At 70.1% G+C, this 50312-nt stretch carries 46 protein-coding genes and 1 pseudogene; 29 read left to right on the forward strand and 18 right to left on the reverse strand.

The genetic code is table 11. The features are described from left to right. Positions 1-186: 186 nt before the first annotated feature. The 3 genes from ADK36_RS40370 to ADK36_RS40380 all read right to left on the reverse strand — a co-directional run bounded on the left by ADK36_RS40370 (position 187) and on the right by ADK36_RS40380 (position 3840). The gene (locus ADK36_RS40370) at positions 187-2469 is read right to left on the reverse strand and encodes an FtsX-like permease family protein (protein ID WP_053201176.1); all 2283 of its coding nucleotides are present in this window, start codon (positions 2467-2469) and stop codon (positions 187-189) included. A 1-nt stretch (position 2470) separates the two neighbouring features. Beyond that, positions 2471-3256, reverse strand: a complete 786-nt coding sequence (locus ADK36_RS40375; RefSeq protein ID WP_048585129.1) for an ABC transporter ATP-binding protein — start codon at positions 3254-3256, stop codon at positions 2471-2473. A 68-nt stretch (positions 3257-3324) separates the two neighbouring features. Then, the gene (locus ADK36_RS40380; protein ID WP_048585079.1) at positions 3325-3840 is read right to left on the reverse strand and encodes a PadR family transcriptional regulator; all 516 of its coding nucleotides are present in this window, start codon (positions 3838-3840) and stop codon (positions 3325-3327) included. 125 nt (positions 3841-3965) lie between these two features. Here ADK36_RS40380 and ADK36_RS40385 point away from each other — a divergent pair, with 125 nt between their 5' ends. The 5 genes from ADK36_RS40385 to ADK36_RS40405 all read left to right on the forward strand — a co-directional run bounded on the left by ADK36_RS40385 (position 3966) and on the right by ADK36_RS40405 (position 10620). Next, complete coding sequence (locus tag ADK36_RS40385) at positions 3966-5237, forward strand: ABC transporter substrate-binding protein (RefSeq protein WP_048585080.1); 1272 nt, start codon at positions 3966-3968, stop codon at positions 5235-5237. A gap of 155 nt (positions 5238-5392) precedes the next feature. After that, positions 5393-7036 (forward strand): glycoside hydrolase family 13 protein, encoded by a 1644-nt coding sequence (locus tag ADK36_RS40390; protein WP_199830355.1) that lies wholly within the window; start codon positions 5393-5395, stop codon positions 7034-7036. Positions 7037-7075: 39 nt separating this feature from the next. Next, positions 7076-8413 (forward strand): ABC transporter substrate-binding protein, encoded by a 1338-nt coding sequence (locus ADK36_RS40395; protein ID WP_053201179.1) that lies wholly within the window; start codon positions 7076-7078, stop codon positions 8411-8413. Positions 8414-8419: 6 nt separating this feature from the next. After that, positions 8420-9784 carry an ABC transporter permease subunit gene (locus ADK36_RS40400; RefSeq protein ID WP_048585082.1) on the forward strand — a complete coding sequence of 455 codons (1365 nt, stop codon included), beginning with the start codon at positions 8420-8422 and terminating at the stop codon, positions 9782-9784. After that, complete coding sequence (locus ADK36_RS40405) at positions 9781-10620, forward strand: carbohydrate ABC transporter permease (protein WP_048585083.1); 840 nt, start codon at positions 9781-9783, stop codon at positions 10618-10620. Before ADK36_RS40400 ends, ADK36_RS40405 begins: the two co-directional genes overlap by 4 nt. Positions 10621-10976: 356 nt before the next feature. Here the strand turns inward: ADK36_RS40405 and pgl are convergent, their stop codons facing one another. Genes pgl through tkt form a run of 5 tightly spaced genes read right to left on the reverse strand, consistent with a single transcriptional unit; the run spans position 10977 to position 17774 of the window. Continuing rightward, on the reverse strand, positions 10977-11759 hold the full coding sequence (gene pgl / locus ADK36_RS40410) for a 6-phosphogluconolactonase (protein WP_048585084.1): 783 nt from the start codon (positions 11757-11759) through the stop codon (positions 10977-10979). Then, the gene (gene opcA / locus ADK36_RS40415) at positions 11756-12976 is read right to left on the reverse strand and encodes a glucose-6-phosphate dehydrogenase assembly protein OpcA (protein ID WP_053201181.1); all 1221 of its coding nucleotides are present in this window, start codon (positions 12974-12976) and stop codon (positions 11756-11758) included. The genes pgl and opcA overlap by 4 nt, the downstream gene beginning before the upstream one ends. Beyond that, positions 12973-14511, reverse strand: a complete 1539-nt coding sequence (gene zwf / locus ADK36_RS40420; RefSeq protein WP_048585086.1) for a glucose-6-phosphate dehydrogenase — start codon at positions 14509-14511, stop codon at positions 12973-12975. The genes opcA and zwf overlap by 4 nt, the downstream gene beginning before the upstream one ends. A 4-nt stretch (positions 14512-14515) precedes the next feature. Next, positions 14516-15634, reverse strand: coding sequence for a transaldolase (tal, locus tag ADK36_RS40425; RefSeq protein WP_048585087.1), 1119 nt, complete (start codon positions 15632-15634; stop codon positions 14516-14518). A 34-nt stretch (positions 15635-15668) separates the two neighbouring features. Further along, complete coding sequence (gene tkt / locus ADK36_RS40430; protein ID WP_048585088.1) at positions 15669-17774, reverse strand: transketolase; 2106 nt, start codon at positions 17772-17774, stop codon at positions 15669-15671. Positions 17775-18136: 362 nt separating this feature from the next. Here tkt and ADK36_RS40435 point away from each other — a divergent pair, with 362 nt between their 5' ends. The 4 genes from ADK36_RS40435 to ADK36_RS40450 all read left to right on the forward strand — a co-directional run bounded on the left by ADK36_RS40435 (position 18137) and on the right by ADK36_RS40450 (position 21460). Continuing rightward, on the forward strand, positions 18137-19105 hold the full coding sequence (locus tag ADK36_RS40435; RefSeq protein WP_425315345.1) for a heme o synthase: 969 nt from the start codon (positions 18137-18139) through the stop codon (positions 19103-19105). A gap of 58 nt (positions 19106-19163) precedes the next feature. Then, complete coding sequence (locus ADK36_RS40440) at positions 19164-19496, forward strand: hypothetical protein (RefSeq protein ID WP_048585090.1); 333 nt, start codon at positions 19164-19166, stop codon at positions 19494-19496. Positions 19497-19591: 95 nt separating this feature from the next. After that, entirely contained in the window at positions 19592-20698 is a 1107-nt protein-coding gene (locus ADK36_RS40445; protein WP_048585091.1) for an amidohydrolase family protein, read from the forward strand. A gap of 18 nt (positions 20699-20716) precedes the next feature. Beyond that, positions 20717-21460 (forward strand): nucleotidyltransferase domain-containing protein, encoded by a 744-nt coding sequence (locus ADK36_RS40450; RefSeq protein WP_048585092.1) that lies wholly within the window; start codon positions 20717-20719, stop codon positions 21458-21460. A gap of 1 nt (position 21461) precedes the next feature. Here the strand turns inward: ADK36_RS40450 and ADK36_RS40455 are convergent, their stop codons facing one another. The 4 genes from ADK36_RS40455 to ADK36_RS40470 all read right to left on the reverse strand — a co-directional run bounded on the left by ADK36_RS40455 (position 21462) and on the right by ADK36_RS40470 (position 25182). Next, positions 21462-22463 carry a COX15/CtaA family protein gene (locus ADK36_RS40455; RefSeq protein WP_234330057.1) on the reverse strand — a complete coding sequence of 334 codons (1002 nt, stop codon included), beginning with the start codon at positions 22461-22463 and terminating at the stop codon, positions 21462-21464. A 64-nt stretch (positions 22464-22527) separates the two neighbouring features. Continuing rightward, positions 22528-23244, reverse strand: coding sequence for an ABC transporter permease (locus tag ADK36_RS40460; protein WP_234330058.1), 717 nt, complete (start codon positions 23242-23244; stop codon positions 22528-22530). 148 nt (positions 23245-23392) lie between these two features. After that, on the reverse strand, positions 23393-24316 hold the full coding sequence (locus ADK36_RS40465; RefSeq protein ID WP_048585094.1) for an ABC transporter ATP-binding protein: 924 nt from the start codon (positions 24314-24316) through the stop codon (positions 23393-23395). A 68-nt stretch (positions 24317-24384) separates the two neighbouring features. After that, positions 24385-25182 carry an aminoglycoside N(3)-acetyltransferase gene (locus ADK36_RS40470; protein ID WP_053201186.1) on the reverse strand — a complete coding sequence of 266 codons (798 nt, stop codon included), beginning with the start codon at positions 25180-25182 and terminating at the stop codon, positions 24385-24387. A gap of 161 nt (positions 25183-25343) precedes the next feature. Here ADK36_RS40470 and ADK36_RS40475 point away from each other — a divergent pair, with 161 nt between their 5' ends. The 8 genes from ADK36_RS40475 (at position 25344) to ADK36_RS40510 (ending at position 31929) form a co-directional block, all read left to right on the forward strand. Next, positions 25344-26105 (forward strand): helix-turn-helix transcriptional regulator, encoded by a 762-nt coding sequence (locus tag ADK36_RS40475; RefSeq protein ID WP_048585096.1) that lies wholly within the window; start codon positions 25344-25346, stop codon positions 26103-26105. Further along, positions 26102-27526: a Fe-S cluster assembly protein SufB gene (gene sufB, locus ADK36_RS40480; RefSeq protein WP_030049080.1), complete on the forward strand. Its 1425-nt coding sequence runs from the start codon at positions 26102-26104 to the stop codon at positions 27524-27526. Before ADK36_RS40475 ends, sufB begins: the two co-directional genes overlap by 4 nt. Positions 27527-27588: 62 nt before the next feature. Continuing rightward, a complete protein-coding gene (sufD, locus tag ADK36_RS40485; RefSeq protein WP_048585097.1) occupies positions 27589-28770 on the forward strand; it encodes a Fe-S cluster assembly protein SufD in 1182 nt (393 codons plus the stop codon). After that, positions 28770-29087 carry a non-heme iron oxygenase ferredoxin subunit gene (locus ADK36_RS40490; RefSeq protein WP_048585098.1) on the forward strand — a complete coding sequence of 106 codons (318 nt, stop codon included), beginning with the start codon at positions 28770-28772 and terminating at the stop codon, positions 29085-29087. The genes sufD and ADK36_RS40490 overlap by 1 nt, the downstream gene beginning before the upstream one ends. 7 nt (positions 29088-29094) lie before the next feature. Continuing rightward, entirely contained in the window at positions 29095-29859 is a 765-nt protein-coding gene (gene sufC, locus ADK36_RS40495; RefSeq protein WP_030049077.1) for a Fe-S cluster assembly ATPase SufC, read from the forward strand. Continuing rightward, positions 29856-31112, forward strand: a complete 1257-nt coding sequence (locus ADK36_RS40500) for a cysteine desulfurase (RefSeq protein WP_048585099.1) — start codon at positions 29856-29858, stop codon at positions 31110-31112. Before sufC ends, ADK36_RS40500 begins: the two co-directional genes overlap by 4 nt. Before the next feature lie 20 nt (positions 31113-31132). Further along, positions 31133-31600: a Fe-S cluster assembly sulfur transfer protein SufU gene (gene sufU, locus ADK36_RS40505; protein WP_030049075.1), complete on the forward strand. Its 468-nt coding sequence runs from the start codon at positions 31133-31135 to the stop codon at positions 31598-31600. Then, positions 31597-31929, forward strand: coding sequence for a metal-sulfur cluster assembly factor (locus ADK36_RS40510; protein WP_028809645.1), 333 nt, complete (start codon positions 31597-31599; stop codon positions 31927-31929). Before sufU ends, ADK36_RS40510 begins: the two co-directional genes overlap by 4 nt. Positions 31930-32004: 75 nt before the next feature. Here the strand turns inward: ADK36_RS40510 and ADK36_RS40515 are convergent, their stop codons facing one another. Further along, on the reverse strand, positions 32005-32823 hold the full coding sequence (locus tag ADK36_RS40515; protein ID WP_048585100.1) for an AbfB domain-containing protein: 819 nt from the start codon (positions 32821-32823) through the stop codon (positions 32005-32007). A 185-nt stretch (positions 32824-33008) separates the two neighbouring features. Between ADK36_RS40515 and ADK36_RS40520 the strand changes: the two genes are divergently transcribed. The 3 genes from ADK36_RS40520 (at position 33009) to dapD (ending at position 35248) form a co-directional block, all read left to right on the forward strand. Continuing rightward, positions 33009-33329 carry a DMT family transporter gene (locus ADK36_RS40520; protein WP_048585101.1) on the forward strand — a complete coding sequence of 107 codons (321 nt, stop codon included), beginning with the start codon at positions 33009-33011 and terminating at the stop codon, positions 33327-33329. After that, positions 33329-33865 carry a TetR/AcrR family transcriptional regulator gene (locus ADK36_RS40525; protein ID WP_053201187.1) on the forward strand — a complete coding sequence of 179 codons (537 nt, stop codon included), beginning with the start codon at positions 33329-33331 and terminating at the stop codon, positions 33863-33865. Before ADK36_RS40520 ends, ADK36_RS40525 begins: the two co-directional genes overlap by 1 nt. Before the next feature lie 393 nt (positions 33866-34258). Beyond that, positions 34259-35248: a 2,3,4,5-tetrahydropyridine-2,6-dicarboxylate N-succinyltransferase gene (gene dapD / locus ADK36_RS40530; RefSeq protein WP_048585103.1), complete on the forward strand. Its 990-nt coding sequence runs from the start codon at positions 34259-34261 to the stop codon at positions 35246-35248. 216 nt (positions 35249-35464) lie between these two features. Here dapD and ADK36_RS40535 read toward each other — a convergent pair whose 3' ends face one another. Continuing rightward, complete coding sequence (locus tag ADK36_RS40535) at positions 35465-35818, reverse strand: hypothetical protein (protein ID WP_053201189.1); 354 nt, start codon at positions 35816-35818, stop codon at positions 35465-35467. Positions 35819-36083: 265 nt separating this feature from the next. Then, complete coding sequence (locus tag ADK36_RS40540; RefSeq protein ID WP_053201191.1) at positions 36084-39059, reverse strand: GH59 galactosidase; 2976 nt, start codon at positions 39057-39059, stop codon at positions 36084-36086. Between the two features lie 1015 nt (positions 39060-40074). On the opposite strand from ADK36_RS40540, the pseudogene ADK36_RS40545 reads away from it, so the two are divergent. Then, positions 40075-41238: pseudogene (locus tag ADK36_RS40545) on the forward strand (ThuA domain-containing protein); the annotation flags it as partial. Between the two features lie 150 nt (positions 41239-41388). On the opposite strand, the gene ADK36_RS40550 reads toward ADK36_RS40545, so the two are convergent. Next, positions 41389-41673 (reverse strand): hypothetical protein, encoded by a 285-nt coding sequence (locus ADK36_RS40550; protein WP_053201193.1) that lies wholly within the window; start codon positions 41671-41673, stop codon positions 41389-41391. Between the two features lie 175 nt (positions 41674-41848). Here ADK36_RS40550 and ADK36_RS40555 point away from each other — a divergent pair, with 175 nt between their 5' ends. After that, entirely contained in the window at positions 41849-43558 is a 1710-nt protein-coding gene (locus tag ADK36_RS40555; protein WP_053201195.1) for an acyltransferase, read from the forward strand. Positions 43559-44002: 444 nt separating this feature from the next. Here the strand turns inward: ADK36_RS40555 and ADK36_RS40560 are convergent, their stop codons facing one another. Then, positions 44003-44839, reverse strand: a complete 837-nt coding sequence (locus ADK36_RS40560) for a TrmH family RNA methyltransferase (protein ID WP_048585108.1) — start codon at positions 44837-44839, stop codon at positions 44003-44005. Positions 44840-45063: 224 nt separating this feature from the next. Here ADK36_RS40560 and ADK36_RS40565 point away from each other — a divergent pair, with 224 nt between their 5' ends. The 3 genes from ADK36_RS40565 (at position 45064) to ADK36_RS40575 (ending at position 47237) form a co-directional block, all read left to right on the forward strand. Beyond that, the gene (locus ADK36_RS40565) at positions 45064-45303 is read left to right on the forward strand and encodes a hypothetical protein (protein WP_053201197.1); all 240 of its coding nucleotides are present in this window, start codon (positions 45064-45066) and stop codon (positions 45301-45303) included. Positions 45304-45462: 159 nt separating this feature from the next. After that, positions 45463-46020, forward strand: coding sequence for a SigE family RNA polymerase sigma factor (locus tag ADK36_RS40570; protein ID WP_048585110.1), 558 nt, complete (start codon positions 45463-45465; stop codon positions 46018-46020). Then, positions 46017-47237 carry a YncE family protein gene (locus ADK36_RS40575; protein WP_053201199.1) on the forward strand — a complete coding sequence of 407 codons (1221 nt, stop codon included), beginning with the start codon at positions 46017-46019 and terminating at the stop codon, positions 47235-47237. Before ADK36_RS40570 ends, ADK36_RS40575 begins: the two co-directional genes overlap by 4 nt. Positions 47238-47267: 30 nt before the next feature. Here the strand turns inward: ADK36_RS40575 and dapA are convergent, their stop codons facing one another. After that, the gene (dapA, locus tag ADK36_RS40580) at positions 47268-48170 is read right to left on the reverse strand and encodes a 4-hydroxy-tetrahydrodipicolinate synthase (protein ID WP_053201201.1); all 903 of its coding nucleotides are present in this window, start codon (positions 48168-48170) and stop codon (positions 47268-47270) included. Positions 48171-48345: 175 nt separating this feature from the next. On the opposite strand from dapA, the gene ADK36_RS51115 reads away from it, so the two are divergent. From ADK36_RS51115 to ADK36_RS40600, 4 genes are read left to right on the forward strand one after another with little or no spacing between them, the layout of a single operon-like run. Next, positions 48346-48480, forward strand: a complete 135-nt coding sequence (locus ADK36_RS51115; protein WP_267887443.1) for a hypothetical protein — start codon at positions 48346-48348, stop codon at positions 48478-48480. Beyond that, positions 48477-49169, forward strand: coding sequence for a hypothetical protein (locus ADK36_RS40590; RefSeq protein ID WP_048585114.1), 693 nt, complete (start codon positions 48477-48479; stop codon positions 49167-49169). The genes ADK36_RS51115 and ADK36_RS40590 overlap by 4 nt, the downstream gene beginning before the upstream one ends. Before the next feature lie 54 nt (positions 49170-49223). Then, positions 49224-49643 carry a phage holin family protein gene (locus ADK36_RS40595; protein WP_048585115.1) on the forward strand — a complete coding sequence of 140 codons (420 nt, stop codon included), beginning with the start codon at positions 49224-49226 and terminating at the stop codon, positions 49641-49643. After that, positions 49640-50170 (forward strand): DUF3618 domain-containing protein, encoded by a 531-nt coding sequence (locus tag ADK36_RS40600; protein WP_048585116.1) that lies wholly within the window; start codon positions 49640-49642, stop codon positions 50168-50170. Before ADK36_RS40595 ends, ADK36_RS40600 begins: the two co-directional genes overlap by 4 nt. Positions 50171-50312: the final 142 nt, after the last annotated feature.

Genomic DNA, 50312 nt, shown 5'->3' on the forward strand with positions numbered 1-50312 from the left:
CACCCCCACTCCGCCCCCGCCGCCACCGTCCTACGCGCCGAACGGTTTCGTGCCGCCCCAGGGGAACCCGTACGGTCCGCCGCCGGAAATCCCTACGGCCGGCCGCCGCAGGGCAACCCGTACGCTCCGGGCCCGCAGAAACCGTACAACCCGCCGCCCCCGCACAAACCGCGGTATCCCCGCAGGTCAGGCGACCGCGCTCAGTGTGTCCGCGAGTCGGCGGCGGGCCGCGCGGGAGGCCGGGACGGCGGCGAGAGCGGCCGCCCCGGCGACTGCCGCCACGCCGAACAGCAGCAGGAGAGCGGCGGGCGGACCCTGGGCGATCCCGGCGCCGATGCCGCTCGATCTGCCCTGGGCGTCGATCAGCCAGTGCGCGAGGGGTGTGCCCAGGGCCGTACCGATGACGACCGCGGCCAGGGCGGTGCAGGCCGTGGAGGTGACGGTGATCGCGGTGATCTGCCGGGGGGACAGGCCGATGGCCTTCAGGGCCAGCAGGTCACGCTCGCCCTCCCGCACGGTGCCGCCGATCGCGGTCAGCAGTTCGATGAGCCCGATGAGGGCCAGGACGGCGATCAGGCCCACGACGACTCCGCGCAGGGGTGAGAGGCCGTCGGCGGGGTTGGGTACGGCGTGGACGTCCAGGCGGCCGTGCCCTGCGGTGGCCAGTCGGTCGGCGACCCGGTCGGGCTCCGCGCCAGGGTCGAGCCGCAGCTCGTAGCGGGTGGGGCCGAGGCCGGGGTCGTTCTCGCGGAGGGTGTCGAGGGAGGTGGAGATGACCCGGCCGGCGTTCTCCGGTTCGATGCTGCGGCCCACGATGTGCAGGATCTGCGGTTGGTCCCCGACGGTCATCCGTACCCAGTCGCCGACCCGCACGTCCAGCAGATCGAGCAGGCCTTGTCCGGCCACCGCCTCGTCGCGGCCCTGTGCCGGGCGGCCCTCGGCCAGGGCGTACGGGTAGGGCTCGGCGCGGGTGCCGAGGCCGCGCAGGGCGATCGTGGCCGTCTGGCCCGGGACCAGGGCGGCCACCTCGACGCCCGGATAGGCGGCGGCGACCTGTGGGTCGCGTTCCAGGAGGGCGCGGGCGTCGCGGTCGGACAGGCCGGAGTCGGCGTGGACGGTGAGGGCGGTCGGCAGGCCGATCTGGTCGGGCCTGCCGTCGAAGCGCTCGATCGTGGTCCACGCGCTCATCGCCACCACGATCAGCAGCAGCGGCAGGGCGAGCCGGGCGACCGTCGCCAGCGAGCGCAGCCGGCGCGTGAAGGCGCGGTGCCAGCCCAGCACCAGCGCAGGCGGCAGCCGTAGCCCGAGCGCCCGCCGGGCCACCCCCGAGAGCCGTCCACCGAGCGGAGCGGCGGGCCGCGGCACCGGCACCGGGGGCACCCGCCCCGCCCGCCACGCCGCGAGCCCCGTGGTCGCGCCGATGAACAGCACCGCCCCCACCGGCACCACGACCAGCGCCACGGTGTTTCCGGGCAGCCCCTGCCATACTCCGACCGCGTCCCCGAGCCGTCCCGGGATCCGGCTGCCCAGGCCCTGGATGACGGCCGCGGCGGCCACCGCGCCCAGCAGGGCGTAGGCGAGATGCTGGAGCAGGAAGACGCGGACCACCTGACCCGGTGTGAAGCCGATCGCCTTCAGCACCGAGATGTCCCGCAGATGGCCGCGGATCCGGGTGCCGATCGCCCCGTGCACGGCGAGCCCGGCGGCGACCAGCGCGCCCAGCCCGAACAGGCCCAGCACCTGGCCGAGCAGCCGGGTGTCGCCCTGTGCCTCGGCGCGTCCCTGCTTCCAGGTGGAGACCTCGCTGACCGCGCCGGCGCCCAGCACGGTCACGGCGCGCTGGACGGCGTAGTCCGTGTCGTCGGGATCCGTCAGGCGCAGCCCGATCACCTGGCCGCCCGGGTCGCGCACCGCGGACGGTGGAGCCCAGACGAGGCCCGGCCGCTCGCCCGGCCGGTAGCGCGGCTCGGCGCTGTCGGCGATGCCGAGCACGGTCAGGGTCCGGTCGGTGCCGGGCAGGGTGACGGTGTCGCCGGGGGCGGCCAGCAGGGCGCGGGCGAGGCGGGTCTCCAGAACCACGCCGTCGGGCTTCGCGGGGTCCAGCCAGTGGCCGGAGGTGAGGAGCGGGCGGCCCACGGTGGGGCGCTCGGGAGTGCCGCGCAGTTCGACGGAGGCGCGGGTTCCGCGGGAGGCGAGTGTGGTGGAAGCGGTCGGGTAGGGGCCCGCGACCGACTCGACGCCGTCGAGGTCGGACAGCTTCCCGGTGTCGGCCGAGGAACCGGTGTGCAGCCATACGTGTGCGCCGTGTGCCTGGGTGAAGACGCGCTGCCAGGGGTTGGTGGCGTAGCCGAAGAGTGCCGTGGCCAGCAGCAGGGAGACGACGATCCCGGCCGTGGCGAGCACGAGGAACAGCGCCTCGCCGCGGTGCGTGCGCAGATCGGAGTGCGCCCAGCGCAGGGTGGCTCGCATCTCAGTCCCTGAGCTCCAGCACACCCGATATCCCGGTCCGGCGTGGCGGCGTGCCGCCGTCCAGCTCGGCGTCGTCGGCGATCCTGCCGTCGAAGAAGCTGATCACCCGGTCCGCCGCGCTCGCCAGCCGTGCGTCATGCGTGACCAGCACGATCGTCTGGCCGCGCTGGTGGAAGCGGGACAGCAGCCGCATCACCTCTCGGGTGCCCTTGCTGTCCAGGCTGCCCGCGGGCTCGTCGGCCAGCAGCAGGGGCGGACGGTTGACCAGGGCCCGGGCCAGCGCGACCCGCTGCTGCTCGCCGCCGGACAGCTCGCCGGGCATGCTCCGCTCCTTGCCCGTGAGGCCCAGCTCGGCCAGCAGCTCCGCCCGCTCGGCACGCGCCCGCTTCGGCGGGACGCCGGCCAGCAGTGCGGGCAACTCGACGTTGTCGGCGACGGACAGGTCGGAGACCAGGTTGAAGAACTGGAAGACGATCCCGATGCGCTTCCTGCGCTCCACCGCCCAGCGGGCCTCGCTCCACCGGTCCGCGCACTCACCGTCCAGCCAGATGCTCCCGCTGTCCGGGCGCTGAAGCCCACCCAGCAGATGCAGCAATGTCGACTTACCGGCACCGGACGGGCCGGTGACCGCCACGAACTCGCCCTTCCGGACGGAAAGGTCCACGCCCCGCACGGCATGCGCCGGGGCACCCTCGCCATGATGCGTCTTGACCAGGCCCTCGGAGCGCAGCACAGGGCTCTCGGCACCGGACCCGGCACTCTTCGCGCCGGCCCCGGCACTCTTCACACCCCGCCCGGCACTCTTCGCGCCCGCCTCAGGGCCGTCGGCGCGCAGCCCAGGAGTGGAATCGTCGCTCACTCCAGCTCCTCCAGCTCTTCCTGGCACCGCTCCAGCCAGTCGAGGTCGGCCTGAAGGTGCAGCATCGCGCCCTCGATCAGCAGATGGGCGATGCGGTTGTCCCGGTCCTCGGCGGCGGCCAGCTTCGACAGTTGCCGCATGGTGTTCAAGTACTGGCGCCGCTGTCTGTTGATGAGGGCGATCTGGTCGGCGAGACCCGTCTGCGGGGCGACGGCCAGCTTCATGAAGAACTCGTCCCGCACCCGGGGCTCGTCCTCGGGCTCCTCGAACCAGGCGCGCAGCGCCTCACGCCCGGCGTCGGTGAGGTGGTAGACCTTCTTGTTGGGCCGGCTCGACTGCTCGACGTCCTCGCCCTCTATCAGCCCCGATTTCTCGAGACGGCCGAGGGTCACATAGATCTGGCCGACGTTCGGCTGAGGGTACGCGGAGCCCAGCAGTTGCTCAAGGTCCTGCTTCAGCTCGTAGCCGTGCGCCGGGCCGCGCGCCAGCAGGGCCAGGAGGGGCAGCCGCACTCGACCTCTCCTCCTCGCATCCGGTTAATGTGCTGCGAGCCCTAGTATCGCGCATACCTAACAGGTATACATGGCCTCTGACCCCGGACGAAGATGTTCGGCGCCAGGTGTACAGGGAGGAACCTATGCGGTGGATCCACGCCGCCGGTAGGGGCCTTCTCGTCCTCGTTGTGATCCTGACCGGCTACGTCGCCTCCGGCGCCCGTGCCGACGAGGGCCCCGCGAGCGGCAGGGGACCGATGACCCTCGCCACCGCCGGAGACCTCACCGGTTATCTCGGCTCCGTTCTGGACGGCTGGAACCGCACCCACCCCGACGAGAAGGTCACTCTCGTCGAGCTGCCCGACTCCGCCGACGAGACCCACGCGCAGATGACCACCGACCTGCGCGCCGGCGACCGCAGCCGCTTCGACATCCTCAACATCGATGTCAGCTGGACCTCGGAGTTCGCGGCGCAGGGCTGGATCCGTCCGCTGGCGCGCGACCGCTTCCCGCTGGATACCTTCCTGCCGCCGGTCGTGGACACGGCGACCTACGACAGACAGCTCTACGCGGTCCCGTACGTCACCAACGCCGGCCTGCTCCTCTACCGCAAGGACATCCTCGCCAAGGAGGGCGTCGACCCTCCGCGCACCTGGGCCGAACTGGAACGGGCCGCGAAGACCGTCGCGCCGAAGTACGGCCTCGACGGTTACGCCGGCCAGTTCCTGCCGTACGAGGGCCTCACCGTCAACGCCGCCGAGGCCGTCTATTCGGCGGGCGGCTCGATCCTCGGCGACGAGGGCGAGCGCGTCACCGTGAACTCGACGGCCGCCCGCGAGGGCATCGGGTTCCTCGCCCGGGGCGTGCGCGAGGGCTGGATCCCGAAGCGGGCGCTGACGTTCAAGGAGGAGGAGTCCAAGCAGGCCTTCCAGGACGGCCGCCTGCTCTTCCTCCGTAACTGGCCGTACGCCTATGTCGGCGCGTCGGCCAAGGGCTCACCGGTCTCCGGGAAGATCGGTGCCCTGCCGCTGCCGGGTCCGGACGGGCCGGGCAGAAGCGTGCTGGGCGGCTCCAACCTGGCCGTCAGTACCCATGCCCGGCATCCCGACTCGGCCGCGCGACTGATCGCGTACCTGACCAGTGAGCGCGTCCAGCGCCAGGTCCTCACGCGCGGCGCGCTGCCGCCCGTGCGGGCCGACCTGTACGAGGATCCCGCGCTGGTGCGGGAGTTCCCGTATCTGCCGACCCTGCGCGAGAGCGTGCGTACGGCCGCGCCGCGCCCCAAGAGCCCCCGCTACGACCAGGTGAGCCTGGTGGTGCAGGCGGTCGTGCATGACGCGATGGCCGGGCGTGAGACGCCCGCGGCAGCGGTGCGGCGACTGGCGAGGGAACTCGCCGCCATCTCCTCTCATTAGATCCCGCCAGCTCTCGCTAGTTACTTGTTAAGTAACGCCGAGATCTCTTCTGTGGTCGCTCTGGGTAGAAAAAAGTGGATATAAAGCCCTGACTGCTCAGTAGCTTCCGTCCAGTTCATTGACACCCTCCTGAAAAGGCTACTTAACATGCATGCATGCTGAGTAAGTACCACTGGTGGCGTGACGCGGTGATCTACCAGGTCTACGTCCGCAGTTTCCTCGACAGCACCGGCGACGGTGTCGGCGATCTCGCGGGCGTGCGGGCCGGGCTGCCGTACCTGAAGAAGCTGGGCGTCGACGGGATCTGGCTGAGCCCCTTCTATCCCTCGCCGCAGCACGACCACGGCTACGACGTGGCCGACTACTGCGACGTCGACCCGCTCTTCGGCGACCTCGCCGAGTTCGACCAGCTGGTCGCGGCGGCCAGGCGGCTCGGGATCAAGGTGCTGCTCGACATCGTCCCGAACCACTGCTCCAGCGAGCACCCGTGGTTCGAGGAGGCGCTCCACGCCGCACCCGGCAGCGCCGCCCGCGCCCGCTTCCACTTCGCCGACGGCCGTGGCCCCGACGGATCCGAGCCGCCCAACAACTGGCACTCCATGTTCGGCGGCCCGGCGTGGAGCCGGGTGACCGAGGCGGACGGGCGGCCCGGCCAGTGGTACCTGCACATGTTCGCGCCCGAGCAGCCCGACTGGAACTGGCGCAACCCCGAGATCGGCGCCGAGTTCGACCGCATCCTGCGCTTCTGGCTGGACCGGGGCATCGACGGCTTCCGTATCGACGTCGCCGCCGGCCTCTTCAAGCACCCCGAGCTGCCCGACTCGGACGACCCGGAGGCCGACGCCCGCACCCGCGACTCGGTCAACCCGCTCGCCTGGAACCAGCCCGAGGTGCACGAGGTGTGGCGTGGCTGGCGCTCCATATGCGAGGAGTACACCGCCCGCGACGGCCGGGATCGCCTCCTCGTCGGCGAGGTGTCCGTGCCGACCGCGCGCGAGCACGCCCAGTACGTCCGCTCCGACGAACTCCACCAGGCGTTCTTCTTCGACCTGCTCAGCGCCCCCTGGGAGGCCGACGCCTTCCGCAAGGTCATCTCCGAGGCCATGCAGGACATCGCCGGCACGGGTTCGACGGTCACCTGGGTCCTCAACAACCACGACCAGGTCCGCACCGTCACCCGCTACGGCGAACCCGCCACCGAGGGCAGCGGCCTCGGCGCCGCCCGCGCCCGCGCCGCCGCGCTGCTGATGCTGGCGCTGCCCGGAGCCGCGTACATCTACCAGGGCGAGGAGCTGGGTCTGCCCGAGGTCGTCGACCTGCCCGACGACGTGCTCACCGACCCGATCTTCCACCGCACCGGCAGCCGGGCCCGCATCCGCGACGGCTGCCGGGTGCCGCTGCCGTGGTCGGGACAGGCCTCGCCCTTCGGCTTCACCTCCGGCGCCGAGAGCGCCAAGCCCTGGCTGCCGCAGCCCGAGTACTTCGCCGAGTACGCCACCGACCGCGCTCTCGCCGACACCCGGTCCTTCTGGCACCTGTACCGCGACGGCCTCCAACTGCGCGAGGCACTGCCCCAGTTGGGCGAGGGCGCGCTGCGCTGGCTGGACAGCCCGCCCGGCGTCCTGGCCTTCGTCCGCGGCGACGGCCTCGTCTGCGCCGTCAACTTCGGTACGGCACCCACACCGGCGCCGGTCTCCGGCACCCCGCTGCTGTCGAGCGGCCCCTGCCCGGCCGGGGTACTGCCCGGCTCCACGGCGGCCTGGTGGATGAGCGACGGGACCGAGTCGCCGGCCCTCTGAACCCCCCTTAATTTTCCCCATCCCGAAGGGACATCAACGATGATGCGACGACGTACCACCCTGCTCACCGGCTGTACCGCTCTCGTCCTGGCGCTCGGCGCGACCGCCTGTGGCGGCGGGCCGGTCTCCGCGGGCGGCGGTGACAAGGCGCTCAGCGGTCAGACGGTCACCGTCGCCGGTGTCTGGTCCGGCACCGAGCAGAAGAACTTCCAGAAGGTGCTGGACGCCTTCACCGAGAAGACCGGCGCCAAGACCCAGTTCACATCCACCGGGGACAACGTCTCCACCGTCGTCGGCAGCAAGATCGAGGGCGGCAACGCCCCCGACGTGGTGATGGTCCCGCAGGTCGGCGTGGTGCAGCAGTTCGCGAAGAACGACTGGCTCAAGCCGCTGTCCAAGACCGCCCAGCAGTCCGTGGACGCCAACTTCGCACCCGTCTGGAAGAACTACGGCAGCGTCGACGACACCCTCTACGGCCTCTACTTCAAGGCCGCCCACAAGTCGACCGTCTGGTACAGCCCCGACGCCCTCGCCCAGGCGGGCGTCGAGCCGCCGAAGTCGTACGACGACATGCTGAAGGCCGGACAGACCGTCTCCGACTCGGGCCTGGCCGCCTTCTCGGTCGCCGGGCAGGACGGCTGGACCCTCACCGACTGGTTCGAGAACGTCTACCTGTCCCAGGCCGGACCCGAGAAGTACGACGCCCTCGCCACCCACAAGCTGAAGTGGACCGACGCGTCCGTGGTCGAGGCGCTCACCACCCTCGGCAAGCTGTTCAAGGACAAGCAGTTGATCGCGGGCGGGCAGAAGGGGGCCCTCAACACCGACTTCCCCGGCTCGGTGGAGAAGGTGTTCGGGCCGAAGCCCGAGGCGGGCATGGTCTACGAGGGCGACTTCGTCGCGGGCGTCGCCAGGGACCAGTTCGGCAAGTCGATCGGCGAGGACGCGAACTTCTTCCCCTTCCCGGCGGTCGGCGGCGGCAAGGCGCCGGTGGTCAGCGGCGGTGACGCGGCCGTCGTCCTGAAGGACGGCAAGAACCAGAAGGCCGGCATGGCACTGCTGGAGTACCTGGCGACGCCGGAGGCCGCCGCGGTGTGGGCAGAGGCGGGCGGCTTCCTGTCCCCGAACAAGAACGTCGACCTCGCGTCCTACGGCGACGACGTCACCCGCGCGACCGCCAAGTCCCTCGTCTCGGCGGGCGATTCGAACTCGGTCCGCTTCGACATGTCCGACCAGGCCCCGGCCGCGTTCGGCGGCACCAAGGGCGCGGGGGAGTGGAAGCTCCTCCAGGACTTCCTGCGCGACCCGTCGGACCCGAAGGCGACCGCGGCGAAGCTGGAGGCCGCGGCGGCCAAGGCGTACGAGGGCCAGGGCTGACCCGACATGACCGCCACTCTCCTGAAAGAGGCGAGCCGCGGGGCCGCCGTGAGCCCGGGCAGGGAACGTGCCCGGCGCTCGCGGCGGCGCGCGCGGATCATCGCCCTGCTCTTCGTCTTCCCCGCGCTGCTCCTGCTGGGCGCGCTGGTCGTGTATCCGGTGCTGTTCTCGATCGGCCGCAGCTTCTTCGACGCCTCCGGCACCCGTTTCGTGGGCGGCGAGAACTACGCCGAGATGTTCCGCGACCCGGCCACCCTCAAGGCCATCCGCAACACCACGATCTGGGTGGTGGTGGCCCCGGCCCTGCTGACCGGCCTCGGCCTGATCCTGGCCGTGCTGGTGGAGAAGGTCCGCTGGGCCACCGCGTTCAAGCTGCTGCTGTTCATGCCGATGGCCGTGTCCTTCCTCGCCGCCGGCATCATCTTCCGGCTCGCGTACGACGAGGACCCGGACAAGGGCGTGCTGAACGCCGCGGCCGTCTCCGTGCACGACGCCTTCCAGGGCACGTCGACGTATCCGACGGCCCGGGCCCGCGACGGGCAGGGACTGGCGAAGGGGGCGGACGGCTCGTACCGCACCAGCGCGACCGCGTCGCCGGGCGAGGCGGTCACCCTGGGCCTCGTCGGCGTCCTCCCCGACGACCTGCCCGGGGACACCGAGCCGGCGTACGCGGCGGCCGGGCAGAAGGCGAGCCCCGGTGAGCTGCGCGGCGTCGTCTATCTGGACTTCACGCCCGGTGGGGGAGGGGAGCAGGGCAAGGTCGACCGGCGGGAGAGCGGGCTGCCGGAGATGAAGGTCGAGGCGGTGCGGGCCGGGAAGGCGGTCGCGTCGACGACGACCGGGCCCGACGGTTCCTTCCGCTTCCAGGGGCTGGACGACGGCTCGTACACGGTGAAGCTGCCGGCCTCGAACTTCGCCGCCCCCTATGAGGGCATCTCCTGGCTGGGGCCCACACTCGTGACGCCGGCGATCATCGGGGCGTACCTGTGGATCTGGACGGGCTTCGCGATGGTCCTGATCGGCGCGGGCCTGTCAGCACTGCCGAGGGACGCGCTGGAGGCGGCGCGGATGGACGGCGCGAACGAGTGGCAGATCTTCCGGCGGATCACGGTGCCGCTGCTGGCACCGGTCCTGACGGTCGTCTTCGTCACTCTCGTCATCAACGTGATGAAGGTCTTCGACCTCGTCTACATCATCGCGCCCGGCCCGGTGCAGGAGGACGCGACCGTGCTCGCGACGCAGATGTGGCTGGTGTCGTTCGGCGGCGGCAACAACCAGGGGCTGGGCAGCGCGCTGGGCGTCCTGCTTCTGCTGCTGGTCATCCCGGCCATGGTCTTCAACGTCCGCCGTTTCCGAGGGAGTCAGCGATGAACGCGGTCAAGCGTGGGCTGGGCAACGGGGTCGTCCAGGCGCTTCTCGTGGTGGTCGGGCTGGTGTGGCTGACGCCGCTCGCCGGACTGTTCCTGTCGTCGCTGCGGTCCGCCGAGGACACGGCGAAGGGCGGCTGGTGGACGGTGTTCACCAGTCCGGGCCAGCTGTCCTTCGACAACTACTCGGTGCTGCTGGCGAACGCCGGGATCAGTCAGGCCTTCTGGAACACCGTGCTGATCTCGGTGCCGGCGACCGTGCTGGTCGTTGTCCTCGCGGCGCTCGCCGGGTACGCGTTCGCGTGGCTGGACTTCCCCGGGCGTGAGGCGATCTTCCTGGTTGTGGTGGCGCTGCTGGTCGTACCCGTGCAGATCGGCCTTCTGCCGGTCGCCAAACTCTTCGGTCAGCTGGGGCTGTTCGGCACGATCCCCGGGGTCGTCCTCTTCCACGTGGCGTACGGGCTGCCGTTCGCGGTGTTCCTGCTGCGGAACTACTTCGCCGAGATGCCGAAGGAGATGCTGGAGGCGGCTCGGATGGACGGGGGCAGCGAGTGGCGGATCTTCACGCGGCTGGTCCTGCCGGTGGGGCGTCCGGCGATCGCCTCGCTGGCCATCTTCCAGTTTCTGTGGGTGTGGAACGACATGCTGGTGGCGTTGCTGTTCGCGGACAGTGCGTCGCAGCCGTTGACGGTTGAACTCCAGTCGCAGATACGGCAGTTCGGCAGCAACATCGATGTGCTGGCGCCGGGGGCGTTTGTGTCGCTGGTGGTGCCGGTGGTGGTGTTCTTCGCGTTCCAGCGGCATTTTGTGCAGGGGGTTATGGCCGGGTCGGTGAAGTAGGGGTTCCTCGCCCCCGCCGCCCCTACCCGTCCCATCCCCAGGGGCTCCGCCCCTTCGACCCCACTGGGGCTGCCGCCCCAGACCCGCCTTCGGCCCCGAAGGGGCCTCGTCCTCAAACGCCGGACGGGCTGCAAATGCCCGGCCCGGCGGCGAGAGTGACCCCCACCCCACCGTGAGGCGAAGCCCCCTGGGGGTGGGTGGGGGTTCGGGACGGTGGTGGCTCTTTTCTCGAACGCCGGGTGGGTAAATCCAGCCCCTCCGGCGTTTGAGGAGCGGGGTCTGGGGCGGAGCCCCAGGAGGATGGGACGGGTAGGGGCGGCGGGGGCGAGCGAAGAACGATCCCGCCGCCCCTCAACTCACGGCGAAGCCGGCGGATACAGCGACCGCGGCAGCTGGGAAGCCGCCGCCGCGTCCAGCAACCACAGCGTCCTGGAACGACCGTACGCCCCGGCCGCCGGTGCCTGGATCTCACCCGCCCCCGAGAGGGCGATCGCCGCGGCCCGAGCCTTGTCCTCGCCGGCCGCCAGCAGCCACACCTCCCGCGCCGCCCGGATCGCGGGGAGCGTGAGGGTAACGCGGGTCGGCGGCGGCTTCGGCGCGCCGTGGACGCCGACGACGGTGCGGTCCGTCTCCCGTACCGCGGGGAGTTCGGGGAAGAGCGAGGCCACGTGCGTGTCGGGGCCCACCCCCAGCATCAGGACGTCGAAGGTGGGAACCGCGCCATGGTTCTCCGGGCCCGCCGCCCTCGCCAACTCCTCCGCGTACGAGGCGGCCGCCGCCTCCACGTCAGCCCCGAACGGGCCGTCCGACGCGGGCATGGCATGCACCCGCTTCGGATCCAGCGGCACCCCGTCCAGCAGGGCCTCGCGGGCCTGCGTGACGTTGCGCTCCGGGTCGCCCTCGGGGAGGAAGCGCTCATCGCCCCACCAGAGGTCGAGCCGGCTCCAGTCGATCGCGTCCCTCGCGGGGGCGGCCGCGAGCGCGGCCAGGAGGCCGTTGCCGTTGCGGCCACCCGTGAGGACCACGGAGGCCGAGCCCCGGGATGCCTGCGCGTCCACGATCTTCGTGATCAGCCGGGCCGCCGCGGCCTGCGCCATCAGCTCCTTGTCGTGGTGCACGACCAGCTGAGGAGTACTCACTTCGCCGCCGCCTTCGTCACCGGGTCCTGCGCCTTCGCTTGCTTCGCGGATGCTTTCGCAGCGATTTCGGCGGGCGTTCCGACCGATGCTCCTTTGGCCGGTGATCCCTCCCCGGCCGCTTTCGCCGCCGACTCTTCGGCGTCTTCCGCAAGCGACTCCTCCGCAGGTGACTCTTCCGCAGGCGGCTCCTCCGCCCTGGCCACCGCGGCCTCGGCCAGCGCCACGGCCCGCACCGCCTTGGCCACCGCGGCCTCGGCGGCCTCCGCACTCCGGACCGCCGGAGCCGGAGCCGAGGAGTTGAGCCGCTCCACCCCGAACCGCAGCGCCGACGCGTACGTGTCGTCCGGGTCGAGCCGCCGCAGTTCCTCCGCGATCAGCTCGGACGTCTCGCGCCGCTTCAGCGCCACCGCGCGGTCCGGCTGGCCCTGGATGGAGAGGGTCGCCAGGGAGCCGTCCGCACGGTCCAGCGCTATCGGGCCGCAGTCCGTGTCCATCCGGACCGCCGTCAGCCCCGGCCCGCCCGACAGCGACCGCTTCACCGGCACGTCCAGCCGGTCCGCGAGCCACATCGCCAGCAGCTCACAGCTGGGGTTGAACTCCTCGCCCTCCACCTCGACGGCCTTCACCTCGCAGACCACCTGGTCCAGAGCCGCCGCGAGCATCGAGCGCCACGGGGTGATCCGGGTCCAGGACAGGTCGGTGTCGCCGGGGGTGTACGTGTCCGCCCGCGCCGACAGTTCCCGTACCGGCTGCTCCGAGGCGTAGGTGTCCGTCACCCGGCGCTGGGCCAGCGCGCCCAGCGGGTCCTTCGCCGGGTCGAGCGGCGCGTTCACCGGCCACCAGACCACCACCGGTGCGTCCGGCAGGAGCAGGGGGAGGACGACGGACTGCGCGTGGTCGGACACCTCGCCGTACAGGCGCAGTACCACCGTCTCCCCGCTGCCCGCGTCCGCGCCCACCCGCACCTCGGCGTCCAGCCGGGACTGCGTGCGGTCGCGGGGCGAACGCGAGACGCGCTTGATGACCACGAGCGTGCGCGAGGGGTGCTCGTGCGAGGCGTCGTTGGCGGCCTTCAGGGCGTCGTAGGCGTTCTCCTCGTCCGTCACGATGACCAGCGTGAGCACCATGCCGACGGCCGGCGTGCCGATGGCCCGGCGGCCCTGCACCAGCGCTTTGTTGATCTTGCTGGCCGTGGTGTCGGTCAGGTCTATCTTCATGGCCGGCGCCAGCTCCGTCCGTCTCGCTCGAGCATTTCGTCCGCCTCGACGGGGCCCCAGGTACCGGCCGGGTACTGGGCGGGCCTGCCGTGCTGGTCCCAGTACTCCTCGATCGGGTCGAGGATCTTCCAGGACAGCTCGACCTCCTCGGTGCGCGGGAAGAGGTTGGAGTCGCCGAGCAGGACGTCCAGGATCAGGCGCTCGTACGCCTCGGGCGAGGACTCCGTGAAGGACTCGCCGTACGCGAAGTCCATCGACACGTCCCGGATCTCCATCGACGTGCCCGGCACCTTCGAGCCGAAGCGGACCGTGACGCCCTCGTCCGGCTGGACGCGGATGACGATCGCGTTCTTGCCGAGCTCCTCCGTCGCCGTGTGGTCGAAGGGGGAGTGCGGGGCGCGCTGGAAGACGACCGCGATCTCGGTGACCCGGCGGCCGAGGCGCTTGCCGGTGCGCAGATAGAAGGGGACGCCCGCCCAGCGGCGGTTGTCGATCCCCAGCCTGATCGCGGCGTAGGTGTCGGTCTTCGACTTGGCGTCGATGCCCTCCTCCTGGAGGTATCCGACCGCCTTCTCGCCGCCCTGCCAGCCGGCCGCGTACTGCGCGAACACCGTGTCCCGGCCGAGGTCCTTCGGCAGTCGTACGGCACCGAGCACCTTGGTCTTCTCCGCCGCGAGCGCGTCCGCGTCGAAGGAGGCCGGCTCTTCCATGGCCGTCAGGGCCATGAGCTGGAGGAGGTGGTTCTGGATGACGTCACGGGCGGCGCCGATGCCGTCGTAGTAGCCGGCCCGGCCGCCGATGCCGATGTCCTCGGCCATGGTGATCTGCACGTGGTCCACGAAGGACCGGTTCCAGATCGGCTCGAACATCGTGTTGGCGAAGCGCAGCGCCAGGATGTTCTGGACGGTCTCCTTGCCCAGGTAGTGGTCGATACGGAAGACCTGGTCCGGGGCGAAGACCTCGTGGACGACCTTGTTGAGCTCCTCGGCCGACGCCAGGTTGTGCCCGAACGGCTTCTCGATGACCGCGCGGCGCCAGGAGCTGGGCGTCTGGTCGGCGAGGCCGTGCTTCTTCAGCTGCTGGATGACCACCGGGAAGGAGCTCGGCGGCACCGAGAGGTAGAAGGCGAAGTTCCCGCCCGTGCCCTGGGCCTTGTCCAGCTCCTCGATGGTGCCGCGCAGCCGCTCGAAGGCGTCGTCGTCGTCGAAGGTGCCCTGCACGAAGCGCATGCCCTGGATGAGCTGCTGCCAGACCTCCTCACGGAAGGGGGTGCGGGCGTGCTCCTTGACCGCGTCGTGGACCTCCTGAGCGAAGTCCTCGTGGGCCCACTCGCGGCGGGCGAAGCCGACCAGCGAGAAACCCGGCGGCAGCAGACCCCGGTTGGCGAGGTCATAAACCGCCGGCATCAGCTTCTTACGTGACAAATCGCCCGTAACGCCGAAAATCACCAGGCCCGACGGCCCCGCGATACGCGGGAGCCGTCGGTCGGCGGCGTCACGAAGCGGGTTCGCTTCCGTGACGGTAAAGGGTGACAAGGGATCAGCCCTCCGAGGGGGCGAGGCGCTCCAGCTCCGCCTCGGTCGACTTGAGCAGGTCGTTCCAGGACGCCTCGAACTTCTCGACGCCCTCGTCCTCCAGCAGCTGCACCACCTCGTCGTACGAGATGCCGAGCGCCTCCACCGCGTCCAGGTCGGCGCGCGCCTGCTGGTAGGTGCCCGCGATGGTGTTGCCGGTGATCTCGCCCTGAGCCTCGGTGGCCTCCAGGGTGGCCTCCGGCATGGTGTTGACCGTGTTCGGCGCGACCAGGTCGTCGACGTACAGGGTCGGCTTGTAGGCCTTGTCCTTCACGCCGGTCGAGGCCCACAGCGGACGCTGCTTGTTGGCGCCCGCGTTCTCCAGCGCGCCCCAGCGGTCGGAGGAGAAGACCTCCTCGTACGCCTGGTAGGCGAGCCGCGCGTTGGCGACGCCCGCCTTACCGCGCGCGGCCTTGGCCGCGTCGGTGCCGAGCGCGTCGATCCGCTTGTCGATCTCGGTGTCCACGCGGGAGACGAAGAAGGACGCCACCGACTGGATCTTGGACAGGTCCAGGCCCTTGGCCTTGGCCTTCTCCAGGCCCGCGAGGTAGGCGTTCATGACCTCGCGGTAGCGCTCCAGCGAGAAGATCAGCGTGACGTTGACGCTGATGCCGAGGCCGATGACCTCGGTGATCGCCGGAAGGCCCGCCTTGGTGGCCGGGATCTTGATGAGGGTGTTCGGGCGGTCGACGAGCCAGGCCAGCTGCTTGGCCTCGGCGACGGTCGCCCGGGTGTTGTGGGCCAGGCGCGGGTCGACCTCGATCGACACCCGGCCGTCCTGACCGCCGGTGGCGTCGAAGACCGGGCGCAGGATGTCGGCGGCGTCCCGGACATCCGCCGTGGTGATCATGCGGATCGCCTCTTCGACGGTGACCTTGCGGGCGGCGAGGTCGGCGACCTGCTGCTCGTAGCCGTCACCGCCGCTGATCGCCTTCTGGAAGATCGACGGGTTGGTGGTGACACCCACGACGTGCTGCTGGTCGATCAGCTCGGCGAGATTGCCGGACGTGATGCGCTGGCGCGACAGGTCGTCCAGCCAGATCGCGACGCCCTCCTCGGAGAGGCGCTTCAGTGCGTCTGTCATGGAAAATCAAACTCCTACGTCTCGTATGTGAGCGTCAGCGCTGGGCGGCGGCGAGGCCCGTAGTCGAATCAAGCACAGCCCGAGCGACGGCGGCCACGTTCTCGGCAGTGAAGCCGTACTCCCGGAAAAGGACCTTGCCGTCGGCCGAAGCACCGAAGTGCTCCAGGGAAACGATGCGACCGGCGTCCCCGACGTACTTGTGCCAGGTGAGACCGATCCCGGCCTCCACCGCGACCCGCGCCTTGACGGCCGGCGGCAGAACGCTGTCCCGGTACCCCTGGTCCTGTTCCTCGAACCACTCCACGGACGGCATGGACACGACTCGCGTCGGCACACCGTCGGCCTCCAGCCGCTCGCGCGCCTCGACGGCGACGTGCACCTCGGAACCGGTGGCGATGAGGACGACCTCGGGAGTGCCGTTCGACGCCTCGAAGAGGACGTAACCGCCCTTGGCGGCATCCTCGTTGGGCTCGTAGGTCGGCACACCCTGACGGGTCAGCGCGAGGCCGTGCGGGGCGCCCTTGCCGAACTCCTTGGTGTAGCGCGACAGGATCTCGCGCCAGGCGATCGCCGTCTCGTTGGCGTCGGCCGGACGGACCACGTTCAGCCCCGGAATCGCGCGCAGCGACGCGAGGTGCTCGATCGGCTGGTGCGTCGGACCGTCCTCACCGAGACCGATGGAGTCGTGCGTCCACACGTACGTCACCGGCAGGTGCATCAGCGCCGACAGGCGCACGGCGTTGCGCATGTAGTCGGAGAAGACGAGGAAGGTGCCGCCGTAGATACGGGTGTTGCCGTGCAGCGCGATGCCGTTCATCTCCGCGGCCATGGAGTGCTCGCGGATGCCGAAGTGGATCGTACGGCCGTACGGGTCGGCCTCCGGCAGCGGGTTGTCCGCCGGGAGGAACGACGACGTCTTGTCGATCGTCGTGTTGTTCGAACCGGCGAGGTCGGCCGAGCCGCCCCACAGCTCCGGGATGACCGCACCCAGTGCCTGGAGGATCTTGCCGGACGCGGCACGCGTCGCGACGCCCTTGCCGGGCTCGAAGACCGGGATCTTCTCCTCCCAGCCGGTGGGCAGCTCGCCCTTGCTGATGCGGTCGAACTCGGCGGCGCGCTCGGGGTTGTTGTCCCGCCACTGCTGGAAGGACTTCTCCCACACGGCACGGGCCGCCTGGCCGCGCTCCAGGGCACCCCGGGTGTGCTCGATGACCTCGTCCGCGACCTCGAAGGACTGCTCCGGGTCGAAGCCGAGGACGCGCTTGGTGGCCGCGACCTCGTCGTCGCCGAGCGCCGAGCCGTGGGCGGCCTCGGTGTTCTGCGCGTTCGGGGCCGGCCAGGCGATGATCGAGCGCATCGCGATGAAGGACGGCTTGTCGGTGACCGCCTTGGCCTGCTGGATGGCGTCGTAGATGGCGGCCGGGTCGAGGTCGCCGTTGGCCTGCGGCTCGACACGCTGGACGTGCCAGCCGTACGCCTCGTACCGCTTGACGGTGTCCTCGGAGACGGCCGTCTCGGTGTCGCCCTCGATCGAGATGTGGTTGTCGTCCCACAGCAGGACCAGGTTGCCGAGCTTCTGGTGGCCGGCCAGCGAGGACGCCTCGGCGGAGATGCCCTCCTGGAGGCAGCCGTCACCGGCGATGACGTAGACGAAGTGGTCGAAGGGGGAGGTGCCCTCGGCGGCCTCCGGGTCGAACAGGCCGCGCTCGTAGCGGGCGGCCATCGCCATGCCGACGGCGTTGGCGACACCCTGGCCCAGCGGGCCGGTCGTCGTCTCGACGCCCGTGGTGTGGCCGTACTCCGGGTGGCCGGGGGTCTTCGAGCCCCACGTCCGGAACGCCTTCAGGTCGTCCAGCTCCAGGCCGAAGCCGGCCAGGTACAGCTGGGTGTAGAGGGTCAGGGACGAATGGCCGGCGGACAGCACGAAACGGTCGCGCCCGACCCAGTCGGCGTCCGCCGGGTCGTGCCGCATCACCTTCTGGAAGAGGGTGTAGGCGGCAGGCGCCAGGCTCATCGCCGTACCCGGATGGCCGTTACCGACCTTCTGTACGGCGTCGGCGGCCAGGACGCGGGCGGTGTCGACGGCCCGCTGGTCCAACTCGGTCCACTCGAGGTCTGTGGTGGTCGGCTTGGTGCTCACCCTGGGTCAGGGCTCCTCTCCACATGTCGGTTGCCGGTGTCACGGGCACACGCCCACCGGCTGCCGGCGTTCTCGGCGTCGGCCGGCCGCTGTCGAGCCTACCCCCGGAAGTACGTGCGTTTTTTCGAGTCATTCCAGACTGCCGGGAGTCGTCGGGATGTGCCTCCCGACCGGGTCGTTCCGCGTTCGGCAAGTGAATACGGAGCCGCTCATCCGGGTGCTCAATCGAGCTTCCCCGCGCCCGTCGGACGGTGCCCTCCAACACGACCCCACCCCCGCGAATGTCCGGGTCTGGGCAACGTCTACAGTGGCGTGGTACGCGCGAGCCTTTACCGGGACTTCACACGGGGAGGCTTGCTGGGATGTCTCTGTCAGGGGTGTGCGTGACGGCCGTTGAATCCCGTCCAGCGGGGATTATCGGGACGAGCCAGAGCCCGAGCCGGCGGCCGGTAGGGGCCCGGGTCAAGGCGTTCGTGGCGCTGACCAAGCCACGGATCATCGAGCTGCTGCTCATCACCACCGTTCCGGTGATGTTCCTGGCCGAGCAGGGTGTACCCGACCTCGGTCTGGTGCTGCTCACCTGCGTCGGCGGCTACCTGTCCGCGGGCGGCGCCAACGCGCTGAACATGTACATCGACCGCGACATCGACGCGCTCATGGACCGCACCTCGCAGCGCCCGCTGGTCACCGGCATGGTCAGCCCGCGCGAGTGCCTGGCCTTCGGTGTCACGCTGGCGATCGCCTCCACGCTGCTGTTCGGCCTCACGGTCAACTGGCTGAGTGCCTGGCTCTCCCTCGGCGCACTCCTCTTCTATGTCGTCGTCTACACGATGATCCTCAAGCGCCGTACGTCGCAGAACATCGTGTGGGGCGGCATCGCGGGCTGTATGCCGGTGCTGATCGGCTGGACGGCCGTCACGAACTCCCTCACCTGGGCGCCGCTCATCCTCTTCATGGTCATCTTCTTCTGGACGCCGCCGCACTACTGGCCGCTGTCCATGAAGGTGAAGGAGGACTACGCGCGCGTGGGCGTGCCCATGCTCCCGGTCATCGCCTCGAACAAGGTCGTCGCCAAGCAGATCGTCATCTACAGCTGGGTGATGGTGGCGGTGTCGCTCCTGCTGCAGCCGCTCGGCTACACGGGCTGGTTCTACACCGCGGTCGCGCTGGCGGCGGGCGGCTGGTGGCTCTGGGAGGCGCACGCGCTGCAGAACCGCGCGAAGGCGGAGGTGACAGGCGGGAAGCTGAAGGAGATGCGCCTGTTCCACTGGTCGATCACCTATGTGTCGCTGCTGTTCGTGGCGGTCGCGGTGGACCCGTTCCTGCGCTGACGTACGTCACACGGCCCCGCTCTCGCCAGCTGATCTACTCATGAGTAGCATCCTGGTCATGGCAGACACGCAACAGGTTGACGCTAAGGCCGAGCGCCGGGTGGCCAAGCTGGCCAAGCAGATCAACGCCTTCGCGAAGTCCCACGGTGGCGCCGAGGCCCAGGTCGCGTACATCGGACAGCGCGGCGCCCGCATCGTGCTCGTCGGTGAGGACGGCGGCTGGGGTGACCTGGTGGCACCGTCGTACGAGATCGCCGAGCAGGCGGTCGGCAAGGCCGGCGTCACGGTCCACGAGGCGTTCGACGGCGAGTTCGCGGCAAAGGTGAAAACCGGCCCGTACGAGTGGAGCCGCATGGCGGGCATCCAGGTCGGCGGACCGAGCAACGGCTGAGACCTCTCGGCGTTTCGTGTGACACCAACACCTGATGCCCGGTTCACCCGTTAGGACCCGTGAGGAACACACGGTCCAGCTGACGGGGAGCCCGGATGATCGAAACGCCGTCCCTCGTGGACCAGTACTGCCACGGGGTACTGAGAACGGAGCTGGGCCTCGGCACCTTCGAGGCCCAGCTGGCCCGTACCGAGGGCCCGCCGGCGCCCGGCACCACGCTCTTCGACACCCAGACCGGGTTCGCCGTACGCCGCTGGTGCCCTCCGCTGCTCGGCCTGGAACCGCACTGCGCTCCCGCGCGCTATCTCGCCAGGCGCCGTGAACTCGGCGTACTGGAGGCGGGTCGGCGTCTGCTGCGGGGCAGCGGCATCACCACGTACCTGATCGACACCGGTCTGCCCGGCGATCTCACCGGTCCTCCGGAGATGGCGTCCACCGCGTCCGCCGAGGCCCACGAGATCGTGCGTCTCGAACTCCTCGCCGAACAGGTCGCCGACACCTCCGGCACGGTCGAGTCCTTCCTGGCCAACCTCGCCGAGTCGGTGCACGGCGCGGCGGCCAACGCGGTGGCCTTCACCTCCGTGGCGGGAGTACGGCACGGTCTCGCGCTCGCGCCCGAGCCGCCGGGGCCGGGCGAGGTACGGGGCGCGGCGGGCCGCTGGCTGGCAGCCCGAAGGGTCGGCGGCGAACTGAGCGACCCGGTGCTGCTGCGCCATCTGCTGTGGATCGCGGTGGCCTCGGGACTGCCGCTGCAACTGCACGCGGGGCTCGGGGAGCCGGGCCTGCGCATCGATCGCACGGACCCGGTGCTGCTCACGGACTTCGTCCGCGCGACGGCCGGCCTCGGCACCGACCTCGTCCTGCTGCACGGCTATCCGTACCACCGCCACGCCGCCCACCTGGCAGGCGTCTTCTCGCACGTCTACGCCGACTCGGGTGCCGCCCTCATCCGCACGGGCGCCCGCGCGGCCACGATCCTCGCCGAGATCCTGGAACTCGCCCCCTTCGGCAAGATCCTCTTCTCCAGCGGGGCACAGGGCCTGCCCGAGCTGCACGTGGTCGGGGCACGCCTGTTCCGTGAGGCCCTGGCCAGAGTGCTCGGCGGCTGGGTCGCCGAGGGGGCGTGGTCCCTGGGGGACGCGCAACGGGTGGCGGGAATGGTGGCGGCGGGCAACGCAAGACGGGTGTACGGGGTGGAGTGAGCCGTACAGACTGGGCGGATGCCGACCGATGCCTTACTCGATCGCTTTCTCGGGGAGCTCGCACCTCTCGCTCCCGTCGCCGTCTGGGCGCACGGCTCTCTGGCCGGCGGCGACTACCAGGAGGGCCGCAGCGACCTGGACCTGATCGCCGTTCTGGACGGCCCGCTCACGACCCGCAGTGTCTGGCAGGTGGCGAAGGTCCACGCCCGGCTGCGGTCCGAGCCGCTCGCCGCGCTGCTGCACTGCACGTACCTGACACCGGAAACGGCGGACGACGCCGACCGACGCCACCTCACCTGGGCGCACGAGCAGTTGTTCAAACGGACGGTGACCCCGGTGACCCGGCGAGAGCTGCACGACTTCGGCCGGGTGCTGCAGGGCAAGGCGCCCGCCGGACTGCTGCCGCCGGTGCCGGACCGGGAGCTCGGCGAGTTCGTCGTACGCGACCAGCGGGACTTCTGGCGGCCGGCGGTCGACAACGCCTCGCTGTGGACCAGGGACGTGTGGGTCGACCTCGGGTTGATCACCCACGCCCGCGCGGGCGTCACCCTGCGCGACGGCCGACTGATCTCCAAGCGCGAGGCCCTGGAACTGCTGCCCGGCCTCGGGGCGCCCGTCGAACTCGTCGAGGACATCCGCAGGCGCCGCTACGACGGCTCCGCGCACCCGACGCCGACCGGGGAGTGGGCGACGCGCAGGGCCGGTCTGGCCCGGAGCTACCTCGGTGCCGCGATCGACGAGTTGGTGGCGACGTACAGCTGACTCACGCGCGCGTGCCGACCGTCGCCTCGGCCGCCGGGGCCGGGATCTCGGCCTCGTCGAACGGCCGTTCCCGCAGGGCCAGCATCACGCGCAGCACCGCGATCCATGTCACGGCCGAACCGAGCATGTGCAGGCCGACCAGGATCTCCGGGAGGTCCGTGAAGTACTGGACGTAACCGATGACGCCCTGGGCGAGGAGGACCAGGAAGAGATCGCGGGTGCGGTTCAGGGGGCCCTTCGGGGCGTCGACCGCCTTGAGGACGAACCACAGGGCGAACGTCAGCGTGACCACGATCCAGGCCAGCACGGCATGCAGCTTGGTGACGGTCTCCCAGTCGACCGGCATCCGCTCGACCTCGCTGGAGTCACCCGCGTGCGGGCCGGCGCCGGTGACCACCGTGCCGACCAGGATCAGCAGCACCGAGGCCCCGACCAGCACCCACACCAGCTGCTGCACCGCCTTGCCGACCAGTGGACGCGGCGCCGAGTCGCCCTCCCGGGTGCGCTGCCACATCACCGTGGCGACCGCGATGAGGGCGGACGTCGCCACGAAGTGGGCCGCGACCGTGTACGGGTTCAGGCCGACCAGGACGACGATGCCGCCGAGCACCGCGTTGCTCATCACGATCCAGAACTGCGCCCAGCCCAGCCGGGTCAGGCCACGCCGGTACGGCTTCTCGGAGCGCGCGGCGATGATCGCCCAGCCGACGGCGGCGCACAGCACGTACGTCAGCATGCGGTTGCCGAACTCGATGGCGCCGTGCAGGCCCATCTCGCTGGTGGCGGTGAGCGAGTCGTCGGTGCACTTGGGCCAGGTCGGGCAGCCGAGCCCGGACCCGGTGAGCCGCACCGCACCGCCGGTGACCACGATGAGCACCGACATCACGAGCGCGGCGAGGGCCGCCCGTTGGACCGTCCTCGGGGTGGGGGTCCAGCGTGCGGCGATGAAGGCGAGGGGGTTGCGCACGGCCGCTACGGCGTCGGCGCGGGTCAGCTTTGGCACGCGCCCTATCGTAGGCGGCCGCTTGTGCACGCTTTCACGAGGGTCCCCGCTCGCCCCGTTGCGGCTACTCCCAGCGGAACCAGCGCCCGGCCGCGGCCAGCCCGACCACCGCCCACACGGCCAGGATCCCCAGGTCGCCCCAGGGCATCCCGGCCCCGTGCTGGAGCACGTCGCGCAGTCCGTCGGTGAGCGCCGAGATGGGGAGCAGGCCGAGCACGTCCTGGGCGCCGGAGGGGAACTTGTCCAGCGCCACGATCACCCCGCCGCCCACGAGCAGCAGCAGGAAGACGAGGTTGGCGGCGGCCAGCGTGGCTTCGGCCTTGAGTGTTCCCGCCATCAGCAGGCCCAGGCCCGAGAAGGCGGCTGTCCCCAGGAGCAGCAGGAGTACGACCGCTGCCGGATTCCCGTGCGGCGACCAGCCCAGCGCGAAGGCGATCACCGTCAGCAGGACGATCTGGAGGACCTCGGTGACCAGCACCGAGACCGTCTTCGCCGTCATCAGGCCCCAGCGGGGCAGCGGCGAGGAGGCCAGCCGCTTCAGCACGCCGTACCGGCGTTCGAAGCCCGTGGCGATCGCCTGCCCCGTGAACGCCGTCGACATCACGGCGAGCGCGAGGATGCCGGGGGTCAGGAAGTCGACGGCCTCGCCGGCGCCCGTGTCGACGATGTCCACCGAGCTGAAGAGGACCAGCAGCAGGGTGGGGATCACGCCGGTCAGGAGCAGCTGCTCGCCGTTGCGCAGCAGCATCTTCGTCTCCAGCGCCGCCTGGGCCGCGATCATGCGGGAGAGCGGGGCGGCTCCCGGCTTCGGGGTGTACGTACCCGTGTCGACGGTGGTCACGAACGCAGCTCCTTGCCGGTGAGCTCCAGGCTGTGTCTTCCCGGGGGACGACCCCCGGACCCCCGGCAGGACCCTGTGTGTGCCGGAATCATGAACGCAACTCCCTACCCGTGAGCTCCAAGAACACGTCTTCGAGGGTGTGCCGTTCCACGGAGATCTTCTCCGGCATCACCCCGTGCTGCGCGCACCACGACGTCACCGTCGCGAGCAGCTGCGGGTCGACCTTGCCGACGACCCGGTACGAGCCCGGGGTCAGCTCCGCGGCCGTGCAGTCGGCGGGCAGGGCCTTCAGCAGAGAGCCCACGTCCAGGCCGGGGCGGCCGGTGAAGCGGAGGGTGTTCTCGGCGCCGCCGCGGCACAGCTCCTCCGGGGAGCCCTGGGCGATGACCCGGCCCGCGTCGATGATCGCGACGTCGTCGGCGAGTTGCTCGGCCTCGTCCATGTAGTGGGTCGTGAGGATCGCGGAGACGCCGTCGGCGCGCAGGTCCCGGATCAGGTCCCAGGTGGCCCGGCGGGCCTGCGGGTCGAGCCCGGCGGTCGGCTCGTCGAGGAACACCAGCTCCGGACGGCCGACGACGGCCATGGCGAGCGCGAGCCGCTGCTGCTGGCCGCCGGAGAGGCGGCGGTACGTGGTCCGGCCGCAGCTGCCCAGCCCGAGCCGCTCGATGAGGGCGTCGACGTCCAGGGGATGCGCGTGCAGCCTGGCGACATGGCGCAGCATCTCGTCGGCCCGCGCGCCCGAGTAGACGCCGCCGGACTGGAGCATCACGCCGATACGGGGCCGCAGCTCGCCGGACTGTCTCACCGGATCCAGGCCCAGGACGCGCACCGTGCCGGAGTCCGGCTTGCGGTACCCCTCGCAGGTCTCGACGGTCGTCGTCTTGCCCGCGCCGTTGGGTCCGAGTACGGCGGTGACACCGGCCCGGGCCACCAGGTCGAGGCCGTCCACCGCGGTTTTGCCGCCGTACCGCTTCACCAGGGCCTGGACCTGGACCACGGGCTCAGTTCGCATGGCTCCAGAGTCTAGGTACGTGCCGGGTAACCCGAACGGCCGGGTTCACATCCCCCACGCGCTCCGGTTCACATCTCCTCCGCGCGGGGCCGGTGTATCTCCAGCCACCGCCGCGCGTACGCCACCGCGTCCGCCACCGGGAAGAGCCGTGCGTCGGCCGCGCCCACCTTCCCGCGTACGACGGGACGGTCCCGTTCGAAGTCGTGCCCCAGCTCGTCGAACCGCTCCGAGGTGATCGACGTCTCGATCACCACCTCCCAGCCCGCGGGCCCCGGCCGCCCCACCTTCACCAGCGGCGACGGGATCCGGTACTCGGCGAGATGGAAGCTGGTGCACGCGTCGTACCCGGCGCCGAGCAGCAGCACGCGCGCGTGGAGCGCCTCCAGCCGGGCCAGCGGGCTGCGCTCACCGAGCCGGCAGTCGGGGGCGTGTCCGTCGACGATCCGCGCCGCGCGCGGGCCGACTGCGGCGAAGGACGTCTGGGGATGCGCGCTGCGCAGGGCGCCCGGCCAGGTCCGTACGGTCTCCGGGACGACGCCGACCCCGCGCGTGGGCGTGACCCGGGGGTCGTACGCGGGCATGGTCGCCCGGATGGTCTCCCACCACTCCTCGGGCACCGGCGGGTCGCTCCACACCGCCGGGTCCGAGAGGTCCCCGGTCTGGGTGGGGACCACCAATGTGCCCTCCGGGCCGAGCACGTCGAGCAGTCCCTGGACCACCGCGACGGCGCCTCCGCAGACCCAGCCGAGGGAGCTGAGCGAGGAGTGCACGAGGAGGGTTTCACCGCTGTGGACGCCGAGTTCGCGCAGCTGTGTGGAGAGGGTGTCCCGGGTGACAAGAGGGCCGGTCGGAGGGGGTGTCGACATGCTTCCGGAGTGTCCCCGAGGGCGGCTCGCGATGCCACCGATTTGATCGATCAATGATCATTTCCGCAGGTCAGATTAGGTATACCTAAGTGACGTAGGGCACCGTCGAGGTGCCCGGACGCGGCTTGCCTGGCTTTGAGGAATTACGCAACAATGGCGTTGTGAAAAACGTCGGCGAGACTCGGGAGACCCCCACGGGGGCCCCTCAGGAGGAACTCGCGACCGGGGAGCGCTCCACGCGCAACCGGGTCGCGCGGTCCATCCTGGACCACGGGCCGTCGACCGTCGCAGAGCTGGCCGGCCGACTGGGGCTGACCCAGGCCGCCGTACGCAGGCATCTGGACGCGCTGGTCGCGGACGACGTCGTGGAGGCCAGGGAACAGCGGGTGTACGGCACGCGCACGCGTGGCCGTCCCGCCAAGGTCTTCGCGCTCACCGACTGCGGCCGCGACGCCTTCGACCAGTCGTACGACAAGCTCGCCGCGGACGCCCTGAAGTGGATCGCCGAGCGTGAGGGCGGGCAGGAGGCGGTCGCCGCCTTCGCCCGGGCCCGGATCGCCGCCCAGGCGAGCGCGTACCGCAAGGCGATCGAGGCCGTCAGCCCGGACGAGCGCACCGAAGCGCTGGCCAAGGCCCTGAGCGTGGACGGGTACGCTGCTACGGCGCGCAGCGCACCCCTCCCTCAAAAAGGCGAGCAGCTCTGCCAGCACCACTGCCCGGTCGCCCATGTCGCGGAGCAGTTCCCCCAGCTGTGCGAGGCGGAGACGGAGATCTTCGCCGAGCTGCTCGGAACGCACGTCCAGAGACTGGCGACCATCGCGCACGGCGACGGCGTCTGCACGACGTTCATCCCGAAGATTTCCCACACGCAAGTTCACAGCGACAACGCATCCGCAAGCACGGCCGGGAGGAACCCCGCATGACTCTCCCCATCGAGGAGACTGCCCACCCTGAGCTCGAGGGTCTGGGTAAGTACGAATACGGCTGGGCCGACTCCGACGAAGCCGGCGCCTCTGCGAAGCGCGGTCTGAGCGAGGATGTCGTCAAGGACATCTCCGCGAAGAAGTCCGAGCCGGAGTGGATGACCAAGCTTCGCCTCAAGGGTCTGCGCCTGTTCGACAAGAAGCCCATGCCGAACTGGGGCTCGGACCTCTCGGGCATCGACTTCGACAACATCAAGTACTTCGTACGCTCCACGGAGAAGCAGGCGGAGTCCTGGGAGGACCTGCCCGAGGACATCAAGAACACGTACGACAAGCTCGGCATCCCGGAGGCGGAGAAGCAGCGCCTCGTCGCCGGTGTCGCGGCCCAGTACGAGTCCGAGGTCGTCTACCACCAGATCCGCGAGGACCTGGAGGAGCAGGGCGTCATCTTCCTCGACACCGACACGGCCCTGAAGGAGCACCCGGAGCTCTTCAAGGAGTACTTCGGGACCGTCATCCCGGTCGGTGACAACAAGTTCGCGTCGCTGAACACCGCCGTGTGGTCGGGCGGCTCCTTCATCTACGTCCCGCCGGGCGTCCACGTGGAGATCCCGCTCCAGGCCTACTTCCGTATCAACACGGAGAACATGGGCCAGTTCGAGCGGACCCTGATCATCGTCGACGAGGGTGCCTACGTGCACTACGTCGAGGGCTGCACGGCCCCGATCTACAAGTCGGACTCCCTGCACTCCGCGGTCGTCGAGATCATCGTCAAGAAGAACGCCCGCTGCCGTTACACGACCATCCAGAACTGGTCGAACAACGTCTACAACCTGGTCACCAAGCGCGCCGTCGCCTACGAGGGCGCGACCATGGAGTGGATCGACGGCAACATCGGCTCCAAGGTGACGATGAAGTACCCGGCCGTCTACCTGATGGGCGAGCACGCCAAGGGCGAGACCCTGTCCATCGCCTTCGCGGGCGAGGGGCAGCATCAGGACGCCGGCTCCAAGATGGTCCACATGGCGCCGAACACCTCCTCCAACATCGTCTCGAAGTCCGTGGCGCGCGGAGGCGGCCGTACGTCCTACCGCGGTCTCGTCGAGATCGGCGAGGGCGCCGCCGGCTCCAAGTCGAACGTGCTGTGCGACGCGCTGCTCGTCGACACCATCTCCCGCTCCGACACGTACCCCTACGTGGACGTCCGCGAGGACGACGTCTCCATGGGCCACGAGGCCACCGTCTCCAAGGTCTCCGAGGACCAGCTCTTCTACCTGATGAGCCGCGGTCTGAGCGAGTTCGAGGCGATGGCGATGATCGTGCGCGGCTTCGTCGAGCCCATCGCGAAGGAGCTGCCCATGGAGTACGCCCTCGAGCTCAACCGGCTGATCGAGCTGCAGATGGAAGGCGCGGTCGGTTAAGACCGGTCTCCGGACCAGCAGCTAGCGAAATCTGACGTAGGAAAGAGAGCAGACCGACAGCCATGGCTGAGGCTCAGAACATCCCCGTGGGGTCCACCACCGCGGGCCAGATCGCGGTGGCCGCCGAGTCGACCGTCGCCACGCGCATGAGCGCGCCCCCGTCCTTCGACGTCGCGGACTTCCCGGTCCCGCACGGCCGCGAGGAGGAGTGGCGGTTCACCCCGCTGGAGCGCCTGCGCGGCCTGCACGACGGCACCGCCGTCGCGAGCGGCACCGGCGTGAAGGTCGACATCCAGGCCCCCGAGGGCGTCACCGTCGAGGCCGTCGGCCGCGACGACGCCCGGATCGGCAAGGCGGGCACCCCGGTGGACCGCGTCGCCGCCCAGGCGTACTCGGCGTTCGAGAAGGCCGGAGTGGTCACCGTCCCCAAGGAGACGGTGCTCACCGAGCCGATCCGCATCGCCGTGCACGGCGAGGGCGGGGTCGCCTTCGGCCACCAGGTCGTCGAGCTGGGCGCCTTCGCCGAGGCCGTCGTCGTCATCGACCACACCGGTGACGCGGTGCTCGCCGCCAACGTCGACTACATCCTGGGCGACGGCGCCAAGCTGACCGTCGTCTCCGTCCAGGACTGGGACGACAAGGCCGTGCACGTGGCCCAGCACAACGCCCTCATCGGGCGGGATGCTTCGTTCAAGTCGGTCGTCGTCACCTTCGGCGGCGACGTCGTACGGCTGCACCCGCGCGTCTCCTACGCCGGTACCGGCGGCGAGGCCGAGCTGTTCGGCCTGTACTTCACCGACGCGGGCCAGCACCAGGAGCACCGCCTCCTGGTGGACCACAACACCCCGCACTGCAAGTCCAACGTCGCCTACAAGGGCGCGCTCCAGGGCGACGACGCGCACGCCGTGTGGATCGGCGACGTGCTGATCGAGGCCAAGGCCGAGGGCACGGACACGTACGAGATGAACCGCAACCTGGTTCTGACCGACGGCGCGCGCGTCGACTCCGTGCCGAACCTGGAGATCGAGACCGGCGAGATCGTCGGCGCCGGCCACGCCTCGGCGACCGGCCGCTTCGACGACGAGCAGCTCTTCTACCTGATGGCCCGCGGCATCCCGGCCGACGAGGCCCGTCGCCTGGTGGTGCGCGGCTTCTTCGCCGAGCTCGTCCAGCAGATCGGCGTCGCCGACATCGAAGAGCGCCTCCTCGTGAGGATCGACGAGGAGCTGGAGGCCACGGTCTGATGACCTTCGTACGCGCCTGTGGGCTGAGCGAGCTGGAGGAGGACACCCCGAAGCGGGTGGAACTCGACGGCACGCCGGTCTCGGTCGTGCAGACCGAGGGGGAGGTGTTCGCCATCCACGACATCTGCTCGCACGCGAACGTCTCGCTCTCCGAGGGCGAGGTGGAGGACTGCCAGATCGAGTGCTGGCTGCACGGCTCCAGCTTCGACCTGCGCACCGGAAAGCCGTCCGGCCTCCCCGCGACGCGCCCCGTCCCCGTATACCCCGTAAAGATCGAAGGGGACGACGTTCTCGTCTCCCTCACCCAGGAGTCCTGAGGCACCCATGGCAACGCTTGAAATCCGAGACCTGCACGTCACCGTCGAGGCCGACAACGCCACGAAGGAGATCCTCAAGGGCGTCGACCTCACCGTGAAGCAGGGCGAGACGCACGCCATCATGGGCCCCAACGGCTCGGGCAAGTCGACCCTCGCCTACTCCCTCGCGGGTCACCCGAAGTACACGATCACCGGTGGCTCCGTCACCCTCGACGGTGAGGACGTCCTGGAGATGTCCGTCGACGAGCGCGCCCGCGCCGGCCTGTTCCTCGCGATGCAGTACCCGGTCGAGGTCCCGGGTGTCTCCGTGTCGAACTTCCTCCGTACCTCCGCCACCGCCATCCGCGGCGAGGCCCCCAAGCTGCGCACCTGGGTGAAGGAGGTCAAGGAGACCATGGAGCGCCTCTCCATGGACCCGTCCTTCGCCGAGCGCAACGTCAACGAGGGCTTCTCCGGCGGTGAGAAGAAGCGCCACGAGATCCTTCAGCTGGAGCTGCTCAAGCCGAAGATCGCGATCCTTGACGAGACCGACTCCGGCCTGGACGTCGACGCCCTGCGCGTCGTCTCCGAGGGCGTGAACCGGGTCCGCGAGACCGGTGAGGTCGGCACCCTGCTGATCACGCACTACACGCGCATCCTGCGCTACATCAAGCCCGACCACGTGCACGTGTTCGCGAACGGCCGTATCGCCGAGTCCGGCGGAGCGGAGCTCGCGGACCAGCTCGAGGCCGAGGGCTACGACAAGTACGTGAAGGGTGGCGCATCCGCGTGACACAGCTGCCGGGCCTCCTCGACACCGAGGCGCTCCGCAAGGACTTCCCGATCCTGGACCGCGTCGTCCACGGCGACAAGAAGCTCGTGTACCTGGACAACGCGGCGACCTCGCAGACGCCGCGCCAGGTGCTCGACGTGCTCTCCGAGTACTACGAGCAGCACAACGCCAACGTCCACCGTGGCGTGCACGTCCTCGCCGAGGAGGCCACGGCGCTGTACGAGGGCGCGCGCGACAAGGTCGCGGAGTTCATCAACGCGCCCAGCCGTGACGAGGTGATCTTCACAAAGAACGCCTCCGAGTCGCTCAACCTCGTGGCGAACATGCTCGGCTGGGCCGACGAGCCCTACCGGGTGGACCACGAGACCGAGATCGTCATCACGGAGATGGAGCACCACTCCAACATCGTGCCGTGGCAGCTGCTCGCGCAGCGCACGGGCGCGAAGCTGAAGTGGTTCGGTCTCACCGACGACGGCCGCCTCGACCTGTCCAACATCGACGAGGTCATCACGGAGAAGACGAAGATCGTCTCCTTCGTGCTGGTGTCCAACATCCTGGGCACGCTCAACCCGGTCGAGGCGATAGTGCGCCGTGCGCAGGAAGTGGGCGCGCTGGTCTGCGTCGACGCCTCGCAGGCGGCGCCCCATATGCCGCTGGACGTGCAGTCCCTCCAGGCTGACTTCGTGGCCTTCACCGGCCACAAGATGTGCGGCCCGACCGGCATCGGCGTCCTCTGGGGCCGCCAGGAGCTGCTGGAGGACCTGCCCCCGTTCCTCGGCGGCGGCGAGATGATCGAGACGGTGTCGATGCACTCGTCGACGTACGCTCCGGCCCCGCACAAGTTCGAGGCGGGCACGCCTCCGATCTCGCAGGCGATCGGTCTCGGCGCGGCGATCGACTACCTCAACTCGATCGGCATGGACAAGATCCTCGCCCATGAGCACGCGCTCACCGAGTACGCGGTGAAGCGGCTGGGGGAGGTCCCGGACCTGCGGATCATCGGCCCGACGACGGCCGAGGACCGCGGCGCCGCGATCTCCTTCACGCTCGGCGACATCCACCCGCACGACGTGGGCCAGGTCCTCGACGAGCAGGGCATCGCGGTCCGGGTCGGCCACCACTGCGCCCGCCCGGTCTGCCTGCGCTACGGAATTCCTGCGACCACGCGAGCGTCGTTCTATCTGTACTCCACGCCGGCCGAGATCGACGCTCTGGTGGACGGCCTGGAGCACGTACGGAACTTCTTCGGCTGACGGGACGGGAAGAGCGACGCATGAAGCTGGATTCGATGTACCAGGAAGTCATCCTGGACCACTACAAGAACCCGCACGGGCGTGGTCTGAGGGATGGCGACGCCGAGGTGCACCACGTGAACCCGACGTGCGGCGACGAGATCACCCTGCGTGTGAAGTACGACGGCACGAAGATCGAGGACGTCTCGTACGAGGGCCAGGGCTGTTCCATCAGCCAGGCGAGCGCGTCCGTACTGAACGAACTCCTCGTCGGCAAGGACCTCTCCGACGCTCAGAAGATCCAGGAGACGTTCCTGGAGCTGATGCAGTCCAAGGGGAAGATCGAGCCCGACGACGCCATGGAGGAGGTCCTGGAGGACGCGGTCGCGTTCGCCGGGGTCTCCAAGTACCCGGCCCGGGTCAAGTGCGCCCTCCTGAGCTGGATGGCGTGGAAGGACGCGACGGCCCAGGTGCTGGGCGGAGCCGACGCCGAAAGGAAGACGGCATGAGCGAGACCGTTGAGATGAAGCCGGCCTCGGAGGAAGAGGTCCGTGAGGCGCTGTACGACGTCGTCGACCCCGAGCTGGGCATCGACGTCGTCAACCTCGGCCTGATCTACGGCATCCACATCGACGACGCGAACATCGCGACGCTCGACATGACCCTGACCTCGGCGGCCTGCCCGCTGACGGACGTCATCGAGGACCAGGCCAAGTCCGCCACGGACGGTCTCGTCAGCGAGCTGCGCATCAACTGGGTGTGGATGCCGCCGTGGGGCCCGGACAAGATCACGGACGATGGCCGGGAGCAGCTTCGGGCGCTCGGGTTCAACGTCTGAGGATCCCCCTTCACGGAAAAGCGGCGGCACCTTCAGGGTGCCGCCGCTTTCCTGTGCCCGGGTCGGGCCCGTTGCTCAGGCCAGCCCGCCCACCAGCCGGAACGCCGAGTCCGCCAGGTACAGGGAGCTGTACTCGAAGGGTTCGAGGCGGACGACGAAGTTCTTGTGGCGGAGGAAGTAGCCCGGGTAGTTCACCGACTCCAGCATGATCGCGCCGGAGTAGGAGGAGCCGCGGGGACAGAAGGTGGCGTCCTGTCCGAACTGGGAAGAGCCGTCGCTGCGTTCGGCGCGCAGGACGAAGTTGCGGTGGCGCAGATAGCTGCCGTCGCTGGTGGCGAAGGAGTAACAGGAGCCGTCGGCCAGGCCCTTGACCTGCTTGAAGGTGGAGTCCTCGCGGGATTCCGAGCCGCCGGCCGGGTCCAGGGCCACATAGCCGCCGCTCGCGTGCCAGTAACGGTCGGGGTAGTTGACCGAGCGGACGGATCGCCAGGTGGTGGCCGGGGGTTTCGGGGCGGCCGGTGAACTCGCCTGACGGGAGGGCGACTTGGACGGCTTCGGCGCGGGTTCGGGCGGGCCGACGTCCTGCTGGCGGGGCGCCCTGGTCGTCGCCTCGTCCGTCGCCAGGCCGCTCTTGCCCTTCGGGGGAGTCTCCGACGGCGTGGCGAAGGAGATGAGGCCGGGGACCGACACGTTGTCGTCGGCCGGCGCCGAACGTGACTGCTCGTCAGGTGCCCTGTCCGTCACGACGATGGCTGTGGCGCACGCGACGATCGTCGCCACCGCCATCGTGCCCGCCAGCCACAGGCGGCGCGTCCCCGGTGCCCGGGAGGTGTCCGGGGCCCAGCCGTTCTCCCAAGGTTGGTCCTGAGGCGGCCGGGACTTGATTTCTGGCATGCGCTGTTCCTCCAGCGACGTCACACGACAGCAGCCCGCGGCTGCGGAGACCCGGTATGTGAACGGTGAAACACTAGTGGGTGCAGGGGCGTTGGAGCAGCTGTTTGGAACGAGCCGTATCCACATCGATGTCCCGGGAAAGCCTTTGTGTACAGCCGTGCGCAACGTTGTGTACGCTCGTACACATGGGATACCTGCTGCTCGCCGGAGCCATCGCGGCCGAGGTGGCCGCCACGACGGCCATGAAGTACAGCGACGGTTTCAGCAGGCTGTGGCCGTCCCTGCTGACCGCCCTCGGCTACCTCGTCTCCTTCACGCTGCTCGCCCAGACGCTGAAGTCCGTCTCCGTGGGCACGGCCTACGCGATCTGGGCCGGCGTCGGCACCGCGGCCATCGCCACCATCGGGATCCTGTTCCTGGGGGAGGGGATGACCGGTGTCAAGGCCGCCGGCATCGCGTTGATCATCGCCGGAGTGGTCGTGCTGAACCTGGGTGGTGCGCACTGATGGCCCGGCGCTACGACCCCGAGCGACGTCAGCGGATCATCGACGCGGCCATCCGGGTCGTCGGGGAGAAGGGCATCGCCGGGCTGAGCCACCGCACGGTCGCCGCCGAGGCCGATGTGCCGCTCGGCTCCACGACGTACCACTTCAAGACCCTCGACGACCTGCTGGTCGCCGCCCTGCGCCAGGCGAACGAGGGCTTCGCCAAGGTGATCGCCTCGCGCGGCGCCCTGGAGGACCCGCACGCCGACCTGGCGGCCGAGCTGGCCGGCTGGATGGGCGAGTGGCTCGCGGGTGACCGAACCGGCGTGGAGCTGGAGTACGAGCTCTACCTCGCCGCCCTGCGCCGGCCCGCCCTGCGCCCGGTCGCGGCCGAGTGGGCGCGGGATCTCGCCGAGCGGCTGTCCCGCCGAACGGACGCGGTCACGGCGCGGGCGCTGGTGGCGCTGATGGACGGGATCTGCCTTCAGGTGCTGCTCACGGAGGTGCCGTATGACGAGGGGTATGCGCGGGAGGTGCTGGCGCGGGTCATTCCGTGACCGGTGCCGGGTGGGCCGCGTGGCGGGGGTGGTGCCGCTGCGCTCCTCGCCCCCGCCGCCCCTACCCGTCCCGTCCCCCAGGGGCGCTGCCCCTTCAACCCCGCCGGGGGCGTTGCGCCTTGACCCTGCCGGGGGCGTTGCCCTCGGACTCTGCCGGGGGCGTTGTCCTCGGACTCTGCCGGGGCGTTGCCCCCGGACCCCGTGAGGGGCTCCGCCCTCGCCCTCGGCCTGATGTCGCCCCAGCTCCCGCTCGGCCCCCTCGGCCTCTGAACGGCCTCGTCCTCAGACTCCCCCAGAGGGGCACCACAGGCAGGTCGCCCAAGGCCGCCCGGCACGTGAGACGCCTTGTCCACCGGTTCGCCCGAGCGGGCAGCGTCACGTTAGGTTGCCCTCATGACCGACACGACTGCTCCTCGCACCACCGGCGCCGTGGCCGCCGGCCTCGCCACGATCGCCGCCGACGGCACCGTTCTCGACACCTGGTTCCCCGCGCCCGAGCTCGCCGCCGAGCCGGGTCCCTCCGGCAGTGAGCGGCTGTCCGCCGAGCGCGCCGTCGAGCTGCTCGGTGAGGGTGCCGCGAAGGCGATCGGGCCGGACGCCCGCCGGGGCGTCGAGGTCGTCGCGGTCCGCACGGTCATCGCCTCGATCGACGAGAAGCCGATCGACGCGCACGACGTCTACCTGCGCCTGCACCTGCTCTCCCACCGCCTGGTCAGGCCGCACGGCCTGAGCCTGGAGGGCCAGTTCGGCTTCCTCGCCAACGTCGCCTGGACCTCCCTCGGCCCGGTCGCCGTCGACGACGTCGAGAAGGTCCGCCTGAACGCCCGAGCCGAGGGCCTGCACCTCCAGGTGACCTCGATCGACAAGTTCCCGCGGATGACCGACTACGTGGCCCCCAAGGGCGTCCGCATCGCCGACGCCGACCGGGTCCGCCTCGGTGCCCACCTCGCCGAGGGCACCACCGTCATGCACGAGGGCTTCGTCAACTTCAACGCCGGCACCCTGGGCACCTCCATGGTCGAGGGGCGCATCTCCGCGGGTGTCATCGTCGGAGACGGCTCCGACATCGGTGGCGGCGCGTCGACGATGGGCACGCTGTCCGGCGGCGGCAACGTGATCATCTCCATCGGTGAGCGCTGCCTGATCGGCGCCGAGGCGGGCGTCGGTATCGCGCTCGGCGACGAGTGCGTCGTCGAGGCCGGCCTGTACGTCACCGCCGGCACCCGCATCACGATGCCCGACGGCCAGATCGTCAAGGCCCGCGAGCTGTCGGGCGCCTCCAACATCCTCTTCCGCCGCAACTCGGTCACCGGCACCGTCGAGGCCCGCCCGAACAACGCGGTGTGGGGCGGGCTGAACGAGATCCTGCACAGCCACAACTGATCATCGGCGGCCGTGACCTGCGGCCGCCTAACCGATCAACGTCCTGACCTGCTGATGAGCTGTCGGCAGCTGTCGACGTCGGTCAACGTTGAGCGCCCTTCCACGGCCCGAGGACGGCCCGGGAGGGCGCTCATGCCGTTGGACCGGGTGACGGTGGCGAGGCCAGTGTCCAGCTGACTCGGCCACGCAACGTTCACCTGGCTGACTACGAACTCCTCATGGCTGGGCGGTGTCCCGGAACAGCAGGTGGACGTTCGCGCCCTCGCCGCCGCGGATGACGGTCGCGACGGGCCGTGGCAGGTAGTCGGTCGCCGAGTCCCGGCTGCTCAGCAGCCGTTCCCAGCCGTCCGTCCAGGGCTGTGCACCCGCCTTGACCTTCTCGGCCATCCGGTCGAAGTCGGCCTGCGTGTGCAGCAGCGCCGGGTGGGCGAACCCGCCCTTCGGGGCCGTCGGCACGGCTGAGGCGGTCTCCGTGGCCGCCCCGATCGCACCGGCGCCGGCACCGGCCGCGCCGGCGAGCTTCAGCATCCCGCGACGGCTGAGCGAACGGTCTGTGGTGGCCTGCGCCATCGAACTGTCTCCTGGTTCTTCTGCGGTCCCGTACCAAGGAGACGCGCGCCGCACCGGTGCATAACAAAAACTGTCCGGCGGCCCGGTGGGCGAGCAGTGTCGTATGTGCGGGCGCGGTTCGCCGCGCCCTGCGGACGGCGACTCGCCCTCATACAAGGGGCATGGGGCCGTATCGGAGGAATCCGATACGGCCCCTTGAACATTTACGACGAACGCATGGGGCCCGCAGGACCAGAGCGCCTACTGGCCCGCAGGCCCAGGGCACCTACTGGGTCGCGGTGCCGTCCTTGCGCACCAGCCGGTCGTGAGCCTCTTCGAGCCGGTCCGTGATCTGCTCGACGCCGATGGCGTCAAGGCCCTTCTGCCGTCCCGTCACGGCGGCCTTCGCCGCCGACGACGCGGAGGCGAACAGGGTCCAGGAGTCGGCCGTGAAGTCCGCCCGCTCCGGACGTCCGATCTTCTCCAGGGCGCCCCGGATCGGTGTCGTGTCCACCGTGCTGTCCACGTCCCCGGAGATGGCGTTGAACGCGTCGAGGACGATCTTTCCGGACTTGAGGACGAACCTCGCCGTGTGCGCGCCGTCGGGCAGACCGCGCAGCGCGTACGTCGCGAGGCGCTTGTCGGTCGCGGCCGTCTTCGCGTCCCGTGCGATCAGCTTTCCGTCGACGTAGACGTCGAGGACGGCGGTGCCGTCGTTGCCGCCGATGACGTCGATGCCCGTGCCGGTGAACGGGACGGTGAACGACGAACCGGCGGTCGTGCCGGTCGACGTCGACCGGTACCAGTCCATCGCGTCGCCGAAGGAGGCCTTCCTGCTCCACGTGCCGTCGTAGGTGACCGAGCTGTCCATGTTGTCGAGCTGTGCGCGGGCGTAGGGCGTGTACCCGTCGATCTTCTCGACCTTCAGGTTGTCGAACGCCGTCTTGTGGAAGTCGGATCCGAGCTTGACGCGTCCTTCGGTCTGCGGAGTCGGGTCCTGGTACGTGGAGACGGCCTTGCCGTCGATGTACGTCGTGATCGTCGCGCCCTTCGCCTCGATGGCGAGGCGGTAGCCGTCGGACGCCGCGACCGTTCCCGACTCGACGGCCCTGCCGTATTCGTAGAACGTCCAGGCGCCGGTCGGTGCGATGCGCACGTTGTACGCGGCGTCGCTGATCGCCATGCCCTTCTGCTGACGGACGCCCAGGGAGGCGAGTCCGCCGGCCGGGTCGGGGAACGAGACGTCGACCGTGGCGCGGTAGTTCTCCCAGCGGAAGTCGCCGACGGTCGTGTTCGGGGTGTGGCGGTTCCAGGCGCCGGTGTCCTTCATGGACTGGTCCATGTACTGGTACAGGACGTTGTCGCCGCTCGCGTCCGCACCGACCTCCCAGGCGCCGGTCTGGTCGACCATGAAGCGTGGCTGGTTGCCGCGCGACCTCAGGTAGGGCTGGGGCGTCTTGTGCGCGCCGTTGCCGGTGCCGACCTGGACCCTGCCCTCCTCCTCGTACCCGAAGTCGTCGGCGTACAGGACGTTGTCGCGGGTGTTGTGCTTGGTGCCGCTCGCGTCGGTGTCCAGCACCGTGCGGTCCCACGACCCGGGCAGGCGTTGCTTCGTCGCCTTGTCGTGGCTCTTGTCGAGCGTCGTCAGGGTCACGATCGACCTCGGCTCGACCGTGTGGGTGTAGTACCCGTCGCTGCCGGGCCGGATCTCGTCGACGAGGTGCTTGAAGTTCGCGTCGTAGGGCCGGCCCGCGTCCGGTCCGCGGGTTTCCCAGATCTCCATGGTCGGGTCGGAACCGAGTCGCATGTTCTCGGCTTTGATCCGGTAGGTCTTGGGCTGGTCGCTGTCGTTGACGACGATCGTGGAGAAGTCCTTCTTACGGGGGTCCGCGAGCGTCATGTAACTCGGGGCCCCGTTCGAGCCGTCGACGTTCTCGGTGCCGCTCACCCCGCTGTAACTGGCCTCCGGCACGGTGCGCCAGATGCCCGCCGTGTTCGTGTCGTTCTCCCAGCCGGTTTTGGCGAACTGGGTGAAGTGCTGCATCACATAGAGGGCCGCGTCGTAGTGGAGGTGGCCCGACCACGGGTCACGCGCGCTGACGAGTTCCTTGTGGCTGTACTGCGCGCCTTCGTAGAAGGAGCCGATCGCCGGCTGGAAGATGTAGTGCGTCCGCTTCGAGTTGGCGTAGCTCTTGACGGAGCGGTTCGCGAGGTCGAGGGCGCTCTGGACGCCGCCGATACCGGTGCTCGTTCCGTTCGGCCCCTCGGTGTTGTTGACGCGGTAGTCGGTGTAGCCGAAGGAGGCGACTCCCTCGCTGTACCAGACTTCCTTGTCCTCGTTGTATTTGTTCTCACCGGTCGCCAGCCTGGTGTACGGCAGATGGGTGTCGCTGCCGACGGGCCCGTCGCGCCGGTCATCGGTGTTGTAGTGGTAGCCGACCGCGTCGACCATGCCGAAGAGTTCCGCGTCGCTGAGCATCGCCGGCCCGAAATTGTGGGTGGTGTTCTCGTCGGCGGCGATGATCTTTATGCTGCGGTAGGCATTCTCGGCCTGCTCCCGCTTTTTCGCCGGGACGCCGTAGCGGGGATCGGCGAAGTCCGTGTCGGCCACAATCGCCTTCTTGTACCACTTGATGAAGGCCTCGTCCGGATCATGCGTCTCGTTCGTGTCCGGGTTCACGTAGTCGACCATGTACCCGTATTTCTCGTACGCGTCGAGAATCGTCTCCTTGTACCACTTGTACATCTCATCGGAGCCGGTGCCCTTGTTCCATTCGTTCTGGACCCATCGGGGCATGACCCAGCGGAGGATCGAGACCTTGAGCTTCGGGTTGACCGTCTTGGCGTCCGCTGCCAGCTGGAAGCCCGGGGAGCGCGACGCGTCGGCGAGTTCGTCCGCGGTGCGCATGGTCGCCGGGTCGGAACCGGTGGACGTGTTCGTGTCCGAACCCATCTCGACCTTGACATGGTTGATCAGGGGGTTCTTCCCACCGAACAGCACGCGGATGAGCTGCCAGTACCGGTCGGGATGCTCCGCCTTGTAGTCCATCAGCAGGTTGCTCGTGCTGTTGCAGCTGAGCACGCCGAGGCCCTTGTAGGTCAAACCGTTCACGTTGTCGGCGCGAACGTCGTCCCCGTTGACCACGACCTCCACGGGATCGTCCGCGGTGTGGGCGGCGGGGGCGGTGATCACTCCGGCCGCGAGTGCCATGGTGGTTGCCGCGGCAAGCGACATCCAGCCGAGTCTTCGCTGTGGGCCCATCCCGCTTCGACTCCTTGTTCTCGTAGGGCGTACCGACGCCAGACGTTCGAGATTCCGAAAGGTGTCCGCGATTCCGGGAGGACCGTAGGTGGTAAGCGATTTCTACGTCAATCCCTGTGCACGTCCTGCCAATTGAGGTCCCCTTGGCGTCCTCATCGGCTGGAAAACGCTTGGATGCCGAGGTGGCCGTCGTGGGACACTGCCGTACTCAGGGGGAGTGGGGCGAAAACGCCTGAATCGTGCAAGGGGTACAAGGTCCAGCCGGGCGGGGGCTCGGTGCTCCTCGCACTTCGTCACTACGGACGGGAGTTGACCCGGCCGCGGATTCAGCCTCTCCGCGTTCGCGGCGGTGCGGGATGATCAGGCCGGTGCCCCGGTGGTGTCCGCTGGAGGCTCATGGTCTCTGGACAGCTTCGAAGCCCGGTGGGCGGAAGCGAGTGTGAGCGGGCTGTGCGCTTGGTCGGCTGGTTCGGATGTCCGAGTCGGGCGTGCTTGCGAGTGCACAACCCTGCCGGTGTCGAAATCGCCGATCAGACACAACAGCGCCTTCCTGACCCATGCCGGACAGGATCTCGACGCCAGGCTGACCGGCAGTACCAAGGCGACGCGAGCAAGGTGATGTGAATCGCCTGCCGCACACGGCACCTGGTCGCGCGTTTGACGCTCATCCCCTCGACGTCGCGAACCGGCCGGCCGCAAGTTCTTATCAAGCCGCAGGGGAATCCCCACAGTTCACGGCAGTCGACCTGCGAGCGGGATCGCTCAAGTAGCGTCTCCGGACACTCCGCTCCAACGGCCTCCCCGCCCCCCATGTCGACGGAGACCACACCCATGTCCGCTGTGACGAACGCATCCGGGTCCGGTTCGCCATGGTTGCCGCGGAGTACCAACTCATCACCCCCGAGGCTCCGTTGCCCTGTTTCGCGCTCTTGCTCGGCAACGCGGAGCCGAGCGAGTACGCAGAGGTCGCCACTCGACTTCACATTCACCACCGGATGAGAGGGACATACACAGCATGCGATCGATCAACCGACTGACAACATCAGTCGTCGGAGCGGCCGTGCTCCTGGGCTGCGTCTCGGGACCGGCCGTGTCACAGGCGAAGCAGGACGGCACAAGGGTGCTGGTGTTCTCCAAGACGGCCGGCTTCCACCACGGCTCGATCTCCGCCGGTATCGCGGCGGTGAAACAGCTCGGCGAGACGGGCGGCGTCACGGTCGACGCGACGGAGGACGCCGGGGCCTTCACGGCCGACAACCTCGGGCGCTACGACGCGGTCGTGTTCCTGTCGACGACCGGTGACGTCCTGAACGCCGCCCAGGAGACGGCCTTCGAGGGCTACATCCGCAGTGGCGGGGGCTACGTCGGCATCCACGCGGCCGCCGACACCGAGTACGACTGGGCGTTCTACGGCGGGCTCGTCGGTGCCTACTTCGAGTCGCATCCGTGGTGGCCGATGCGTGCCACGGTGCACGTCGAGGACCGCGCCCACCCGGCGACCGCCAACCTGCCCACCACCTGGAACCGCACCGACGAGTGGTACAACTTCCGCTCGAATCCCCGGGAACGGGTCCGCGTCCTGGCCTCCCTCGACGAGTCCTCGTACTGGGGCGGCAACATGAACGGCGACCATCCGATCGCCTGGTGCCAGAACTACCAGGGCGGCCGCTCCTTCTACACCGGCGTCGGCCACAGCAAGGAGTCCTTCGCCGAACCCGCCGTCCGTCAGCACCTGTTGGGCGGAATCCAGTGGGCCACCGGCGCCGTCGAGGCGGACTGCCGGCCGAAGAACGGCTAGCGGCCGCTCTTCGACGGCACGGCCGCGTCGCTGTCGGCATGGCGGCAAGCGGCACCGGGCGCCTTCGAGCTGAGCGACGACGGAACACCGACGTCGGCCGGCGGCCTCGGGATGCTCTGGCACGCCGGGTCGGAGTTCACGTCGTGCTCGCTCCAGCTCGACCGGAAGCCGGCCACTGCCTCCGGCGATGACAACTCCGGTGTGTTCGTGGGCTTCCCGCCCCCGGACGACCCGTGGTCGGCCGTGGACAACGGCTACGAGATCCAGCTCGACGCGACCGGCACCCCGGACCGCACCACCGGGGCCGTGTACGGCTTCCCGTCCGCCGACATCAAGAAGCGTGACCGTGCGCTGAACCCGCCGGGGGAGTGGAACACGTACGTGCGCGGAGCCTGGGTGAAGCCCGCTTGCCGGTGGGGTCGGCCGCGCGGCGAGGTGCCTGCCGGTGCAGGTCCTGTTCCGCGCGGCCTCCTGCCGAACCGGACGTGACGGTTTCCCGGTCATCCGGCTCTCCCGTGATCACGGCGTGAATCACCTGGCCGTCCGTGCCTCGTGGATACGGTCATGGCAGGCGTCGCAGGTCACAACGGCCTTGCGGCGCCGGTCGAGCATGACGCGTGCCCAGTCGGACGGTGGCCGTCCAGCAGGCGCGAGCTCGGCGAGGGCGCGAATGTGATGCGCTTGGGCGTCATCCTTGGCGCCGTGGATCTCGCAGGTGTCCGCCAGGAGCCGGGTGATCAGCTCCTTGTCAATCGCCTCGTGGCGTGGAGACGATCTATGCCGCCGGTCCCTCGGCGAGGGCGGCTCGGTAGTCACGTCCGTAGTCGATCGGGCTCTTGAACCCGCACACGCCGTGTAGTCGCCTGGTGTTGTGGAGGTCGGTGATCCAGGTGGCGATCTTGCACCGTACTGGTCAAGGCCGGGCAGGGCGTCGGACAATGATCCGGACAGCAAGCGGGGACCGTCCCGCGCAGCCACCGGGGAGCATCCCTTGCAGCAGTCCGCGAGCGACGACGGCCTCTTCGACCACTGTCCCTGGCTGTTCGGCAAACAGGCTTCCGAAGGGCAGCGCGCGGCACAGCAGGAGCGGCAGAAGCGGCTGCTCGGCGCTGGGCAGGTGCGGTTCGGCGAGGGGTGCTTCGTCGCGGCGACCGCGGCCGTGTATCCAAAGCGGCTGCACCTGGGCGACCGGTCGTACATCGCGGCCCACGCCTACGTCACGGACGACGTGCGCACGGGCGCCGACTGCTCGGTCAACCCGTTCGCCGTGGTGCGCGGCACCGTCACGCTGGGCGACGGCGTACGCATCGGCGCGCACAGCTCGCTGCTCGGCTTCAACCACGGCGCCGCGCCTGATCTGCCGGTCCATCGGCAGCCCGTCACCAGCCGCGGCATCACCGTGGGCGACGACGTGTGGATCGGCTCCCACGTGGTCGTCGTGGACGGCGTCACCATCGGAGACCACTGCGTCGTCGGCGCCGGCGCGGTGGTCACCAAGGACCTGCCCGCGTGGACGGTGGCGGCCGGCAACCCCGCGCGCCGCATCCGCGACCGCCGGGACGCGCGCGGCAAGGCCCCGCGTTCCGGCGCGCCGCTCGCCGGCCGACTGCCGGAGTTCGCCGAGACCGCCCGCGCGGAGGTTCCCGGCCTGCTGGCCCGCTGCTGGCTTGCGGACGCCGGACGCTACGTCGACCAGCCCGGCTCCGAGCCGACCGTGCGGGCGCACTGCGACGCGGTGGAGATCGCCGACCTGCTCCTCGGCACCGCTCCCCCGCAGTTGCCGGCCGCCGAACACGCGGCGCGGCTGCGTGCACTGCAGGATCCCGCCACCGGCCTGGTGCCCGAGTACGGCGAGGCACCCGCGCCGCCCGGCCCGCCCGGCCCGCCCGGCCCGACCGGGCTGCCGGACGACGGCGCCTGCGCCTATCACGTGCTGTGCGTGGGCTACGCGCTGGATCTGCTCGGCAGCTCCTTCGCCCACCCGCTGCGCCCGGTGCGGGACACCACAGCGGACCAGTTGGTCCGGCGCCTGTCCGCACTGCCCTGGCGGGACCGCGCCTGGCGCGCCGGGTCGTGGGTGGACGCCTGGGCCACCGCGGCGCACTGGAACCGGCGCCTGGGCGGGGAACCGGCCGAACCGGGGGCGCTGGAGGCGCTGTTCGGCTGGCTGCACACCCATGCCGACCCGTGGACCGGCATGTGGGGCTCTCCCACCCCCGAGGGCGGACGCCTGCAGATGGTCAACGGCTACTACCGGCTCACCCGCGGCTCCTTCGCCCAGTTCGACCTGCCGGTGCCGTACGCCGAGCGGGTCATAGACACCGTTCTCGACCATGCGCGCGACGCACGCCACTTCTCTCCCGGCCGGGAGAACGCCTGCAACGTCCTGGACGTCGCCCACCCCCTGTGGCTGTGCGCCCGGCAGACCGCCCACCGCGCCGACGAGGCCCGTGCCTGGGCGGCGGACCAGCTCGGCGCCGCCCTCCGGCGCTGGCATCCGGGACAGGGTTTCGCGTTCGGTCCCACGCCCGACGGCACCGGCCCGGGCCGCGCACCCGGGCTGCAGGGCACCGAGATGTGGCTCGCCATCATCTGGCTGCTCGCCGACCTGCTCGGCCTCGCCGACCTCCTGGGCTACCGCCCACGCGGCATCCACCGCCCGGAACCGGCCCCGGCCGGCGAGAGCGGACAAACCCCTTGACTCACGCCCTGCCGCCCCGTGCCGGTCCCGTATCACCGGCTTGGGCGCCCGGTTCTGCACGCGGCGGCTCCTCAGCAGGCCGAGCCGCCAGGGCAGCGGGTCGCAGGGGCCGATGGCGGCGAGGTTCACGCCCTGGTACGCGTAGCGCATGCCGCAGGGGCTGATGGTGAGCCGCTGGTCGATGCCACTGCGGAGCATTTCGCCGTGGCTGATGTCCCGGGTCCGGGCGGTGCCGTCGAAGGTGACGTTGTGACCTCGATGGAACCTGCGGCGATGGTCACGGTGCGGGACCGGTGGTGACCGTTGCGGACCACCAGCCGACGCCCGGCCGCGTCCGTCTCGGCGGCCAACTCGGCTGTGTGATACGGAGCGCCGCAGGCTCGACAGCCTCCCGAGCGAGCACCTCGTTTCATTTGTCGCGTTTCTTTCGCCGACGCTCTCCCGTCAGGCCGCACGCTTCCTCGCAGCGATCCGCTGCCGGGAAGCCTCGTACAGCACGGCGGTCGCGGCGTTCGCGGCGTTCAGTGAACTCGCCGAGCCGGTCATCGGAATGCTGACGGTGTGGTCACACAGGTCCCGCCAGGTGCTGCTCAGCCCGGACGTCTCGTTGCCGATCAGCAGCAGCACCGGCTGGGTGAAGTCGAAGTCGAAGACGTCGCAGTCCCCCTTCTCGTCCGTGCCGACCAGGACGATCGACTGCCCCATGGCCCGCCGTGCGTCGATCCAGGCCGTCACGTCACCGGGCGAGGGAACGCGTATGGCCGGTACGGCGAACAGGGACCCCGTGCTCGCCCGCACGGACTTGGGGTCGTACACGTCGGCGGCGTGTCCCGACACGATGAGCCCGTGCGCCCCGAAGGCGTCCGCGGACCGGATGACGCTGCCGATGTTCCCCGGGCTGGTCGGCCGGTCGAACAGGACGCCCAGGAAGTCGTCGCCGGGCGTTAACCGACCGAAATCGTCGTCCGGCATCTCCATGACGGCGACGAGCTCCGGCGCGCTCTCGCTCTTCTCCCCGAGGTCCGCCAGCATGTCCGGCGCCATGGCGATCCGCTCGGCGTCGACGGACCGCAGCAGATCCTCCGCCCACTGCGACAACGTCCGTTTGTCGTCGTATATCAGCGCCTTGACGGGCCAGCCGTACCGGACTGCCATCGATATCGGACGAACACCCTGCACCAGGAACTCACGCGCTCGCGTCCGCTTGTTCCGGTTGGTCAGCAGCGACTCCCACTGCTGGAAGCGGGCGTTGCGGGCGGTGATTCGCCGGAGCGGTGGCAAGGGTTCTCCAAGGCAAGCCGGTAGCGATGAGGTGATGCCGCGTCAGCCTACTGACGGCCAGGAAATTCAGCCGAGTTGGCTATGGGCGGCGAGGCGGGCGGCCGGGCCGCGGCAACCCGGCGCCATCACGTACGGGTTACTCCACGTGACCTCGTCGCGGTCCAGGCAGATGAACGGTTGGACGCAGTTTCCGATCACACGCCGAACCGACGAAATGAGGACCGATGACCGGTCGAGTGAAGACGAGCGCGCGGACCAGGGTCGTACTCCGCCTGGTCGTGGGGACACTGGCCGCGGGGGCGGCGTGCTGGCTGCCGGCGGGCAGCGCGTACGCCGACGAGACCAACACGGCCTCGCACAACGGCCCCCGTATCGGGCTGGTCAACGTGGGCCAGGTGGACGACCCGATGGAGGATGTGCTGGAGCACTTCCTGCTCTTCGGTGACGGGTACACATGGGGCTGATCGCGTACACCGGGGTCCGTACCGCATCCTGTGCGGTACGGGCCCCGGCCCGTGCACGGATCTTTTTTCCGTGTGCCGGCATAGCGGCGGCCCGCCGCACGCGTCACCAGGAGTAGGAGAGGCGGGCGCCGGGCCGGCCCGGGGGAAGAGAAGGTGACGATGGATGCCGAAGCGCAGGACAGGTTTCGGGAGTTCGTGGAGAACCGGTCGTCCGCGCTGTTGAGGACCGCGGTGCTGCTGAGCGGCGGCGATCGGCACGCCGCGGAGGACCTTCTGCAGAACGCCCTGGTCAAGGCGGCCGACCGCTGGCACCGCATCGACGAGCCGGAGGCGTACGTACGGCAGATCCTGTACCGGCAGCAGATCAGCCGCTGGCGGCTGAAGTGGCGTCGGCGCGAACTCACCGTCGCCGAGCCGCCCGAGACCGGCGCGAGCCCGGACGCCGCGCCCGACACGGAGCTGCGGCTGCTGATGCGCGGGGCGCTGGCCCGGCTGACGGCACGGCAGCGCATCGTGCTGGTGCTGCGCTACTTCGAGGACCTGCCCGAGGCCGACGTGGCCCGCGTCCTGGGCTGTTCCGTGGGCACCGTACGGTCCACCACCCACCGTTCGCTGGCCCGGCTGCGCGCGCTCGCGCCCGAGCTGGCGGCCCTGGGCCCGGCCGACGTCGAGTCGCGGCCCTCCCGTGACTTCTCGCCCGTGGAGGTACGACCGTGAACGTCGAGGAACTCGTGCGGGACTCCCTGCGGGAGCTGGCCGACGAACAGACGGCTGCCGGAGCGGGGCTCGCCGACCGGGTCCTGGTGGTCCGCCATCGCCGGCGCACCCGGCGGATCGCCTCCGTCGTCGCGGCCACCGCCGCCGTGGTCGCCATCGGCGTGGCGGTGCCGCTGCTGGACTCCGGGAAGGAGGACGTGCGGCCCGCGGACGTCGTCCAGAAGAGCAAGGACGTCGCGCACCCGGACCAGTCGCCGCCGCGCGACCTGATCTCGGCCGGGAACACAGTACTGGCCGCCTACTACGTCCCCCGGACCGTCAAGCACTCCGCCGAGCAGGCCGAACGCGTCCGCGACTACTGGCTGTTGGACCAGGAGACGGACAGGTATGTGAAGACCACCAAGTGGTCCTACGTCGCCGTCGCGCCGGGTATGAAGACGGCGGCCGTGCTGGAGCGGAACCTGCCCGCCTCGCGGATCGGCCTGCTCGACCTGGCCACCGGCAAGGTCGCGCGATGGATCCAGGTCGACCACAAGGTCGCCGGACTCTCCTTCTCGCGCGACGGTCTGAAGCTGGTCGCGACGACCTACGGCGAGAACCCCGACCAGCTGGTCAAGATGGCGGGTTCCGACGGCTGGGACCAGAGGCAGCCGTCGAGCCGCACCGGCTTCTACGTCATCGACGTGGCCTCCGGCAAGGGCTCCTGGAGCGAGGTCAAGCTTGAAAGCGACCCGAACGACCCCATGGGTGACAGCTTCATCAACGCCCGCCAGGACTTCGCCCTCAGCCCCGACGGCAGGCATGTCTGGGCCGGGAACCCCATGGGAGAAATCGGCAAGCAGTTCTACGACCTCACGGGCGCCGAGGTCGACGTACCGGCGGACCAGAAGCACCTGCAGTGGTACGTCGACGCGTGGCAGTCGCCCAGCGGCAGGCTGGTCGCCGGTGACTTCGCGGGTGAGAAGTGGAAGACGTCCTCCTGGGTCATCGACGCCCGCACCGGTCAGAAGACCGAGGTGCGCGGGCAGCAGCTGCTCGCCTGGGTCGGCGACACGTCGCTGATCGCCTGGGACATCGCGGCGGACGGCAAGAACGAGTTCCATCAGCGGCTCGTGAAGGTCACCATCGGCAGTGACAAGACCGTCCCCCTCAGCGGCTTCCGCAAGGGTAACGACGGTGCCGCCGGGCGCTGGGAGCCCGTCTTCGCCGAGCGCTGATCAGGCCGACTGTTGGTCACCGACTGCTGATCAGTCGGTGACCAACTCCTGGTACGCCGCCAGCAGTTCGTCGACCGCCTCGCGGCCGGCGGGCCGCAGCGGTGCGCGGACGGGACCCCCGGGCAGGCCCAGTTCATTGAGCAGGGCCTTCACGGTGACGGTGCCGGGCAGCCCCGCCGACATCATCAACTCGATGAGCGGCGTGGCACGTTGTTGGAGGCGGGCGGACACGGGGGTGTCGCCCGCCTCGAACGCGTCGAGTACCGCCCGCAGCCGGGAGGGGACGACATTGGCGACCGTACTGATGTATCCGGCGCCCCCTACCGCGTACAGCGCCAGATTGTGCTCGTCGCACCCCGCGTAGTACGCCAACTCCGTGCGTGACAGCACCTTCTGGGCGCCCAGGAAGTCGTAGGAGCAGTCCTTCACCGCCACGATCCGGGGGTGCTCGGCGAGCCGGATCAGCGTCTCCGGCTCGATCCGGGTCCCGGTGCGGCCCGGGATGTCGTACAGCGCGAGGGGCAGTCCGGCCGCGTCCGCGACCTCGCGGAAGTGCGCCTCGACGGCGTCCTGCGGGGGCTTGCTGTAGTACGGCGCGACCACCAGCAGGCCGTCGGCGCCCGCCTTCTCGGCCGCCAGGGCCAGCTCGACGGTGTGCCGGGTGTCGAAGGTGCCCACACCCGCGACGACCGACCCCCGGTCGCCCACCGCCTCCCGCACGGCCCTGATCAGCTCAGACTTCTCGGCGTCCGTCGTGGTCGGCGACTCGCCCGTCGTGCCCGAGAGCACGAGCCCGTCGCACCCCTCGGACACCAGCCGGTCGGCCAGCCGCTGCGCGCCGTCGAGGTCCAGCGATCCCGCCTCGGTGAAGGGCGTGATCATGGCGCACAGGGCGCGGCCGAAGGGCGGGGCGGGGGAGGGCGTCGTCGTCATGGAAGTAGTCTCGGCAGGTCAACCGTGAAGCTCCACTTAATTCTTCTACGAGGTATCGATAAGAGTTGCTGTGAGGTGCGGGCCCATTGGGTCACTCGCAGGCCCTATGTCCAACTCGGGCGGCATGGGTCACTATGGCCAGGACGGTCATCGGCCCCTGGTCATGGGAGGCGTCATGAAGCTCGGCAAGGCACTCGCCACCGGAATCGCGGAAGAGCGGCCGCAGACCCGCGAGGAAGAGCCCGAACTCCGGCTCCCCGAGGAGATCGAGGGGCTTGAGGCGCCCGAAGAGGTTCCGGTCACCCGGTGAGGCTGCGGCTTCCGGAGGAACGCCCGACGGAGCCGCCGACCGGATACAAGATCGCCCACCCGATGCTGTCCACGGACGGCACCCGGGCGGGGTTCACCGGTGTGTCGCTCGGCGGCGCGCTGCCGTACGGGGTCCTGGCCGACGCCTCCTGTGTCTACGGCCTGCGGCACCGGGCACCGAGCCGCCGCTGCGACTGCGGCTTCCACTGTGTGCACGACCGTACGGCGGCCGAGGCACTGCTGTGCACGGCCGAGCACCGGGCGGCCGTACTGCTCGAAGTCACCGTGCTGGGCCGGTACATCCGCTTCGAGCGCGGCTTCCGCTACGCCCGTCAGCGGGTGCGCACGGCCACGGTCGGCCCCTGCGCCTGCGGTACGGTCGCCGCCGCCCTGGCCGACGCCGGCTGGGGCCGCCCCGGCTGGCGCGCGCTCGCTCCCTCCTGTGCGGGCTGCCTGCGCGGCCGTACGTCCGTCTCGCTCGCCGGGTTCGCCCGGCTGGCGGGGGACGGGTTGCGGGTGGCGGCCGGGCAGGGGGCGTCCGCGGCCGCCGTCGACCTCGCCGCGGCCGGTGAGCTCGGCGTGCCCGAACTCACCGCCGAGGCCGCGCTGTTGCAGGCCCGCCTCGACTGGTTCCAGGCCCAGCTGGCCCGGCTGGGTGAGCGCGGGCCGGGCGGCGGACGGAAGGGGTAGCGGGGGCCGCAGCGGGTACCCGGGGTGTTCCGAACCGAGAGGAGGCGGAACACCGTGACCTGGTCCACGGCCCCCGAGCGGGCACGCGACGAGCAGCGCTCGGTGAGCGAACTCGTAGGACAGGCCGGCGAGCAGCTCTCCCGGCTCGTGCGGCAGGAGGTCGCCCTCGCCAGGGAGGAGCTCGCCGAGAAGGGCCGGCACGCCGGCCGCGGTGGCGGACTGCTGGGCGCGGCGGGCGCCGTCGCGTACGCAGGCGTGCTGTTCCTGGCCGTGGCGGCCACCGCCGCGCTCTCACTGACGCTGCCCGTGTGGGCCGCGGCGCTCATCGTGACGGGAGCCTTGTTCGCCGTCGCGGGTCTGCTGGCCGCGACCGGCCGCACCCAGCTGCGCCGCGCCGCGCCTCCCACACCGGAGGAGGCTCTGGGCAGCGTCAGGGCCGATGTCGAGGAGATGAAGGGAAGGGCGCACCGATGACGGACAAGAAGGCGGGGAAGACGGGCGGGGCCAAGGGTCCCGAGGAACTGCGCCGCCAGATCGAGCGGACCCGGGGCGAACTCGGCGACACCGTCGAGGAGTTGGCCGGGAAGGCGGACGTGAAGGGCCGGGCCGTGGCCCGCGCCGCCGACCTCAAGGACAAGGCGGGCGCGATGACCGTGCAACTGCGCAGCAGCGCGGCCCAGGCGGGCCACGCCGTGCAGGAGCGGGCGACCCGTGCCGGGCACGTGGTGCAGGACAAGGCCGCGCATGCCGGGCACGTCGTGCAGGACCGGGCCGCCCAGGCCGGTCACACGGTGCAGGACCGGGCGACCCGCACCGGCCACACCGTCCAGGACAGGGCGACCCACGCGGGCCATGCCGTCGAGCACAACGTCCCGCGTCCCGTCCGCACCGTCGTCCAGGCCTGCCTGCGGCATCCGCGGCCGGTGCTGATCGCCGGGGCGGCGGTGGGGGCCGTGGTTGCGGCGGGAGTGCTGCGGCGCCGACGGCACGGGCACCACTGAGTCGAGACGATACGGCTTGACCTCAAGTTCGGTTGAGGGCGAAAGGTGATCGGTGGCTGCCATGCGCAGCCGCCGATCACCTTTCGCCCTTTCCGTCCATGGAGGCCCCATTGACCCGCCGTACCGACGCCCACCCCGACCT

Origin of the sequence: Streptomyces viridochromogenes (assembly GCF_001270495.1) — a bacterium.
Classification (GTDB): domain Bacteria; phylum Actinomycetota; class Actinomycetes; order Streptomycetales; family Streptomycetaceae; genus Streptomyces; species Streptomyces viridochromogenes_A.

What these genes read in the sequence shown, in the direction of transcription:
- ADK36_RS40405 (WP_048585083.1), top strand. Translation starts at nt 9,781, where the DNA reads ATGAACGCGGTCAAGCGTGGGCTGGGCAACGGGGTCGTCCAGGCGCTT.
- ADK36_RS40565 (WP_053201197.1), top strand. Translation starts at nt 45,064, where the DNA reads ATGACCGGTCGAGTGAAGACGAGCGCGCGGACCAGGGTCGTACTCCGC.
- ADK36_RS40515 (WP_048585100.1), bottom strand. Translation starts at nt 32,823, where the DNA reads ATGCCAGAAATCAAGTCCCGGCCGCCTCAGGACCAACCTTGGGAGAAC.
- ADK36_RS40525 (WP_053201187.1), top strand. Translation starts at nt 33,329, where the DNA reads ATGGCCCGGCGCTACGACCCCGAGCGACGTCAGCGGATCATCGACGCG.
- ADK36_RS40445 (WP_048585091.1), top strand. Translation starts at nt 19,592, where the DNA reads ATGATCGAAACGCCGTCCCTCGTGGACCAGTACTGCCACGGGGTACTG.
- opcA (WP_053201181.1), bottom strand. Translation starts at nt 12,976, where the DNA reads ATGAAGATAGACCTGACCGACACCACGGCCAGCAAGATCAACAAAGCG.
- ADK36_RS51115 (WP_267887443.1), top strand. Translation starts at nt 48,346, where the DNA reads ATGAAGCTCGGCAAGGCACTCGCCACCGGAATCGCGGAAGAGCGGCCG.
- sufC (WP_030049077.1), top strand. Translation starts at nt 29,095, where the DNA reads ATGGCAACGCTTGAAATCCGAGACCTGCACGTCACCGTCGAGGCCGAC.
- ADK36_RS40460 (WP_234330058.1), bottom strand. Translation starts at nt 23,244, where the DNA reads ATGATCGCGGCCCAGGCGGCGCTGGAGACGAAGATGCTGCTGCGCAAC.
- ADK36_RS40490 (WP_048585098.1), top strand. Translation starts at nt 28,770, where the DNA reads ATGACCTTCGTACGCGCCTGTGGGCTGAGCGAGCTGGAGGAGGACACC.
- ADK36_RS40570 (WP_048585110.1), top strand. Translation starts at nt 45,463, where the DNA reads ATGGATGCCGAAGCGCAGGACAGGTTTCGGGAGTTCGTGGAGAACCGG.
- ADK36_RS40510 (WP_028809645.1), top strand. Translation starts at nt 31,597, where the DNA reads ATGAGCGAGACCGTTGAGATGAAGCCGGCCTCGGAGGAAGAGGTCCGT.
- ADK36_RS40470 (WP_053201186.1), bottom strand. Translation starts at nt 25,182, where the DNA reads ATGTCGACACCCCCTCCGACCGGCCCTCTTGTCACCCGGGACACCCTC.
- sufU (WP_030049075.1), top strand. Translation starts at nt 31,133, where the DNA reads ATGAAGCTGGATTCGATGTACCAGGAAGTCATCCTGGACCACTACAAG.
- sufD (WP_048585097.1), top strand. Translation starts at nt 27,589, where the DNA reads ATGGCTGAGGCTCAGAACATCCCCGTGGGGTCCACCACCGCGGGCCAG.
- ADK36_RS40520 (WP_048585101.1), top strand. Translation starts at nt 33,009, where the DNA reads ATGGGATACCTGCTGCTCGCCGGAGCCATCGCGGCCGAGGTGGCCGCC.
- ADK36_RS40440 (WP_048585090.1), top strand. Translation starts at nt 19,164, where the DNA reads ATGGCAGACACGCAACAGGTTGACGCTAAGGCCGAGCGCCGGGTGGCC.
- tal (WP_048585087.1), bottom strand. Translation starts at nt 15,634, where the DNA reads ATGACAGACGCACTGAAGCGCCTCTCCGAGGAGGGCGTCGCGATCTGG.
- ADK36_RS40435 (WP_425315345.1), top strand. Translation starts at nt 18,137, where the DNA reads ATGTCTCTGTCAGGGGTGTGCGTGACGGCCGTTGAATCCCGTCCAGCG.
- ADK36_RS40400 (WP_048585082.1), top strand. Translation starts at nt 8,420, where the DNA reads ATGACCGCCACTCTCCTGAAAGAGGCGAGCCGCGGGGCCGCCGTGAGC.
- sufB (WP_030049080.1), top strand. Translation starts at nt 26,102, where the DNA reads ATGACTCTCCCCATCGAGGAGACTGCCCACCCTGAGCTCGAGGGTCTG.
- ADK36_RS40535 (WP_053201189.1), bottom strand. Translation starts at nt 35,818, where the DNA reads ATGGCGCAGGCCACCACAGACCGTTCGCTCAGCCGTCGCGGGATGCTG.
- ADK36_RS40600 (WP_048585116.1), top strand. Translation starts at nt 49,640, where the DNA reads ATGACGGACAAGAAGGCGGGGAAGACGGGCGGGGCCAAGGGTCCCGAG.
- ADK36_RS40390 (WP_199830355.1), top strand. Translation starts at nt 5,393, where the DNA reads ATGCTGAGTAAGTACCACTGGTGGCGTGACGCGGTGATCTACCAGGTC.
- ADK36_RS40395 (WP_053201179.1), top strand. Translation starts at nt 7,076, where the DNA reads ATGATGCGACGACGTACCACCCTGCTCACCGGCTGTACCGCTCTCGTC.
- ADK36_RS40450 (WP_048585092.1), top strand. Translation starts at nt 20,717, where the DNA reads ATGCCGACCGATGCCTTACTCGATCGCTTTCTCGGGGAGCTCGCACCT.
- ADK36_RS40465 (WP_048585094.1), bottom strand. Translation starts at nt 24,316, where the DNA reads ATGCGAACTGAGCCCGTGGTCCAGGTCCAGGCCCTGGTGAAGCGGTAC.
- ADK36_RS40370 (WP_053201176.1), bottom strand. Translation starts at nt 2,469, where the DNA reads ATGCGAGCCACCCTGCGCTGGGCGCACTCCGATCTGCGCACGCACCGC.
- ADK36_RS40385 (WP_048585080.1), top strand. Translation starts at nt 3,966, where the DNA reads ATGCGGTGGATCCACGCCGCCGGTAGGGGCCTTCTCGTCCTCGTTGTG.
- ADK36_RS40540 (WP_053201191.1), bottom strand. Translation starts at nt 39,059, where the DNA reads ATGGGCCCACAGCGAAGACTCGGCTGGATGTCGCTTGCCGCGGCAACC.
- dapA (WP_053201201.1), bottom strand. Translation starts at nt 48,170, where the DNA reads ATGACGACGACGCCCTCCCCCGCCCCGCCCTTCGGCCGCGCCCTGTGC.
- dapD (WP_048585103.1), top strand. Translation starts at nt 34,259, where the DNA reads ATGACCGACACGACTGCTCCTCGCACCACCGGCGCCGTGGCCGCCGGC.